The following is a 56,170-nucleotide window of genomic DNA, read 5'->3' on the forward strand; positions in this document are numbered from 1 at the left end:
GTCGCCCCGGAGGCGTACAGCAGCATCTTCGTCGACCCAGAGGCGCGCAAGGGGCTGGACCTGGTCATCACCAACGGGTACGACAACACGCCCGATCCGCTGGAGTTCTACCAGTACCTGAGCACCGGCCACGTCGGGAACTACGGGAACTGGTCGAACGCCGAGTACGACGCCGCCTTCGACCGGGCGAACGCCGAGCCCGACCCGGCTCGCCGGGCGGACCTGACGGCCGAGCTGCAGAGGATCGCCGTGCGCGAGCTCCCCGTCATCCCGCTGTACGAAGCCCCCTACTCGGTCTTCCTGGGCAGCGGGGTCACCGGCGCGCCCACCGGGATCGCGCAGCTGTACTACCCCTGGGCCGCGACGATCGGGGCCGCGCGGTCATGAGGCGCTATCTCGCGGGCCGGCTCCTCGGCCTGGTGACGGTCCTGCTCGTCACGTCGGTCCTGGTCTTCGCCGCCGTCCATCTCGCCCCCGGCGACCCGGTCTCCTTCCTGCTGCACGGCCGTCCCGCGACACCGGAGGCGGTGGCGGCCCTGCGCAGCCAATACCACCTGGACGACCCGCTTCCGGTCCAGTACGCGAAATGGCTGGGCGGGGTCCTGCACGGCGACTTCGGCCGCTCCGCGCAGTTCCACCAGGACGTCGGCCCGCTCATCGGCTCGCGCCTGCCGGGCACGGCCGTGCTCGTGGGGTACGCGGCGCTGCTCGTCGCCTCCCTCGGGGTCTCCGCGGGCGTCCTGGCGGCGCTGCGGCCCGGGGCCGTGGACCGGACCGTGCTGCTCGGCACCGGCGTGGCGACGGCGACCCCCTCGTTCGTGAGCGCCATCGCGCTCGTCTCGCTCTTCTCCGTCCAACTGGGCTGGTTCCCCGGCCCCGGTGGTACTCCGGAGGGCTTCACCGACCGGGTGTACCACCTCACGCTGCCGGCGTTCGCCCTGGCGATCACCTTCGCCGGGATGCTCGCCCGGGTCACCCGGTCGGCCATGCTCGACGAGATGGGGCGCGAGCACGTCGAGGTGGCGCGGGCGCGCGGGGTCGCGGGCGCCTCCGTGGTCCGCCGCCATGTGCTCCGCAACGCCCTGGGGCCGATCGTGACCGTCGGCGGCACGATGCTCGCCGGTCTGCTGATCAGTACGTCGATCGTGGAGACCGCCTTCAACGTGTCCGGCATCGGTTCGCTGCTCGTGCAGTCGGTGACGGCCAAGGACTTCGCCGTCGTCCAGGCGATCACCCTGCTGAGCGTGACGGCGTTCGTCGTCGTCAATCTCGTCGTCGACCTGCTCGTACCGCTGGTCGACCCCCGGCTGTCCGTCCACGGGGAGGCATCCCGATGACCACCACCGTCTCCCCCGCGCCGGGCGCGCTGCGCCGCCGCCCGGGTCTGGGCGCCCTGCGCGTCCTCGGGCAGGGGCCGCTCTTCACGGCCGCCGTCGTCGTGCTGGCCGGGCTCGTCCTGGTCGCCGTGCTCGCGCCCGTACTCGCGCCGTACGACCCCGAGGCGCTCGATCTGTCGGCGAGTCTGGTGGGCACCGGCGGCGACCACCTCCTCGGCACCGACCAGTCCGGCCGGGACATCCTGTCGCGACTGCTGCACGGCGCACGGACGGGACTGCTCGGACCGCTGCTCGTGGTCGGCGTCTCGACGCTCCTGGGCACCCTGCTCGGCCTGGTCGCCGCATGGCGCGGCGGCTGGGCGGACGTGCTGCTGTCCCGGTCGATGGACCTCGCCTTCGCGATTCCCGGGCTGCTGTTCGCGATCCTCCTCGTGGCCGTGCTCGGTTCGGGCATGACCGCGCCGGTGATCGCCATGGCGGTGGCGTACACGCCGTACGTGGGACGGCTGGTGCGGGGGATCGCCCGCCAGGAGAAGGCCCGGCCGTACATCGAGTCGTACCGCGTGCAGGGCTGGTCGGGCTGGACGATCTGTCTTCGGCACCTGCTGCCCAACATCGCCCCGACGGTGTTCGCGCAGTCCGCGATGAACTTCGGGTACGCCCTGATGGACCTCGCCGCGCTGTCGTTCCTCGGCTTCGGCGTTCAGCCGCCCACGGCGGACTGGGGCGCCATGATCAACGAAGGCCAGGCGGCCCTCCAACAGGGGGCGATGCTGCCCGCGCTCGCGCCGTCGTTCTGCGTGGTCCTGGCCGTGGTGGCGTTCGGCATCGTCGGCGAGGGCCTCGCCGACCGGATCGCGAAGCGGGAGCGGTGAACCTCATGAACACCTCGAACTCCATGGGTCCTACGAACCCCACGGACTCCGTGGGCAACGTGGATCCTGTCCGCCTGAAGAGCAGGGGTCGGTCTCCCGTGCTGGAGATCGACGGCCTGGGAGTCCGGTTGCCGGACGGGCAGGCGGCCCGGCCGCTCCTCGACGGCGTCACGCTCCGGGTCGACGCGGGCGAGACCGTCGGTCTGGTCGGCGAGTCCGGCTCGGGCAAGTCGGTCGCGTGCCGCAGCGTGCTCGGGCTGCTGCCGGCCAGGGCGCGGACGGCCGGCGCCGTACGGGTGGGAGGCGGTGACGTCCTGACGATGGACCGCGCCGAGCTGGCCAGGCTGCGCGCCCGGCGGGTCGCCATGATCTATCAGGACCCCCGCGCCTCCGTGAACCCGCTGCGCCGGATCGGCGACTTCCTCACCGAGGGCCTGCGTGCCGCCGGTACCCCCGCCTCGACGGCGCTCGCGCGGGCGGAGGAGCTCCTCGACGCCGTCGGCATCCGCGATCCGCGAGGCGCGCTGCGCCGCCATCCGCACCAGTTCTCCGGCGGGATGCTCCAACGGGTGGTGATCGCCGCGGCCCTGGCGGGCGAGCCGGAGCTGCTGGTGGCCGACGAGCCGACCACGGCGCTCGACGTCACCACGCAGGCCGAGATCATCGCGATCCTGACCCGGCTCCAGGCCGAACGCGGCACGGGTCTGCTCTTCGTCACCCACGACCTGGAACTGGCGTCGGCGATCTGCGACCGCGTGTACGTGATGTACGCCGGCCGGATCGTCGAGACGGCGGACACCGACGCCCTGTTCGACCGGCCGCTCCACCCCTACACGGCGGGGCTGCTGGCCTGCACGCCCCGGATCGAGGCCGGCGCCCCCGCTCCGCGCCCCATCCCCGGCCGGCCCGTCTCGCTCGCCGAGGCCCCGCCCGGGTGCGCCTTCGCGGCGCGCTGCGCCCACGCACAGGCGCGGTGCACGGAGGAGACACCCGTACTGGCACGCCATGGCGACGGACTGGCCGCCTGCCACCGCGCCGACGAAGGGATCACACGGTGAGCGGAACCACGAACGGCCCGGAAGAGCTGGTGGTCGAAGGGCTGCGCAAGCGGTACGGGGACCATACGGCCGTGGACGACGTGTCGTTCACCCTCGCGCCGGGCGCCTCGCTGGGCATCGTCGGCGAGTCGGGCAGCGGCAAGACGACGACCGCGCGGATGCTCGTCGGCCTGGAGCGTCCCGACGGCGGCACGGTCCGGATCGGGGGCCGGGACCGCTCGGCGCGGGCCCGCGGCCGGGCCGAGCGCCTGGCGCGGGCCCGCGAGATCCAGATGGTCTTCCAGGACCCCTACCTCTCCCTCGACCCGCGCGTACCGGTGGCACGGTGTGTGGAGGAGGTGCTGCGCCTCCACGTCCCCTCGGACGCGGCGGCACGGCGGGTCCGCGTCGCCGAACTCCTCGACCAGGTGGGCCTCGGCGAGCGGGAGGCGGCGGCGCTGCCCGGCAGGCTCTCGGGCGGTCAGCGCCAGCGCGTCGCGATCGCCCGCGCGCTGGCGGCCGAGCCGCGGTTCCTCGTCCTCGACGAGGCGGTGGCGGCGCTGGACGTGTCGATCCAGGCGCAGGTGCTCGAACTCCTCGGCCGGATCCGGCGCGAGACGGGAATCGGCTTCCTCTTCGTGACGCACGACCTGGCCGTGGTCCGGCACGTCACGGACGAGGTGATGGTCCTCAAGCAGGGCCGCGTGGTGGAGAGGGGCACCACGTCGGCCCTCCTGGACGCACCCGCCGACCCCTACACCCGTCTGCTGCGCGACTCGGTCCCGCGTCGCGGCTGGAACCCGGCGGCCCTGGCCTCGGCGGGGAGGCGTGCACCGGGCGACGGCGTGTGACGTCATGCGGCCACCGTCCGACCTTCCGCCTTCCCCGCCGAAGGCGGGCGGTGGCCGCCGGCGCCGGTCACGCGTCTGACGCCGGTCCGCATCGACGTGGTCGGGCGGGGGCCACGACGGCGGAATTCCTTCGGAATAGGGGCCGTGGGGCTGACGAGAACGGACCCGTCGAGCGGCCCCCGGGGCTCGTGCGCCCTCCGGGCGCCGTCGACGACCCCGGGTCAGCCCGGCTCCTGACGGACCGCCACCCGCGCCCGCACGCCCTCGGCACATCACCACACGCCCGTCGTCGAATCCGAAGCCCGCCCTGGGCGCCCACCCGGAGTCACCAGCCCGGGCGGGGCCACGTGCCCCCGCGCGACGGTTGCCTTGCTGTTGTTCACGGCACATCTATGGGCTCGTAGAGCACGTCGGTTCTGAGAATTGTCTTCGTACCCTCGAGAAGCGGAGCCGAGTCGTGAAGCGTCCGGTGCCAGAAGAGGAGCGCATCGCCCGGTTCGGGGCGGTGGGCGCTCAATATTTCCGCAGGCTCTGCGAGCCGGGGCCAGTCCGAGAAGTCGCGTTCCGCAAAGGGAAGCTCGTTCTGCTTGTCGGCGATGAACCGCGTTTCTCCGCCCACTGCCTCGTACGAGAGGTAGACGACGACCGTCAGGTGAGTTCGCGTTCCGTCGGGGGCGAAATAGGGCGAGTCGTAGTGCGGGACAAGCAATCCGCCGTGTTCGTAGGTGATGAAGCGCATACGCGGATTGACAGACGCCGGCTTCCAGCGCCTTCCGTCTGAATCCGTCGGATCGTCCTGTCCCACTTCACACGGCAGAAACGTCCGCAGCCTGCGGTAGAACTCTGCCGCCAGGACTTCGGAGTCAGCCGTGGCGCGGAGATGGCCGACCGGATCTCCTTCTGCGTAGTTGGCGGCAACGCCGTCCAGACCCACCGGCACAAAGCGCTGGGCGGCGAGTTCGGCCGCGAACACCTCCACTTCAGCCGGAGAGAGGAAGTGGCGAATCACCCTGGCATCCACGTGCGGGATCTTCGACTCGCGCGGGGCCCATGAGTCATCGGCGGATATTCGGCTCAGCGTTGCTTCGGAGAGGTCGAACGGATTTACCGGAATTACGAACATGCTCACTTTTCCGTCTTGAGATCGTTGCCGATGCCACCGAGGCCGTAGGAGAACAGGGTGCATCGTGGCGAGGGCGCAGGAGGGCGGGCGTGGCGCACGAGATGCTCCTGTCGGGCGGATTTCTCCGGGAGGAGAGGGGTTGCACCATCCGAGTTCGCACTTCGATCGACGCACTTCTTCACGTCAGCCCGCGGCGCCACGAGCGCCCGAGTTTTCGAGGTTTCGAAGTGCACGAGCGGCGAATCGGAGAGCAGAGATCGCGCAACAGGGATCAGGCACTGGGGCGCCGCGGCGTTGAAACGGGGACCGCCTTGTGTCGATCTCTGCCGGTGGTCCGGCGGCAGGCGGCCGCCGGGCGGCTGGTGCGAGCGCCGGCATGGCTCCGGGCTCGCGCCCGACGTCACGGCCGTGCGCGCGGCGGCGGACCGAGGCCCCTGAAGCCTATGCCCGCGGGGAGCGGGGGCCGCCGAGCGATTATCGTCATGATGACGATATTAGACCGGGGTGAACCCCCAAAGCAAGCAGGGCGTCCCCAACGCGGCGGAAGGGGGCGGGAGGTGGGGCGGGGACCGGCACGGGCGGAGTGCTCGTTCGACGCCATGACGGAGCGACGCCATGACGGAGCGCTTCGGAACGCCGGCCTTCGTCGATCGCGGCCTCGACATCTCGCTGACGGACCAGCGCTCGACGAGCGGGCCGCGATCGCTGCCGTTCCACGCCCCGGAGGGCGCCGAGGACTTCGTCGCGTTCCTCACCGAGCGGTCCGGAACATACGGGGAGACCGGCGTCTTCGGGTTCGAGCAAGCGGATCCACGGATCGACGGGGCCCTCGAGGTCGCCCTGACGTGGAGCCGGACCTTCGCGGCCGGCGCATCCACAGCTCCGTGGACAGCGTGCCGACGCCCAGCGGCGGGACGCACGTGACGGGCTTCCGGGAGGGCGTGGCGGCGGCGATAGGCGCCTTCGTACGGGAGCGACACCCTCCGAGCGGGATCGACACCGCCGACACCGCCGACACCGCCGACCGGTTCTGCGACGGCACGGCTCGCGGAGGACCCGCGTCTGACCTCGGCCGTCGTCGGCCGGACCGTGCCCGGCGCGTGAGAGGCCGGGGCATGAGCCCGGTGGCCGCCGCATCGGGCCGCCGAACCGCCTGAGGGCCGCCCCCTCCCTGAAGGGGAGGGGGCGGCCCGTGTCGCCGGTCGGACGCGTGTCGTCAGGCGTAGAAGCGGGAGAGGAAGCGCAGGGCCGCCGCGGGCTTGGTGCCGCCCTCCCTCTCGATCGTGCCGTCGACGGCTGTCTGCACGCCCCCGGGAACCTCGTCGACCGAGGCGAGGCGGCCGACGAGGCGGATGCGGGAGCCGACGGGGACCGGCGCCGGAAAACGGACCTTGTCGAAGCCGTAGTTGACTTTCGTGGTGACGCCCCGGACGTCGAGCAGTCCGGTGAACAGGGGTATGAAGAGGGACAGCGTCAGACAGCCGTGGGCGATCGGCGCACCGAAGGGGCCGGCCGCCGCGCGCTCGGGGTCGGTGTGGATCCACTGGTGGTCGTCGGTGGCGTCGGCGAAGGTGTCGATCCGCTGCTGGGAGATCTCCAGCCAGTCGCTCGTGCCGAGGTCGCCGTCGTTCAGGAGGACGAGCTCCCGGAGTTCGTCGATGCCGTTCACGGTGGTCGTCATGCGGGGTTCTCCTCATGGTTCTCGGGGGGTTCGAGGTTCTCGGGGGGTACGGGGTTCTCGGGGGGTACGGGGCTCTCGGGGGCGAAGCCGCCGTGGAGGCGGCGGAGTTCGGGCTTGTGGAGCTTTCCGGAGGCGGTGCGGGCCAGGGCGTCCACCACGACGGCGCTCTTGGGGATCTTGTACGCGGCCAGCCGCCCCGCGAGCCCGGCGAGGACCGCCTCCGCGTCGAGCGCGGCTCCGGGGCGCGGCACGAGCAACGCCCGGGGCACCTCGCCCCACTTCGCGTCCGGTACGCCGATGACGGCGCACTCGGCGACGTCGGGGTGGACGAGCAGCGCGTCCTCGACCTCGGCCGGGTAGACGTTCTCGCCGCCGGAGATGATCATGTCCTTGATGCGGTCGTTGATGGTGACATGGCCGTCGGCGTCGACCGCGGCGGCGTCCCCGGTGCGCAGCCAGCCGTCGCTGAAGGCGGCGGCGCTCGCCTCGGGCAGTCCCCAGTAGCCGGACATCACGTGCGGGCCGCGGACGAGTACCTCGCCGGTCTCGCCCCGCGGGGCGTCGCTCCCGTCCGGCCCGACGATCCGGACGTCGGTGAAGAAGTGCGGGACACCCGCGGAGCCGGCCTTGCCGACGACGTGCTCGGCGTCGAGGAAGAGCACACCGGGCGAGGCCTCGGTCAGGCCGTACCCCTGCTGGAAGCGGAGTCCACGCTCCCGGTACGCGGCGATGAGCCGGCCGGGGACCGGGGCGCCGCCGCAGTTGAGGGTGCGCAGCGACGACAGGTCGGCGTGCGCCCAGCGCGGCGAGCGGGCCATCAGTTCGTACATGGTGGGGACGCCGAACATCGAGGTGATGCCGTGGCGTTCCACCAGGTCCAGGGTGGCGTCCGCGTCGAACTGCTCCACCACGACACAGGTGCCGCCCTTGAGCAGCACGGGCAGGGCCAGCATGCCGAGGCCAGCGGTGTGGAACAACGGGGCCGTGACGAGGGCCCGTTCGTCGGCGCGCAGATCGGTGTCGATCAGGACGTTGACCGCGTTCCAGGTGAGGTTGGCATGGGTGAGCATGGCGCCCTTGGCACGGCCGGTGGTTCCCGAGGTGTACATGACGATGCAGACGTCGTCCTCGGACACCTGCTCCTCGGGCGGGACGTGACCGGCGGCGGAGGCGATGGCCTCCTCGTACGCGTCGCCGACCTGGAGGCGGCGGGCGGGGTGCAGTGTGGTCCGGTCCGCGTGTCCGGGCGCGTGCACCAGCGTGTGCGCGCCCGAGTCAGTGAGCTGGTGGTCGATCTCGGGCGGCGTGAGCCGGGTGTTGAGCGGGACGAAGACGGCGCCGAGCAGTGCGGCGGCGAACAGCGTCTCCAGGAAGGACGGATGGTTCGGTCCCAGGTAGGCGATCCGGTCCCCGCGTCGGACGCCCCGCTGCCGCAGCGAGGCCGCGAGCCGGCCGACGCGGTCGTGGAGCCCGGCGTAGGTCAGGGACGTTCCCTGGTGGATCAGGGCGGTGCGGTGCGGGGTCTTGCGGGCCCGGCGGGCGGGCCAGGAGCCGAGGCCCACGTTCGTTCCCTTGTCGCGCATGGGGGCGACCCTTCAGACGAGCCCGAGCAGCCGGGCGGCGTTCTCCTTGAGGATCTTGGGACGGACCTCGTCCCTGATCGGCAGCCTGTCGAAGTCGGCGAGCCAGCGGTCCGGGGTCAGGACGGGGTAGTCGGAGCCGAAGAGGACCTTGTCCTGCAGCAGTGTGTTGGCGTAGTGCACCAGCTGCGGCGGGAAGTACGTCGGGGACCAGCCCGACAGATCGATGTGCACGCCAGGCTTGTGGGTGGCGACGGCCAGCGCCTCGTCCTGCCAGGGGAACGAGGGATGGGCCAGGATGATCTTGAGATGGGGGAAGTCGGCGGCGACATCGTCGACATACAGGGGGTTGGAGTACTTCAGCCGGATCCCGCCGCCGCCGGGGACGCCCGCGCCGATCCCGGTCTGGCCGGTGTGGAAGAGTGCGATGGCGCCGGTCTCCTCCAGCACCTCGTACAGCGCGTAGGCGAGGGACCGGTCGTTGGGGAAGAAGCCCTGGATGCTCGGGTGGAACTTGAAGCCCTTGACCCCGTACTCCTCGACCAGGCGGCGGGCCCGGCGGACGCCCGCCCTGCCGCGGAACGGGTCGACGGAGGCGAAGGGGATCAACACGTCGGCGTTCGCGGCCGCGGCCTCGGCGATCTCCTCGTCGGGAACGGGCGGGGTGCCGGTCGCGGACTCGGCGTCCACGGTGAAGACGACCGCGGCCATGTTCCGCTCGCGGTAGTAGGCCGCCATCTCCGGGACGGTGGGCCTGCGGTCGCCCGCGACCTTGAAGTACGCGGAGGAGGCGTCGTTCAGCTCGTCGGCGAGGGAGGCGTGCCCGTGGGCGGAGACCTCGGCGTGGGTGTGGACGTCGATGGCGACGAGGGCGCCGACGTCGACGGGGCCTCGCTCCAGCGGGGCGGTCCGGGTGCTCATCGGATCTCCCCGGGGGCCGGCACGCGGGGAGCGGGGATGCCCACGGTCTGCGGATGCGCGCCGACCGAGGTGTGCCACGCGGTGGCGATCGCGTCCGGGGTCCAGCCGCCGTCCGTGTAGGCCGAGGCGACCTCCTGCGGGTGCGACCAGAGCGTGAGCCGGTCGCCGCCGATACCGACGCACTGGCCGGTGATGTCACGGGCCGCGTCCGAGGCGAGGAAGGGGACGAGGGCGGCGCAGTCCTCGACGGTACCGAAGCCCTCGCCCTTGCGCAGGAAGCCGGGCAGCGGGACACCCCGCTCGCGCAGTGCCTCGACGTGCGGTGCGAAGTCGGGAATCGTCTCGGTCATGGCGGTGGCGGCGACCGGCACGATCGCGTTGACGGTGATGTCCGCCTTCGCCAGCTCCATGGACCAGGTGCGGGCCATGGCGGCGATCCCCGCCTTCGCCGCCGCGTAGTTGGTCTGGCCGAAGTTGCCGCGCTGTCCGGCGGGCGAACCGACGAGGACGAGACGTCCGCCCTCGCCCTGCTCGCGCATCCGCACGGCGGCGGCACGGGCGCAGGTGAAGGTGCCCTTGAGATGGGTGGTGACGACGGTGTCGAAGTCGTCGTCGGTCATCTTCCACAGCACGCGGTCGCGGAGGATGCCGGCGTTGGTGACCATGATGTCGAGCCGGCCGAAGGCGTCGACGGCCCGGTCGACGAGTCGCCGGGCGGCCTCGGAGGTGCCGACGGCCACCGTTTCGGCGACGGCGTCTCCGCCGCCCGCCTTCCGTACGGTCTCGGCGGCCTGTTCGGCGGCCCGGGCGTCGAGGTCGTTCACGACGACGTGTGCTCCGGCGCGGGCGAGCGCGGTGGCGTAGGCGAGGCCGAGGCCACGACCGGAGCCGGTGACGACGGCGACCTTCCCGCGCAGATCGACTGGCCGGCTAGGGGGCGGAGAGACAGATGAGGCAGATGAGACGGGAGAAGACACAGGTGTCCCTTCGACAGGAGGCGCTGGTGTGGGGCGGCCGATTGGAAGCTAAGACCAATAATTGTCGACGTCAATAGTTGTCGTAACCGTCGGGGATGGCGCATCCTGGAGGCATGAACCTGTCGATGGACTCCGACGAACCGTGGATGCGTTCGCTCCACTCCGACACCGGCTACCTGCTCTACCGGCTGGGGCTGCGTTCGGGGCAGCTCTTCAACGCGGCACTCCAGGAGTCCGGGGTGCGGTTGCGCCACTACGCGGTACTGCGCTATCTCGCCACCGTGGAGGGCGCCCTGCAACGGGAGTTGAGCACGAGCCTCGGCTACGACCCGAGCGCCATCGTCAGCCTCGTCGACGACCTGGAGCGACTGGGCTTCGTGGAGCGCCGTCCCGCCCCCGGCGACCGGCGCAGCCGTATCGTCGTCCTGACGGACGACGGCGGGAGGTTCCTCCGGGAGACCGACCGGACCAGCCGCGGCGTCACCGACGAGCTGACCGCCCCGCTCACCGACGACGAACGCACGGCGCTGCACGCCCTGCTGCTGCGCGTCGCGGGCGAGGCCTGACGAAGGAGCCGCGATGCGTGTCGCTCTCTTCCTGACCTGCGTCAACGACACGCTCTATCCGGACACGGGCCGCGCCGTCGTGCGACTGCTGACCCGGCTGGGCGTCGACGTCGACTTCCCGAAGGGTCAGACCTGTTGCGGCCAGCCGCAGTACAACACCGGCTACCGGCGGCAGGCCGAGCCGCTCGCCCGGCGCTTCGCCGAGGTCTTCGGCGGGTACGACGCGGTCGTCACCCCCTCCGGGTCGTGCGGCGCCATGGTCCGCGAGCTCTATCCGCGCATGGGCGAGCGGGCCCGTGCGGAGGGCCGCGGGGACGGGCTCGCCCTCGCCGTGGCGCCGGTCGTGCCGAAGACGTACGAGCTGACCGAGTTCCTGGTCGACGTCCTCGGCGTGACGGACGTCGGCGCCCTCCTACCCCCACAAGGTCACCTACCACCCCACCTGTCACGGTCTGCGCGGCCTCGGCTTGGCCGATCGGCCGTACCGACTGCTCTCGGCGGTCAAGGGCCTCGAGCTGGTGGAGCTGCCGGGCGAGGAGGAGTGCTGCGGCTTCGGCGGCACCTTCGCCGTGAAGAACCCGGACGTCTCGGCGGCGATGGGCGCCGACAAGGTCCGCAACGCCGTCTCGACCGGGGCCGACGTCCTGTGCGCGGCGGACAACTCGTGTCTGATGCACCTCGGCGGCATGATGAGCCGGCTCCGGGTCGGCGTCAGGCCCGTTCACATCGCCGAGATCCTGGCGAGCACGGAAGAGGAGCCGACGGCGTGAGCGGTACGTTCCTGGGCATGCCGGCCTTCCCGGAGGCCGCGCGCGAGGCGGTGCGGGACACCACCCTGCGGGCGAACCTGCGGCACGCCACCCACACGATCCGTGACAAGCGGGCCAAGGCCGTCGCCGAGCTGGACGACTGGGCCGAGCTGCGCGAGGCAGGCAAGCGGATCAAGGACCACACGCTCCGCCATCTCGACCACTACCTGCTCCAGTTGGAGGAGTCGGTGGTACGGGCCGACGGCACGGTCCACTGGGCGGCGGACGCGGCCGAGGCGAACCGGATCGTGACCGGCCTGGTGCGGGCCACCGGCGAGAGCGAGGTCGTCAAGGTCAAGTCGATGGCCACGCAGGAGATCGGGCTCAACGAGGCGCTGGAGGCCGAGGGCATCGCCGCGTACGAGACCGACCTCGCCGAACTGATCGTGCAGCTCGGCCACGACCGGCCCTCGCACATCCTCGTACCCGCCATCCACCGCAACCGGGGCGAGATCCGTGACATCTTCCGCTCCGAGATGGGCCGTTGGGGCCGTCCGGCGCCGGAGAACCTGACCGACAGCCCCGCCGAGCTGGCCGAGGCCGCCCGGCTCCACCTCCGCGAGAAGTTCCTGCGCGCCAAGGTCGGGATCTCGGGCGCGAACTTCATGGTCGCCGAGTCCGGCACGCTGGTCGTCGTCGAGTCCGAGGGCAACGGGCGGATGTGCCTGACCCTGCCCGAGACCCTGATCTCCGTCGTCGGCATCGAGAAGGTCGTGCCCACCTGGCGGGACCTTGAGGTCTTCCTCCAGACCCTCCCGCGCTCCTCGACCGCCGAGCGCATGAATCCGTACACCTCCATGTGGACCGGCACGACGGACGGTGACGGGCCGCGGACCTTCCACCTCGTCCTGCTCGACAACGGCCGCACCGACACCCTCGCGGACGAGGTCGGCCGCCAGGCACTGCGCTGCATCCGCTGCTCGGCCTGTCTGAACGTCTGCCCGGTCTACGAGAGGGCCGGCGGCCATGCCTACGGCTCCGTCTACCCGGGGCCGATCGGGGCCATCCTGAGCCCCCAGCTGCGGGGCACCGCGAGCGAGATCGACGCCTCGCTGCCGTACGCCTCCACGCTCTGCGGAGCCTGTTACGACGTGTGCCCGGTCGCCATCGACATCCCCGAAGTCCTCGTCCACCTCCGTGAGAAGGTCGCCGAGGGCGAGGGCCACCGTCTGGAGAAGGCCGCCATGGGAGCGGCAGCATGGGCATTCGGCCGGCCCGGCGTCTACGCGGCCGGTCAGCGCCTCGCCTCCCTCACCCGGAGGATCCATCCCTCGCGCCTGCCCGGTCCCGGTCGGGCGTGGACGGACAGCCGTGACCTGCCCGAGGTCCCCGCTGATGGCTTCCGCGGCTGGTGGAAGCGTGAGCACGAGCACAAGGAGGGCTCCGAGTGAGCGGCAGGGAACTGGTCCTGCGCCGGATCCGCGAGGCACTGACCGACGTGCCCGCGGCCGACACGCCCTACGACCGGGCCGTCGAGCGGAACTACGCGCGGGAGCACGGGGATCGGGACACGGAGGAGACCGTCGCCCTGCTGGCAGAGAACCTGGCGGACTACCGGGCCGTCGTCCACCGCTGCCGCCCCGAGGCGCTCCCGGAGCTGGTCGGACGCCTGCTGGCCGAGCGCGGCGCGCGCCGGGTGCTGGCGCCCGTGGGGCTCCCCCGCGCGCTCCTGGGCCGTACGGACGCGGCGGTCGTGGACGACCGGCCCGAACTCACTTCGTACGACCTCGACGAGGCCGACAGCGTCGTGACGGGCTGCGCCGTCGCCGTCGCGGAGACCGGCACGATCGTCCTCGACGCCGGACCCGACCAGGGCGGCCGCCGCATCACCCTCGTGCCCGACCACCACATCTGTCTCGTGCGCATCCCCGGGCAGGTCGTCGCCTCCGTACCGCAGGCACTCGGCCGCCTCGACCCGGCACGCCCCCTGACCTGGATCTCGGGCCCGTCGGCGACGAGCGACATCGAACTCGACCGCGTCGAGGGGGTCCACGGGCCGAGACGACTGGACGTGATCCTCGTCGAGGACTTCCCGGCCTGACCGCCCCCGGGCACGCTCCGTAGGGCGCGGGCTCGGTCAGCCCTCGGCCACCGCGCCGTACGCGAGGGGTTCACGCGGGCCCGTCGTGCGGTCGGGCCGTTCTCGGACCGCCGTGCCGTCGACCAGGGTCAGCGGGACGGAGAGGCTGTCGCACATCCGCTTCGCGCGCGCGACCGCGCTCAGCGTCGCGGCGGTCGGGGGGCCGGCGGGCAGTTCCAGGACGACCCCCGCCGGACGGTGGGAGTCGACGAGGGCCTGGAGCAGCAGGGCCGCCGCCGCCCGGTTCGTGACGTCGAGGTCCTCATGCAGCGTGACGTACAGCGTTCCTGCGTCGATGTGGTGGCTGAGCAGCATCGCGACCTCCAGACGGAACCTCGGGTACGCCCCGGCCGCCGCGCGGGCGGGACGATGGGCAAAAGGGCAGGTTCCCGGCATCCGGCCCGGGAAAACCCTGGTCAGGCGCTGTTCCCGCGTGTGGCCGCGTCATCGTGACCGACGAGCCCCCCGAGCGGCCCCCGGCCGCGAGGCGCGCAACGACGGTGAGCCGCCCGCATGCTGGGCACATGGTGTCCACCTGGTGGGCCGCCCGGTGGCGGATCTGCTCACCCCGCCGAGGAAACCGCAGGTCACAGCGGTTCATTCGGAGCGTCAGGTGGCGCAATGTGGCCGCAACACCATCCGCGCGACTCCCCCGGTACGTTCCCGGACATGCCAGCCGAACCCGCCCCCGCCTCCCTCCCGGTCGCCGCCGCGCGCCGCCGGCGACTCCGCGCGGACCGGGCCCGGGAACTCGCCGACCTGCTGCGCCACCAGATCCTGGCGGGCGTCTTCCCGGGCGGTGTCCTCCCCTTGGAGGACACCATCGCCACCGACTACCGCGTCAGCCGCAACACCGTCCGCCAGGCCCTGGACCTGCTGCGCGGCGAACAACTCGTCGAACGGCAGCCGGGGGTCGGCACGGTCGTGGTGTGCGAGAAGTACCCGCACGGCCTGGACCGGCTCCAGGGCCTGGCGGAGACCCTGCACGAGCACGGTCGGGTCACCAACGAGGTACGCACCGTCGGACCGGTCGCCGCCTCCGGCCCGGTGGCGCACCGGCTCGGCCTGCCCGAGCACACGGACGTCCTCTGCATCGAGCGGCTGCGGAGGCTGAACGGGCTGCCGCTCTCGCTCGACCTGTCGTACCTGCCGATGGACATCGGCGGTGAACTCCTCGGCTGCGACCTGGAGAACACCGACGTGTTCCGGCTCCTCGAATCGCTGACCGGCGGTCCGCTGGGCCATGCCGAGATCACCCTTGAGGCCGTCAACGCCGACGCCCACTCCGCCGCCGTGCTCCAGGCCCCCCGCGGGGCCGCCGTCCTGATGCTGGAGCGGCTGACGTGTCTGCCCGGCGGACGCCCCGTGGACCTGGAGTTCATCCGGTTCCGCGGCGACCGCATCACCATGAGCGGCGTCCTGCACCGCTCCCTCTGAACACCCTCACCGCCGAAGCTCTTTCACCACCTTCCGGGAGACAGCCATGCCTCTGGTGCCGCAACGCGCCGACGTGCCCGTGACCATCGACGAGTCCAAGTGCATCGACGGCTGCACCCTCTGCGTCGACATGTGTCCGCTCGACTCGCTCGCGATCCGCGAGGACAACGGCAAGGCGTACATGCACGTGGACGAGTGCTGGTACTGCGGCCCCTGCGCGGCCCGGTGTCCCACCGGCGCGGTCACCGTCAACATGCCCTATCTGCTCCGGTGAAAGGCCCGACTCCCATGCCCGGCACAGCGACTTCCCCGACCCGGTCACCCGTCCGGCTCGTCCCCCTCTCCCTCGCACTGCTCCTCGTCTCCGCCTGTGGCGGCGCGGCGGGCGCCGACGACACGGCCGGCGCGCGCACCGTCACGGTGACCGTCGGCTACCAGTCGAAGACCATCAACACCGTCACCGCGGGCACCTTGCTGCGCTCGCTCGGCTACTTCGAGGAGGAGCTCGCGGCGCGCGGGAAGAAGGACGGCGTCACCTACAAGGTCGCATGGCAGGACTACGCGACCGGCGCCCCGATCACCGCGCAGATGACCGCGGGAAAGATCGACATCGGCTCGATGGGCGACTTCCCGCTGCTCATCAACGCGGCCCGGGGCAAGCAGCTGCGGCAGCCCACCCGGCTGGTCGCGGTCACCGGTTACAACCTCCGGGGCGGCCTCAACACCGTGGTCGCGGGGCCCGGTTCGTCTCTGCGGTCGCTCGCCGACCTGCGGGGCAAGAAGGTGTCGACGAGCGTCGGCTCGGCCGCCGACGGGACGCTCGTACGGGCTCTGCAGCGCGCGGGCCTCGACCCCGACAAGGACATACGGAAGCTGAACCAGCAGCCCAGCGTCGGCGCGTCCGCGCTGGCCGCCGGAAGCGCCGACGCCCTGTCGCAGTTCGTGGCCTGGCCCGGGCTGCTGGCGTACCAGGGCCGTGCCAAGGCGGTGTACGACGGCGCCGAGCTCAACCTGCCGACCTTCCACGGCGTCACCGTCCGGGAGAAGTTCGCCGGAGAACGGCCCGGCGTCCTCGACGACTTCCTGAAGGCCCAGCGACGGGCCACCGACCATCTGCGGGAACAGCCGGTCGCCGCGGCCGAGTCGGTCGCCGCGGAGACCGGGCTGCCCGCCGAGGTCGTCTACCTCTACAACGGCGCGAACGGCATCGCCACCTTCGACCCGGAGCTCCGCCCGGAGTTGATCGACGCCCTGAAGAAGGACGTGCCGGTGCTGAAGGCCGCCAAGCTGGTGGGCGACGTCGACGTCGACGCCTTCGTCGACCGGGCCCCGCTGGAGCGGGCCGCGCAGGCTCCTTCGTACCCGAAGGCGGCCGGCGCGAAGGCCGAGCTGTGGCTGAAGGGGCAGAACACCACCCGTACGTTCGACAGCCCGAAGGCCCTGCTGAAGGCGGTCGGAGCGGCGAAGGCGGCGGACGTGCGGGCCGCGTACGTCCCGGACGCGGTGACCGGCACCCTGTGGTTCGCCGACAAGGCGGTGTGGGTCGCCGACGGAGCCGACCTACGGGCCTTCGTCACCCCGTCCGGCGCGCAGGCGTACGTCGACGCGCACCCGGGATCGCGGGTCGTCGATCACGCGACCGCCGTCGGTCTGGCGTCATGAGCGCGGGACGGTGGCTGCTGCGGGCGGTCTCGCTCGCCGCAGCACTCGGGCTGTGGCAGCTGCTGACCTCCCTGGACGTCAACCTGTGGCTGCGGTTCGAGCAGTTCCCCACGGTCGGCGAGGTGGCCTCGGCCGCGGCCGACCGGGTCGGCACGGACGTGTACCGGCAGGACCTCGGGCACAGCCTGCGCCGCATCATGGTGGGGTTCCTGCTGGCCTCGGTGGCGGGCGTGGCGGTCGGCACGTTCGTCGCCCGCTCCCGGTGGGCCGCCGACCTGCTGGGCCCGGTCCTGGAGGTGGCGCGACCGGTACCGGCCATCGCCCTGGTGCCGGTCGCGATCCTGCTGCTGCCCAGCAACGAGCAGGGCATCGTGTTCATCACCTTCACCGCGGGCTTCTTCCCGGTCCTCGTCTCGACCCGGCACGCGGTGCGCGCCCTCACCCCGGTGTGGGAGGAGGCCGTGCTCACCATGGGCGGCGGCCGGGCGCGCGTGCTGTTCTCGGTGGTGCTGCCCGGGGCGCTGCCCGGGATCTTCGGCGGCCTGTCGGTGGGCATCGGCGTCGCGTGGATCTGCGTGATCTCCGCGGAGATGATCTCCGGCGAGTACGGGGTCGGTTACCGCACCTGGCAGGACTACACGGTCGTGGACTATCCGGGCGTCTTCGTCGGCATGGCCACCATCGGCGCGCTGGGCTGGCTCACCTCCACGGCCGTGGAGCTGCTCGGCCGCCGCGTCACCTCCTGGCTGCCACGGCCGGCCGCGCGCCCGGCGTCCGGTGCGGCACGCATGGTGCCCCGCCGCCGTCCCGCCTTCCGGACGGCCGTCGCCTCCGCGCCCGAACCCGCGTCCGCATCGGATGCCGCACCCGCAGCCGTCGTCGAGAAGGAGTCGGTCTCATGAGCAGCGCGCCCCCGGGCGTCGCGCCCGCGCAAGCCGGTGCGGAGCTCGCCCTGCACGACGTACGGCTCGGTCACGCCGACGGTACGACGGTGTTCGCCGCCGCCGAACTGCGCGTCGCGCCCGGCGAACTGCTGGCCGTGGTCGGCCCGTCCGGCTGCGGCAAGTCGACCTTGCTGCGCACCCTCGCGGGTCTGCTCGCCCCGCTGGCGGGACGGGTGACCCACGACGGCGAACCGGTCGAGGGACCGGCGGCCGATCGCGCGCTGGTCTTCCAGGACGACGCGCTGCTGCCCTGGCGTACCGTCCGCGCGAATGTGGAACTGCCCCTGGCGATCCGCCGGGTGCCGCGGGACGAGCGGCGGCGGTCCGCCGCCGACTGGCTGGAGCGGGTCGGCCTCGCCGACCACGCCGGCAAGCTTCCGCATCAGCTGTCCGGAGGCCAGCGGCAGCGGGTGCAGCTGGCCCGCGCACTGGTCGGCAGGCCCCGCGCGGTCCTGATGGACGAGCCGTTCGGCGCGCTCGACGCCCACACCCGGGCGGGGATGCAGGACCTCCTCGTGGAGATCCTGCGGGGCACGGGCGCCACGGTCGTCTTCGTCACGCACGACGTCGACGAGGCCCTCCACCTCGGCGACCGGGTCGCCCTCCTGCCCTCCGGCCAGGTGCTCGACGTGCCGGAACCGCGCCGGCGGGACGCGCGTCAGTCGCCCGAAACGGCCGAGCTGCGGCGCCGCGTCCTCGCCTCCCTCTGACCCCGGTATCTCCCTGGTCCGGGATCCCTCCGGCCCGGCATTCCTCCGGCCGGCATCCCTCCGGCCCGGCATCCCTCCGGCCCGGCATCCCTCGCTTCCTCTGATCCCGGTACCCCCGACCCCGCCCGAAGGCTCCCGAAAGGCTTCCCGTGGACACCCCTCTGGCCATCCCCGACCTTGCCGACGCGACCGAGCTGTCCTGCGACGTCCTCGTCATCGGCGGCGGAACCGCCGGCACCATGGCCGCGCTGACGGCCGCCGGGCGCGGCGCGAACGTGCTGCTCCTGGAGAAGGCTCACGTCCGGCACTCCGGCGCGCTCGCCATGGGCATGGACGGGGTCAACAACGCCGTCGTCCCCGGCCGGGCCGAGCCCGACGACTACGTCGCCGAGATCACCCGTGCCAACGACGGCATCGTCGACCAGTCCACCGTCCGGCAGACCGCGACCCGCGGCTTCGCGATGGTCCAGCGCCTGGAGTCGTACGGGGTGAAGTTCGAGAAGGACGAGCACGGTGAGTACGCGGTCAGGCAGGTGCACCGTTCCGGCTCGTACGTGCTGCCGATGCCGGAGGGCAAGGACGTCAAGAAGGTCCTCTACCGGCAGTTGCGGCGGCGCGAGATGCGGGAGCGGATCCGGATCGAGAACCGGGTGATGCCGGTGCGGGTGCTCACGCACCCGGAGGACGGGCGGGCCATCGGCGCGGCCGGGTTCAACACCCGCACCGGCGAGTTCGTCACCGTACGGGCCGGGGCCGTGATCCTGGCCACAGGTGCCTGCGGGCGGCTCGGACTGCCCGCGTCCGGCTATCTGTACGGGACGTACGAGAACCCCACCAACGCCGGCGACGGCTACGCCATGGCGTACCACGCGGGGGCGGCCCTGACCGGCATCGAGTGCTTCCAGGTCAACCCGCTGATCAAGGACTACAACGGGCCCGCCTGCGCGTACGTGGCGAATCCGTTCGGCGGGTACCAGGTGAACCGGCACGGCGAGCGGTTCGTCGAGTCGGACTACTGGTCGGGGCAGATGATGGCCGAGTTCGCGGCCGAACTCGCCTCGGACCGGGCCCCGGTGTACCTGAAACTCAGCCATCTGCCCGAGGAGACCATCAGCGCCGTCGAATCGATCCTGCACACCACCGAGCGCCCCACCCGCGGCACGTTCCACGAGGGGCGCGGGCACGACTACCGCACGCACGACATCGAGATGCACATCTCGGAGATCGGGCTCTGCGGCGGGCACTCCGCCTCGGGCGTACGGGTGGACGCGCAGGCCCGCACGACCGTGCCCCGGCTGTACGCGGCAGGCGACCTGGCCTGCGTACCGCACAACTACATGATCGGGGCCTTCGTCTTCGGGGACCTGGCCGGTGAGGACGCGGCCCAGTACCGTTCGTACGAGGGCGAGTTGCCGCAGGACCAGCTCACCGCCGCCCATGAACTCGTCTACCGCCCGCTGCGCCACCCGGACGGACCGCCGCAGCCGCAGGTGGAGTACAAGCTGCGGCGGTTCGTGAACGACTACGTGGCGCCGCCGAAGACCGGCGCGAAACTGTCCCTCGCGGTGGAGGCCTTCGACCGGATGTCGGCGGAGATCGAGGGCCTGGGCGCCCGTACCGCACACGAGTTGATGCGGTGCGCCGAGGTGTCGTTCATCCGTGACTGCGCGGAGATGGCGGCGCGGGCGTCGCTGGCCAGGACCGAGTCCCGCTGGGGTCTGTACCACGAGCGGCTCGACCACCCGGAGCGTGACGACTCGGGCTGGCTGCACCACGTCGATCTGCGCAAGTCGCCTTCCGGGGCGATGGAGTTCACGGCCCGTCCCATCGAGCCGTACGTGGTTCCCGTCCCGGAGTTCGCGCCGGAGGCCGGGCCCGAGCGATGGCTCGGCGAGGTGACGCTGGTGCCGACGGCCACGGCGGGCAGGCGGGACGCGGCTCCGGCGGCGGCCGGGAGGACGGCCCGGTCGGTGGCGGCGGAACCGGATCCGGCGGCGGGAGGTGCCGCGGGCGGACCGAGTCCGGCCCTGCTGCGCCTGCTCACCCTCGCCGAGGATTCGCCCGATCTGGCCGCGCTCGGCCCCTACCTCACCGACGCCGATCCGGCCGTCCGGTCGGCCGCCGTCGCCGCCCTTGGGGAGACCGTGCCGGCCGGGGCGGGCCCCGCGCTCGCGGCACGGCTCCGCGACACCGCGCCCCAGGTCCGGCACGCCGCCGCGGCCGCCCTGCGCGAGCTGGTCGAAGTGCTGCCCGCGGAAGCCGAGTCGGGCGCGGCGTTGCGGGAGGCGCTGGGCGAGGCCGACCCGGTCGTCCGCTCGGCCGCGCTGGAGGTGCTGCGCGCGCAGCGCCTCGGCGACGCCGCCGTGTACGCCGGGGCGCTCACCGACACCGACATCGACGTACGCATCCACGCCGTCCGTGGTCTGGTCTCGGTGGACGCCGTGGCGGAGCTGGCGGTCGCCGCCGCCGACGCCGCCCGCGAGGTCCGGGTCGCCGTGGCCCGCGGCCTGGCGGCCGTCCGTACCCCCGCCCCCGAGCCGCTGCTCCCGCTGTTGGACGACCGGGACCCGCTGGTCAGGGGCGCCGCCTTCGCGGCGCTCGCCGTCACCGGCTGCCCGCCCGCGTACGCGGAGTCGGCCGCCGCCGCGCTCGCCGCCTCCGCCTGGCAGGTGCGGGCCGGAGCCGCGACGGCGCTCCGGGCCGCGGCCGCCGGGCAGGCGGTCCCCGCGCTCGCCAAGGCCGTGGCCGACCCGAACGCGGACGTCCGCAAGGCCGCGGTCCTCTCGCTGCACCCCCATCACGCCGCCCCGGAGGCCCGGGCTGCTCTCGCGACGGCCGTCACCGATCCCGACGCCGACGTCCGCGCCCACGCCTCCCGCGCCCTGTCCCGCCCCGCGACGCCCGCGACGCCCGCGACGCCCGCGGCGGCGGGGGCGACGTCCTAGGCGGGCCGCTCCGAGGTCAGGACGCCTATCTTGTCGATGCGGTGCTCGGGGTTGCCCTGGGCGTCACGCCAGAAGTTGCCCGCGGCGTCGTCCTCCGGCGTCGCGCAGGTGGAGAGGGTGATCATGGCGCGGGTGGGCTTCTCCCCCGGATCGCCCGGTACGGCGGCCCGCTGCTCGGCGAGCGAGCCGGCCGAGCGGAAGGACGTGGACCGCGTCTCGACGATCTCGTACGTGTACACGGTGCCCCGGGCGGTGACGTACACCTTGTCGCCGACGTCGACCGAGGGCAGCGCGCGCAGGGGGCCGCCGGCGGAGAGCCGGTGGGCGGTCACCAGGTAGTTGCCGACGTCCCCCGGTCCGACACCGCCCCGCTCGCCGTACGGGCTGGCGGCGACCCCACGGTCCTGGATCCGGGTGCCGGCCGCGTCGTCGGTCGTCCCTTCGTACGGCAGCACGTCCAGGTCCTCGACGCCGATGGCCGGTATGGACAGCTCGGCGGCGACGGGAGGCCGGGGCGACGGCTCCGATGGCGGCGGTGGCGCGGCCTCGGGGGCCGGGGGGACTGCGGGGGCGGCCGGGGCGCGGGCGTCGACGGAGGTGCCCGGGGCGCTGCGGACGTCGGCGGACGTGCCGCCCGCGCCGCCCACGAGCGCGGCGACGGCCGCGACGATCGCGGCGACCACGCCCACGGCGGCGACGGCCAGGGCGCGGTGCACACCCCGGCCCTTCGGCGGGCCCTTGCTCAGGGGCCCGCGGCGTTGGGCACCCATACCCCCAGGATCGCCCACGCGCGCCGCCCCGGCACCCCGGGCGCGGGCGGTCAGCCGACGCGGTCCCCCGCCGCCACGCGGTGGGTCTCCAGTCCGGGCGTCACGAGCAGCTCGCCGATCAACTCCTCGGAACCGCCGACATAGGTGGAGACCAGGTCGACGTCACCGCCGACGCACCAGGCGCGGTCCTGCGGCCACCACAGGTCGGGGAGTTCCGGGTACGGGTCGGCACGCTGCGGGGTCAGGACGTCGGCCAGCGGTCCCGAGAGCAGGATCTCGTCCCGCTCCGGAGTCGGGAAGGTGGGAGTCCCGGCCCACTCCCGCCGGCCGTACCCCTCCCACAGGCCGAACCAGCACCGCTCCGGCGTAGCGGTGTGCCGGGCGAGGACGGGCGCCAGGACCCGCGCGACCCCGAGGGGCGTGGGGCCTTCGGCGGGGTGCTCGTCCCAGACGCCGGGCAGGCCGTACTCCTGCGCGTTCTGGTAGAACCGGTCGGCTCCGATGACCTCGTACCAGTCGGTCAGCGCCGAGACGCGACGCCCGTGGGCGGCGGCGACGGTCTCCCAGCGCACCGGCCGGTCGTCGAGGCCCGCCGGGTGGAGGAGGCGCGCGTACGCCGCGAAGCCGGGCGCGGCGACTCCGGCGACGGTCCCGAAATCACCGTACCCGGGGTGCCTTTCGGCCAGCCAGCGCGCGGGCGTGAGGTCCGCCTTCTCGACGCGCAGGCTTCCGTACGGGGGCTCGGCCCCGCTCGTCCCGTTCATACGCTGCCTCCGTCGCCGTCCGGCACGGCCGCCTGGCTACGGGCGGTGTGGAGGATCCGGAAGCGACCGGGATCCTCCGGGTCCCGGTCGACGACCTGGATCGGCGCCCGGTCCCACTGCCACACCCCGACGCCCGGTGTGCGGGAGAAGCGGATCGTCCCGCGGGTGCCCTCGACCGCGACGCGCGGCCAGGTCTCGATCAGGCGCGCCCGGTCGGCTTCGCCTCCTCGTGTGCCGTGCGCGACGGCGGTCGCGCGGAGCATCGCGGCGAGGACGGTGAGTGTGTCGTAGCCCTCGAAGGCGACGAAGGAGGGCGCTTCGCCCAGTCGCTCGCGGAGGGCCGTTCCGACACGGGCGCCGAGGGGACCGAGACGCTCGGGCAGGTAGCGCAGGAACGGGATCGCGGCGCCGTCCCGGCCGAGCTGCCCCGTCCAGTCGGCGAACTCCGGCTGCCCGGCCGGGGCGCCGATCAGGAGGTCGGCGAGACGGGCGTCACGACGGACGGCCTTCACGATCGGCACGGCCGGCTCCGGGACGCCGGCCAGCAGGAGGAGGGCCGTCGCGCGGTGCTCGACGAGCCGGTCGCAGACCGCCGCGGGCGCGAGTGCGCGCGCGTCGAGTTCGACGACGCTGCCACCGCGGGGAGCGAGGTGGTCCCGCAGGACGCGTGCTCCGGATGCCCAGTAGACGCTCGGCTCGGCCGCCACGGCGACGCGGCTGTGGCCCGCGCCGAGGAGGAACTCCGCGTAGGTCCGCCAGCCGTGGGACTGCGGCGGTGCCAGGCGCGCGACCCGTTCCGTCGGCTGCTCGGTGAGGGCGTCCAGCACCGCCGACGAGCAGAGGAACGGAACGCCGAGGGCGTCCGCCCGCGCGGCGGCGGCGCGCGCGACGACGCTGTGGTACTCCCCGGCCACGGCGGCCACGCCCAGACGGGCCAGTTCGTCCACGGCCGCCTCGGCCCTCCGCGGATCGGCGGCGGTGTCGCGGACCACCAGCTCGATCGGGCGTCCGTCGATGCCGCCGGCGGCATCGACGTCCTGGACGGCCAGTTCGAGTCCGGCGAGCAGGTGCCGGCCGGCCTCGACCCAGCCGGGCCGGGAGAGCGGTACGAGGGCGCCGACCCGGACGGACGGCCCGCCGGTCCGCCCCGCTCCGGCTCGTGATGATGGCGTGTTCATGCGGTGACTTCTCCCGACGGAGGATCCGGTGGGCGTTGGGGCGCCGAGCGTAACCGAGCCGCTCACCGGCCGGTTCCGGTGCCCCGTCCGGTCGTACAGAGCGCGTACATATTCCGTCCAGCGGGCCCCTTGCAGAATGGCAACGCCCGCCGCCCACGCGGCCCAGCAAGAACGTATCGCCGCAAGTCTGGTACGGCAGGCCTTCGTCGGAAATCTGATTCGTCCAGTGAATCCAAGGGGAAACACATGCCTGAAGTCGGCGGCTCCAAGGGTCCGACCGTATCCGGTGACCCGTTCCTGTCCACCGTGGACAGGGTGTGCGCATGGCTCGGTTCCGCTCCTGAGAAGGTCGACGCTCTGTCGGGCAGCGAGCGCAGCCGCGTCCTGGGCGAGGTGGCCGACATCAACACCGCCGCTGCCGGGGGTGACATGGGCGCCCTGTACGCGCAGCAGTACCTGCTCGACCGGATCTACCAGCTGTACACGAAGATCCCGCAGCAGCAGAGCGCCGAGGGCTCCGTCGTCGTCTACGAGATAGTCCGCCTCCTGGAGACCGCCACGGCGGCCGCCCAGGACCGGCTGATCGAGCCGGGCCTCCTCGAGGACGCCCCCACGGAGCCGCGGGAGTACCTGACCTGGCTCAAGAACACCGCTCGCGGCCACCGGGTGTACAAGCACCCCTACTACCACGAGTTCATCCGCAACACGGCCACGCACGACGACCTGCGGAACTACGTGATGCAGGAGTCGGTCGTCGACGGTCGCTTCGACGACCTCCTCGCCATGATGCAGGTGGGCACCGCCGGCCCGGCCAAGTTGGAGATCGCGGCCAACTTCTGGGACGAGATGGGCAACGGCAAGCCCGAGGAGGTCCACACCCACCTCTTCAACAAGATCTACGAGGTCTTCGAGATCTCCGAGGACGAGCTCGCCCGCTCGCTCACCGCCACCTCGCTGCTCAACGGCAACCTCGCGGTCATGCTCTGCCGTCACCGCACGCTCTACCCCGAGGCCGTGGGCTTCCTCGGCATGACCGAGTGGATGGCTCCGGACCGCTTCGTCCAGGTCGTGCACGCCTGGGAGCGCCTGGGCCTGCCCGAGGTGGGGATCACCTACCACAAGCTGCACATCACGATCGACTCCCAGCACGCGCAGGGCTGGTTCCACAACGTGGTGCTGCCCGCCGCCGAGTCCGCGGACATGCGGCGTGCCATCGCGCGCGGCATCCTGTGGCGGCTCAACTCCTCTGCCGCCTACCTGGACGAGCGCATGCCCTCCGTCGCCGCCTGACGTCGGACGCCCGACGTCCGACTCCGACGACACCACCCTTTTCTGGAGGAGAGATCATGGCCCTTGGCAGCGAACGCTTCGTCATCATCGACCTGCCGGAGGTCTCGGCCGACATCCTGCCGAGCTACGACGACTGCCCGGTCGACGAGTACATGGGCAACGGCACCCGCTTCAAGCGGTTCTCGCAGTACCGCCTCAAGCCGCAGGGCGACGAGGAGTGGTCGTTCGAGCGCCTCGCGCACCGCGACTACACGACGTACAAGAAGTTCAACTCGGTCGGCGGCGGCATCCGCCGTGTCTACGAGCCGATCAAGGTGGACTTCACCCCGCTCATCGAGCACGGTGTCCGTGAGCTCGGTCTGGACCGGTCCGAGGACTGGCAGATCAACGTCCACCAGAACCGGACCCGCGCCGACGGCGAGAAGCCCGGCCCCCTCACGCCCGAGGGCGTGCACCACGACGGCCACGAGTTCGTGATGATCGCGATCCTCAACAAGGTCAACGTGGCCGGCGGCACCACCCGGCTGTGGAACCCCGGCGCCGACGAGCCCTTCTGGAGCGGCACGCTGGAGCCGGGTCAGGCCGTCCTCCTGGACGACCGGGCGCTGGCCCACGACGTCACCGACGTCCTCTCCGCCGACGGTGGCCCCGGCCACCGCGACATCGTGATCATCGCCTTCTCCCGGTGGGCGGAGAAGTGGTACGGCGAGGAGCACGACGCCGCCGCGCTCTCCGAGCAGTGATCCCGGGTGCCGCCCCGAGGTGAGGCACCACGCCTCGGGGCGGCGCCGCGCCCAGCAGCCAAGGGAGATCATCCCGTGATCGACTTCTACAAATACCAGGCAGCAGGCAACGACTACTTGGTGATCGACCCCCGCAGCACGGACTTCCCCCTGACCCGGGAGGCGATCCGGCTGGTCTGCGACCGGCACCGGGGCGTCGGGGCGGACGGAGTCCTGTACGGGCCGCTGGAGACGCCCCGCCCGGGTGTTCCGGTCCGGCTCGATCTGTACAACTCCGACGGGTCCGACTGCGGCCGAAGCGGCAACGGCCTGCGGATGTTCGCACTCCACCTCGCCGCGCAGGAGGCCGGTGACTGGGCCCACGGGCGCGAGTTCACCCTCCGTACGGCCGCCGGCGACTGCCCGGTGCGGGTCGTCGACGCCGCCGAGGGCCGGGTGGAGGTCGGAATGGGCCGCCCCAGCTTCGACGCCGCCGATCTGCCCCTGCTCCGGGAGGACGGCGCCCCGTACGGCGGCCGGGCGGTGCGCGTGCCGCTGGCCGTGGACGGCGAGGAGCTGACGGTCACCTCGGTGTACAACGGCAATCCGCACACCGTGGTCCTGGTGGACGCCCCGTCCGCGGACCTCGCCCGGCGGCTCGGCCCGAGGATCGCCCGGCACCCGCGGTTCCCGAACGCCACCAACGTGCAGTTCGCACGGATGGCGGACCGGTCCGTGATGGAGCTGGAGGTCTTCGAGCGCGGCGCCGGATACGTGACGGCGTCCGGCAGCAGTGCCTGCGCCGCGGTGTCGGCCGCCCGCGAACTGGGGCTCTGCGACAGCCGGGTGGAGGTCAGGATGCCCGGCGGCAGCGTGGAGATCACGGTCGCCGAGGACGGCGCGGTCACGATGACCGGCGACGCCGAGCAGGTCGCCGCCGGCTCCTTCGCTCCGGCCCTCCGCGCCCGGCTCGACCGGACCGTTCCGGCGGACGCGACCTCGGGGACCGTACGGTGACCCTCTCCTCGTACGCGCGGGAGTCGCGCGACTATCCGATCCAGAAGTGGGTCTTCGAGGACGCCGCCGGCCGCTTCGACATCGACCTCGGGGACAGCAACATGGTCCCCGGACGCCTCGACGCGCTCAACGTGCCGCCCGGGCTCGAACTGGACTACGGGCACGACCGGGGCCTCGACTCCCTGCGCACCGCGGTCGCCGGCCTCTACGGCGGCTCTGCCGGGTCGGTCCTCGTCACCGTGGGCGCGCAGCAGGCGCTCTACCTCGTGTACGCAGCGCTGCTGACGCCCGGGTCCCGGGTGATCGCCTTCCGACCGGGCTGGCAGCAGTCCTGGGACGTGCCGCCCGAGTTCGGCTGCACGGTGGAACTCGTCGGGTTCCGCCCGGATCTCAGCTTCGACATCGAGGCCGCCGAGGCGGCGGCCGGGCCGGACGTGAAACTGATCGTCGCCAACAGCCCCTGCAACCCCACCGGTCGGCGCATCGCGGACGAGGACCTGCGCGGTCTGCTCGCACTGGCGTCCCGCACGGGGGCGCATCTCCTGCTCGACGAGGAGTACGCGCTCGACCTGTCGCGCTCCGCGGCGGTCGGCGCCGACCGGGTGATCTCGGTGTCGAGCCTGTCCAAGGTGTACGGCTTCCCGGGGCTCCGGGTCGGCTGGCTCTACGGGCCTCCGGACGTCGTGGAGCTCTGTGCCCGGCGCAAGTTCCTGTCCACGATCTCCAACTCGGTGCTGTGCGAGACGCTGGCCGTCGACGTCCTGGCCCACCGCGAGGACCATCTGCGCGCCTACCGCGAGATCACCCGCGCGGGTCTCGGACTCGTACGGGACTTCGCCCGGCGCAACGCGGACGCGGTGACCCTCGTGGAACCCGAGGACACCCCGTTCGCCTGGCTCTGGCTCACCACCGGCGAGGAACCGCTGGCGATGTGCCGCAGAGCCCTGGACCTGGGCGTGCTGCTCATGCCCGGCGAGACGCTCGGGGCCAGCGACGGCTTCCGGATCTGCTTCGCGCGCTCCGCTGAGGACGTGGCCGAGGGGCTGGGCCGCGTGGAGCGGGTCCTGAGACCCGCGTCGCCGCTCCCGGGTCAGGCGCCGGCTCCGGCCGCCTGACCGGCCCGTCCGCCCCGCCCCGCCCCGCTCCTGCGACAGCAGCACCACCCGCCGAACCGCTGAACCACCGAACCGCTGGAACGCCCCACCGCCGAACCGCCGGGGCGCCCTCCCGGCCGACGCCGGAGGGCCGCCCCGATGCGGGCCGCCTGCCTACGGCCGCCGCACCCGGCCCACCAGGCTCCGGCCCCCGCTCCCTCTCCCGTACCGCCACCGCCCTACCCCGTCATGCCCCGACCTGCCCTGCCCGCTTCCCGCCGCACCGGGGCGCGAGGGTCCGGGTCGCTTCCCCGCGCCCGCTGGGCGACCACCGTGAACAGCCGAACGGAGTTCTGTGACGATGAGCATGCACACCGCCGAGTCGCGCATCCAACTGTCCTTCGGACAGGAGCAGTTGTGGTTCCTCGACCAGATGAGCCCCGGTGAGACCACCTACAACGTCCCCCTCGCCTACCGGCTGCGCGGTGCACTCGACACGGCCGCCCTGGAGGGCGCGCTCAACGTGCTGGTGAAGCGCCACGAGCAGTTGCGGGTGACCTTCCACGCGGCCGACGGCGTCCCCTACCAGGTCGTCTCACCGGCCGAGGACCGGCCGCTGCCGCTCCGGGACCTTTCCGGGCTCGCTCCCGACGAGGCCGAGAACGAGCTGCGCGAGGCGCTGCAGACCGAGGCGGACACGCCGTTCGACCTGGCCGCCGGCCCGATCTCCCGGTTCCAGCTCTTCCGGCTGGCCGACGACCACCACGTGCTCAGCCTGAGCTTCCACCACATCGTCACCGACGGCTGGTCCGGCGGTGTCGTCAGCCGTGAGATCTCCCAGGCGTACGGAGAGCTCGCCGCGGGCCGGACGCCCGCGCTGCCGGAGCTGTCCATCGGCTACGCCGACCACATCCAGCGCCAGCGCAAGCAGCGTGCCGACGGGGTGTGGGAGGAGGAACTGAAGTTCTGGGAGGAGCGGCTGGCCGGTCTGGAGGCGCTCGAGCTGCCCGCCGACCGGCTGCGGCCGGCCGAGCCCACGCAGAACGGCGAGACGTTCGTGGTCGACTTCCCGGCCGAACTGCTGACGAAGGCGCGGGCCCTCGCGCACGAGCAGGGCGCCTCCCTCTACATGGTGGTCGCCGCGGCGCTGAACGTCGTACTGAGCCGCTACAGCGGGCAGGACGACATCGCGCTCGGCGTGCCGATGCTGGGCCGTACCGACCCCGAACTCGAGGACGTCGTCGGTCTGTTCATCAACATGACGGTGCTTCGCTGTGACCTGTCGGGCGAGGTCACCTTCGCCGAGCTCCTGGAGCGCATCGCCGACGCGAACCTCGACATGTACGACAACCAGGACGTGCCGTTCGACCACGTCGTGGACCGTGTGCAGACGACGCGCGACGCGGGGCGCAACCCCCTGTTCCAGATCGCCTGCCAGCTGCTCGGCGAGGCGGCGACGGGCGACTCGCTGGAGCTGGCCGGGCTGACCTCCGAGTCGATCACGCTCGCCACCTCCCGGTCGCGGTTCGACCTCTCCTTCAGCTTCGTGGAGGGCGCCGAACGGCTGCGCCTGATCGTCGAGTTCGCGACCGACCTGTACGACCGCTGGCGCGTCGAGGCCATGATCGGGCACTTCCGGAACGTGCTCGACGCGGCGTCGGACGCCCCGGAGACCCCGGTCGCGGCGCTGCCGCTGCTCTCCGAGTCGGAGCGCGCCGAGCTCCTGGAGGTGGGCCGCGGCGCCGACTTCGACTACCCGACCGAGCCGGTGCACGCGACGATCGCCCGGATCGCCCGGGAGAACCCCGAGCTGGTCGCGGCGGTCTGCCGCGGCAAGGAGATGACGTACGGCGAGCTGATGCGCAGGGCCGGCAAGCTCGCCCGGTACATCCGCTCCCGCGGCGTGCGCCAGGAGGAGGTCGTCGCCATCGCGATGGACCGTGACCTGGACGCGCTGGTGGCGATCCTCGGCGTCATGGTGTCCGGCGCCGCGTACACGATCATCGACCCCTCGCACCCCAACGCCCGCCTGGACCACATGCTGCGGGACACCAAGAGCCCGCTGGTCATCACGCGGGCCGGCTCGGTGGGCGACCTGCCGGAGTCGTGCGGCTGGGCGAGCGTCAACATCGACACCGACTGGGAGACCATCGAGGCGCAGCCGGACGACGAGCCGCTGGAGGAGTGGGCCGAGCCGGACTCCCTGATCTACGTCCTCTACACCTCGGGGTCCACCGGGCGCCCGAAGGGCGTGATGATCGAGCAGCGTGGCCTGCGCATGTTCATCGAGGCGTACCGGCGCAGCTTCGGCGAGTGGACCACCGAGGACCGGCTGCTCCAGCTGCCCGCGCTGACCTTCGACATGTCCCAGGGCGAGATCTTCGCCGGTCTGATCAGCGGTTCGGCCCTGGTGCTCGTGGCGCCGGAGGACGCCTCGTCCCCGGAGTCCCTCGGCTCTCTCATCCGGGACCAGCGGGTGACGTACGCCGGTCTGTCGCCCGCGATCCTGTCGGTGGTGGACGCGGGGCCGTACCCGGACCTGAAGTACATCATGGGCGGTGCGGAGGCGCTGCCGGCCGAGCTGGTCAACAAGTGGAACCTGCCGGGGCGCAAGTTCGTGAACCTCTACGGCCCCACCGAGGCGTCGGTGGCGACCACCGAGTACCTCTGCGAGCACAAGGAGTGGCTGTCCTCGCCGCCCATCGGCCGGCCCGAGTTCGGCCGGCTGCACTACGTGGTGGACAAGGAGTTCAACCTGGTGCCGGTCGGTGTCCCCGGTGAGCTGCTGATCGGCGGCGACGAGGGTCTGGCCCGCGGGTACCTCAACCTGCCGGAGATGACGGAGGAGAAGTTCGTCCCGGATCCGTTCCTGGGCGAGGGCCGGGTCTACCGCACGGGCGACCTGGTGCGCTGGACGCGCGATCTGCAGATCGACTTCATCGGGCGGCTCGACAACCAGGTCAAGCTGCGTGGTCTGCGGATCGAGCTCGGCGAGATCGAGTCCGGTCTGCTGACCCACCCGAAGGTGCGGATGGCGCTGGTCCTGCTGCGTGAGGACTTCGGGGAGAAGCAGCTCGTCGCGTACTACACGGTCCTCGGCGACACCCCGCCGACGGTGGCGGAGCTCCGCGAGCACCTGGGCAGCACGATGCCGGAGTACATGGTGCCGACGGGCTGGGTGGAACTGACGGAGTTCCCGCTGACTCCGGCCCGCAAGATCGACCGGTCCAAGCTTCCCGCCCCGGCGTCGGGTTCGGGTGACGGGACGGCCAGTTTCGTCGCCCCGGTGACGGCGACCGAGGAGAAGGTGGCCGAGGTCTTCGGTGCCGTACTGTCCGTGACACAGGTCAGCGCGGACGGCAACTTCTTCGAGCTGGGGGGCAATTCGCTGCAGGCGATGCGGGTGGTGAGCCGGCTCAACAAGCACTTCGGCGTCAAGGTCAACGTCCGCTCCCTGTACGGCGGCGCCACCGTCGCCTCCGTCGCCACCGCCATCGACACGCTGGTGGAGTCCAAGGCGGGCGCGCGTGCTTGAGGTCCCACGGGTGGCCATCCCGTCCGCGCAGGCGCACGCCTCCCAGAACGGCTCCGGCTCCGGCTCCGCCCATGACTCCGCGCAGGCCCTGCTGCTGCGCCAGGGTGTGGCGCTGCTGAACCGGACCGACCCCGAACTGGCCCTGCTCCTCGATCGCGAGGTGGAGGAGCAGGCCATGACCCTCGCCATGGTGGCGTCCGCCAGCGTCGCGAACCCGGCCGTCCTGGCCACGGGCGGGGCCGCTCTGTCGAACGTGACGGCCGAGGGCTATCCGGGGGCCCGCTACCACCCCGGCGCCGGGCGGTTCGACGCCGCCGAGCGACTGGCCGTCGAGCGCGCCAAGCACGCCTTCGGCGCGCGGTACGCCAACGTGCAGCCGCACTCCTGCTCCTCGGCGAACCAGGCCGTACTGGCGGCGCTGCTGCCCCCGGGCGGGGTCCTGCTCGCCCTCGACCTGGACTCCGGCGGCCATCTGACCCACGGGTCGGCCGCCTCGGTCACGGGGCACCACTACCGGGCCGTCCACTACGGACTCGACGACCAGGGGCTCATCGACTACGACCAGGTGGCCGAACTGGCCCTGGCCCACCGCCCCAAGGTGCTCATCGCGGGAGCCAGCGCCTATCCGCGGACGCTGGACTTCGCCCGGTTCCGTGCCATCGCCGACTCGGTGGGGGCCTACCTGGTGGCCGACATCTCGCACATCGCCGGCCTGGTGGCCGCCGGGGAGCACCCCAGCCCCGTCGACCTGGCGCACGTCACCACCACCAGCACGTACAAGCAGCTGGGCGGGCCGCGCGGAGGGCTGATCCTCATGGGCGAGGAGCACCGGGCGCCCGGCCCCGACTCCCGCCGGACCCCGCTCGACCGGCTGATGCAGCGCGCGGTCTTCCCGCAGTCCCAGGGGACGCCGAGCCCCGCGTCGGTCGCCGCCAAGGCACACGCGCTCAAGCTGGTGGCGGAGCCGGAGTTCCGGGCGACCATGCGGCTGGTACGCGACGACGCCGCGGCGCTCTCCGACGCCCTGGCCGAGTACGGCTACCGGGTCCTGACCGGCGGCACCGAGAACCACATGGTGCTCCTGGACATGTTCGACCGCGGCATCACCGGTGTCGTCGCCGAACGTGCCCTGGAGGCGTGCGGAATCCTCACCAACCGCAACCGCATCCCCAAGGACACCAAGGCCCCGCTCGTCGCCAGCGGTCTGCGTCTGGGCACGAACGTGCTGGCGCAACGCGGCATGGGCCCCGCCGAGATGCGGGTCTGCGCGGCTCTGCTGCACGAGGTGCTCATGGCCACCACGGTGCTCGGCGACACCGAGTTCCGTACCGACCCCGGGGTCCGCGACCGTGTGGTGGCCGAGGTGGCCACCCTGTGCCGCGCCCACCCCCTGCCCTTCGGCGCCGGCCTCGGCCCCGCCGAGGGCTCCGACCGCGAGGCAGGAGAGAGGCCTTGAGCCGGAACACCACTTCCGCGTCGCCTCCCGCGCAGGCGACGGCCTCACAGGGACCCGCCCCGGAGCCCGCTCCGGCACCCGTACCGGCGCCGCCCGCCCTGCTGCCGGCGGACCGCCCGCGACTGCCCGGAGCCGCTCCGGACCGCAGCGACTCCGTCCGGCTTGCGCTGGGCCCGTCGGCACGGACCGCCCCGGAGAAGATGCTGCTGGCCGGCTTCACCGCGCTGCTCCACCGCTGGACCGGTCAGGCCGCGTTCGGCTTCCTCGTCACGACCCCCGCTTCGGGGACGGTCCGGCTCGGCCGGACCGTCCCCGGGGCGGCGGCCCTCACCGGGCTGGCCCTCGGCACAGACGACGGGCGGGAGTCCGTCGAGGGGTCAGGCCCGCAGGACGAGTTCGAGCTGGTGCTGCACGCGCCGGGCAAGGAGGAGGACGACGGACTGCCGGGCGCGGAGCTGCGGTACGCCCCCGAACTCTTCGACCGCGACACCGTCGTCCGCTTCCTCGTCTCCTACCGCACGCTCCTGGAGGACGGGCTGACCGACCCGGAGCGTCCGGTGGCGGAGCTGCGGCTGCTCCCGGAGGACGAACTCCGCCGCATGCTCGTCGAGTGGAACGACACCGCGGCCGACCTCCCGCACGGCGTGTGCCTGCACTCCGCCTTCGAGGCCCGCGCCGCCGAGGCCCCCGACGCCCCCGCTCTGCTGGGCAGCGGCGGGACCCGGACGTACCGCGAGGTCAACGAGGCGGCGAACCGGCTCGCCCACCACCTCAGGGCCCTGGGTGTCGGCCCGGACCGGCGCGTGGGCATATGCCTGGACCGGAGCGCCGAGCTTCTGGTCGCCGTGCTCGGCGTGCTCAAGGCGGGCGGCGCCTATGTGCCGCTCGACCCCGACTACCCGCGCGAGCGCCTCGCCACCATGGTCGCGGGGACGTCCTGCGCGGTCGTGGTCAGCAGGACCGGGCCGGCCGGGAGCCTGCCGCTGCCGGACATCGACCCGGCCACTCCCGTGGTGCTCCTGGACCGGGACGAGGCGGTCCTCGCCGCGCTCCCCGCGCACGACCCCGAGGGCGGGGCGACGCCCGAGGATCTCGCGTACATCATCCACACCTCGGGCTCCACCGGCGCTCCCAAGCCGATCTCCCTGCGCCATCGCGGGGTCATGAACAACATCGCGGACCTCAACACCCGCTTCGGCGTGGGTCCCGGTGACCGGGTCCTCGCCCTGTCGTCGCCCAGCTTCGACATGTCGGTGTACGAGTTCCTGGGGCTGACGGCCGCGGGCGGCACGGTGATCCTTCCGGAGCCGGAGCGCGCCAAGGACCCGGAGCACTGGGCCGACCTGCTGGCCGAGCACCGGGTCACCGTGTGGAACTCCGCCCCGGCCCTCCTCGACATGGTCGTCGACCATCTCGAGACCACCGGCGCCCGGCCGCTGGACGATCTGCGGCTCGCCCTGCTCGGCGGCGACTGGATCCCCGTGTCGCTGCCCGACCGGGCTCGCGCGAAGGCGCCCGCCCTGCGCTTCGTCGCCCTCGGCGGGGCCACCGAGTCGTCCATCCACTCGACGATCTACGAGGTGGTGAAGACCGACCCGCGCTGGACGAGCATCCCGTACGGCCGTCCCATGGCCAACCAGCGCACGTACATCCTCGACGAGAACCGCAGGCCCGTGCCCCCCGGTGTCCCGGGTGAACTCCATCTCGCGGGGATCGGACTGGCCCGGGACTATCTCGGCCGGCCGGAGCAGACCGCGGAGCGGTTCTTCGACTGGTCCTGCGGCCCGGTGTCGGGCGAGCGGCTCTACCGGACGGGCGACATCGCCCGGCACGGGCCCGACGGCCTGATCGAACTGCTCGGCAGGGCGGACTTCCAGGTCAAGCTGCGCGGTCTGCGGATCGAACTCGGCGAGATCGAGTCCGTGCTGCGTGCCCACGACACCGTGCGGGAGGCGGTCGTCACCGCGCACCCCGACGGGTCGGGCGACCGGCGGCTGGTCGCCTACGTCGTCGCAGAGGCGGGCCGGACCGTGGAGGCGCGGGCGGTCGCCGAGCACGCCGCCCTCTCGCTGCCCGGCTTCATGGTGCCGGGCACCCTGCTGGTCCTGGACGAGCTGCCCCTGACGCCCAACGGGAAGGTCGACCGCAAGGCCCTTCCGGCGCCGCCCGACGACCTGGGCGAGCCCGAGGAGAACTACGCGCCCCCGGCCACGGAGACCGAGAGGACGGTGGCCGAGATCTTCGCGGCCGTGCTCGGCGTCGCACGGCTCGGGGCGGACAGCGGCTTCTTCGCGGTCGGCGGCAACTCCCTCCAGGCCATGCGCGCCGTCACCCGGCTCAACAAGCACTTCGGTATCAGGGTGAACGTCCGTCTGCTGTACGGCGGGAGCACCGTCCGAAGCATCGCGCTCGTCATCGACGAGCGGCTCGCGCATCCCGCACCGACCCCGAACGGAGCGTCCACACCGTGATCGAACCGTCCGTCGGCAGTCTCGTCGCCCTCCGGGCGGAGGGCGACCGGCTCCCGCTCCACTGTGTCCATCCGGTCTCCGGCTCGCCCTTCTGCTACTCGGCGATGGCGCACCGGCTCCGGGACGGACAGCCGGTGTTCGGCTTCGAGGCGCCGGGGTTCGACGGTGCCTCCGAACCCCTCACCTCCATCCGGGCCCTGGCCGAGCTGCACACGGCCTCGCTCCGCGCGGCCCGCCCGCACGGTCCGTACCAGCTGCTGGGCTGGTCGCTGGGCGGCGTCGTCGCCTACGAGATGGCGCGGATGCTCGCCGCCGAGGGGGAGGAGGTACCGCTGCTCGTCATCGTCGACGCGGCGCTGCCCGGGACGCAGTCGGTGCCGCCCGACGACGAGCTGGCCCGCTACTTCCTGTACGACTTCCTCGGCGTGACCCGTGACCGGGCCCCGGGCGTCGACAAGGCGCTGGCCGGTGTGCGTCCGGGGGCGGAGCCGGCCGAGGTCTTCGAGGCGGCCGAGCTCCACGGGGCCGTACCGGAGGAGTTCGACGCGGAGTTCCTGATGGAGCGCTACGCCCTGTTCCGTACGCATGTCGTGGCCATGCGCGAGCACCGTCTCGACGCGGTCCACGACGGTCCGGCGATCCTGATCAAGGCCGAGGACTCGGTGGAGCGGCTGCTCGACTGGAGTCCGTACGTGAGCCGGCTCACCGTGCGCACGGCACCGGGCGACCACCACTCGGTGTGGCAGGGCCCGGGGCTCTCGGCCATCAGCGCGATCGTCGACCAGGCTCTGGGGGAGGCGGATCCGGCATGACGGAGCACGGCACACCCACCGCCGCGGCCCCCGCGGCCGAGGCGGAGGGCCCCCCTCGGTCGCTCTGGCGCGACAGGGACTTCATGGTGTTCTGGACGGGCGAGGCGCTCTCCCTCTACGGCACCCAGATCACCCAGCTCGCACTTCCGCTGACCGCGGTCCTGGTCTTCGGGGTGGGTGCAGGGGAGCTGGGCATGCTGCGGTTCGCCCAGCTCGTCCCCTTCCTCGGCCTCGCGCTGCTGTTCGGCGTCTGGGTCGACCGGATGCGCAAGCGCCCGGTCATGCTGGGCGCCAACGTGGTCAGGATGGTGCTGATCGGCCTGGTGCCGGTCCTGTACGAGTTCGACCTGCTGACGCTGCCGACGCTGTACGCCCTGGCGCTCGGCATCGGGGTCGCGACGGTGCTCTTCGACGTCAGCTGGATGTCGTACGTCCCCGTCCTGGTGAAGGACCGGCGCAGTCTGCTGGAGGCCAACACCAAGCTGAACGCCACCCTCTCGTCGGCGGACATCGCCGGACCGGGACTCGCCGGCACGCTGGTGAGCGCGTTCTCGGCGCCCTTCGCCATGACCGCCAACGCGTTCTCGTACGCCCTGTCGGTGCTGTCGCTGATCCTCATCAGGAAGCCCGAGCCGGCGCCCGAGCCGCCCGCGGAGAAGCGCCGGCTGCGCGCCGAACTCGCCGAGGGCCTGCGGTGGGTGTTCGGCAACCGGTGGCTGCGGGCGATGGGTCTGGTCGGCTGCTCCTGCAACTTCCTGCTCACCATGGTGCAGACGCTGTTCCTGCTGTACGCGGTGCGCGACAAGGAGCTGTCCGCGGCCGCGGTCGGTTTCGTCATGGGCGCGGCGGCCGTGGGCGGACTCCTGGGCGCGCTGGTGTCGGGCATGGTGGTGCGCCGGCTGTCGGTCGGCACGGCCTACCGGGTGTCGGTGTCGATCATCTTCCTCGGTCCGCTGCTCGTCCCGGCGGCGGGCGGTCCGCGCTGGCTCCTCGTGGGCCTGTTCGTGGCCTCCTTCTTCCTGGAGTACTTCGGCGCGAGCGTCTCGAACGTCCTCATCGTGAGTCTGCGTCAGACCATCACGCCGCAGCACCTGATGGGACGGATGACGGCCGCGATGCGCATGCTGCTGTACGGCGGCGGTGCGCTGGGCGGCCCCGTCGGCGGTCTGCTCGCGGCGATGGCGGGGCTGCACGGTGCCCTGTGGATCGGCGGCCTGCTCTCCGCCGCGATGCTGATCCCGATCTTCCTCTCCCCGGTCGGCAGGCTGCGCACCATGCCGACCGGGCCCGAGGACGCCACCCTCACCTCGCGGTGAGGTCCGCCGGCCGCGTGACGTCGTCGCACCGGCGGTACGCGGCCCTGCGGAGCACCGCGGCGCGGCGCAGCACCACCGCGTAGCTCTCTCCCCGTTCCTTCTCCGCCGGCCGGTCGTCCAGGACGACCGGCCGCGCCTGCGCCAGGCGCGCGAGGGCGGCCCGCCGGTTCAGCATCGGCTCGCTCTGCGCGCACTCCGCCGCGTAGATGCCCACGAGGTCGTGCAGGCGGTAGCGGTGGCCGTGGTCCTCCAGGAGATGGTGGGCGACGAGCGTGTCGAGCAGCGTCCGGGCGGTGTCGCGGTCCGTGTCGGCGAGCGCCGCCGCGACCGTGCCGGTGATCGGGCCGTCCTTGGCCAGGCCCAGGAAGCGGAACATCCGCGCCGCATCGGGGGGCAGTGCCTGGTACGAGGTCTCGAACGCGTCGCGGACGCTGGCCAGGGCGTCGTCCGCCACCGTGAGGCGGTCGAGCCGGCCGCTCTCCACGGTGTACTGCCCCACCAGCGTCGCCAGCGGGACGTCGGGGTTGGCCGCGATCCCCTCGGCGGTGATGCGCAGGGCGAGCGGCAGTCCGCCGCAGAGCGCCGCCAGTCGGCGTGCGGTCCGGGGCTCTCCGGCGAGCCGGCCTCCGGACAGGGCGGTGAGCAGGTGCGCCGCCTCGTCGACGGCGAGCGGGCGGACGGTGTGCGTGCGTGCCCCGTCGCGGGCGGCGAGTCCGCCGAACCGCTGGCGGCTGGTGGCGACGACGCAGGACGCGCCGCGCGGGATGAGCGGGCGGAGCTGGTCCACGCTCAGGGCGTCGTCGAGTACGACCAGCATCCGTCTGCCGTACAGCAGGCTGCGGTAGAGCGTGGCCCGGCCGGCGAGGTCGCGCGGGATGCGGGTGCTGTCGGCGCCGAGGCTGGTGAGCAGTTGGAGCAGCGCGTCCGAGGCGGTGAGCGGTCTGCCGCGCAGGCCGTTGCCGCAGAGGTCGACGTAGAGCTGGCCGTCGGGGAAGCGGTCCGAGAGCCGGTGGGCGAGTTCCAGGACGAGGGCCGACTTCCCGACACCCGCGGGGCCGTCGACGACGATCACCGGAGTGCTCGGCAGGGTCCCGCGGCTCGTGGCCTCGTCGTCGAGGAGACCCTCCAGCTGCTTCAGCTCGGTGTCACGTCCGGTGAATCCCCGGGCCACCGGCGGGAGCTGCGCGGGTAAGGGGTACCCGGCGCCGAGCCCGTCCCGGGGCCGGGGGGCGAAGCCGCCGCCGGGGAGCCGTAACTCCCGCTGCCCCGCGAGGATCCGCCGGTGGAGGTCCTGCAGTTCGGTCCCCGGCTCGATGCCCAGCTCCGCGCGCAGCAGCTGCCGGGTCTCCGTGTACACCGCGAGGGCGTGTGCCTGGCGGCCCGCGTGGTAGAGCGCCAGCATCAGCAGCCAGCGGAGCTTCTCCCGCAGCGGCTCCTCGGCCGCGGCGCGGGAGAGGGCGTCGACCACCTCGGCGTGCTCGCCGGCCTCGACCATGACCGCCGCCCACTCCTCGACGGCGGTGAGGCGCAGGTCCCGCAGACGGACGCCCTCCATCGCGGCGAAGGGACCGGGCACTCCGGAGTACGCCTCGCCCCGCCAGAGGGCCAGCGCGTCCTCGTACAGCCGTAACGTCGTCTCGGCGCTGCCGCCCTCGCGTGATCTGCGGGCGTGGCCGTGGCGTTCGACGAAGAGCGTGGCGTCGACGTCCGAGGGCTCGAGCCGGAGGCAGTAGCCTCCGGGTTCCGATGAGAGCACCGTGCTGGCCGCTCTGTTGCCGCGTCCCGGCTCCAGCGCCCGGCGCAGCCGGGCCACATAGGTGTGGACGCCGTTGGCCGCGGTCTGCGGGGTGTCGCTGCCCCAGAGGGCGTTGGTGATGGTGTCCCCGCTCACCACCTCGCCCGCCCGGCTGGCCAGCAGGCTCAGGACCGCGCGCTGTTTGGGCGAGCCCAGCGCCACTTCCTCACCGTGCCGCCAGGCACGGATCGGCCCTAAGAGCTGTATGCGAAGAGGTGCCCCCGTGCAGGTCATGTCCCGTTCACCCCTCAGGGTCGCGTGCTGTTCATGTCGGTTCCCGGTGGTGGCCGTTCGGGCCCCGGGGCTGCGCGAAGGCGGCGAGTTGCGCCGCGTATCGCGTTGTTCATGAAGAGCCGGTGTCTCCGCGGGAGGCGGCCGGCGCTGGCAGGTGACCTGCCCGGTCGCTCAGGACGCGCGCGGCGGCCACGAGCGCGGGCCGCACAGGCCCTTGCTGTGGCCATGACACGCGCCGGACTCCGCATCCGCGCCGCGTGCCGGCAGGTGAGTCTCGCGAGGCGTCACTCGAGGCATGGGCCGAATCTAAACCGGACACCGGTGCGACACCAGGCCTTCAGGGAGCATCGGGCATGCTCCGAAAGGAGTAGGCCGATCGCCCTGGTACGAGCCGGTCCTCGCGGTCACATGACCCGGCGGCACACCAGCTCCGGTACCGACAGGGCCCGTGCGCCCTTCCCGGCGGGGTCGATGAGGCGCGCCTCCACCGCCTTGTTCACGGCACCGATGCGCGACGCCACCCCGAGCTTCTCGAAGATGTTCCGAAGGTGCCGCTTCACGGTGGCCTCGGTGATGCCCAGCCTGGTCGCGATCTGCCGGTTGCTCAGCGCGCCGGCGACCTGGGTGAGCACCTCCCGTTCGCGGGGCGAGAGGGAGTTCCCGGCGCCGCGTATGGCGGTCTCCGGAGTGGCCCTGCCGGGCAGGGCGATCATGACCTGCGGGTCACGCGCCATGGCCCCGCGGATGGCACAGAGCAGCGAGTCGCGCGGCGAGCTCTTGTGCAGATAGCCGTGGGCCCCGCGGGCGAGCAGCTCGTGCACGAGCGGGCCGTGGTCGTGCATGGACAGCATCAGCACCCGCAGGCGCGGAAAGCGCACGGTCAACTCGCTGACCACGCTGGGGGCGTGGTGGTGGGGCATCTCCACGTCGAGCAGCACCACGTGCGCTCCGGTGCTGGCCACCAGGTCACCGAGGCCCACGGACGTGTCCGCCTCGGCGACGACGCGCAGGTCGTGCTCCGCGTCGAGGAGCTGGCAGAGGGCGTCGCGGAGCAGGGAGTGGTCGTCGACCGCGATGATGCGGATCGGCTCCCCGGGCCACGGCGGCCTGGTCTCATCGGGCGTCCGCATGCCACTCCTCGCCCGCCGGCACCGTGAAGGCGAGGGTCGTGCCCGCGCCGGGAGCGCTGTCGATCTCCATCCGGCCGCCCAGCAGCCGGATCCGTTCGGCCACGGACGCGAGGCCGTTGCCGAACGCCCACTCCCGGGGAAGACCGACTCCGTCGTCGCTCACCCGGGCGTCCAGCCCCTGGACGTCCCACCGCACGTCGACGGTCACCCGGGAGGCGCGGGCGTGCGCCAGGGCGTTGCGCAGGCACTCGCGCAGGACGAGGAAGAGCTCCTCGCCGAGGGCGCCGGGCAGCGGATCGTCGAAGTCGTCGATCCGGATCTCCACCACGGGCCGCTCGACGGCCATGGCGGTGACGAAGGCTGCCAGGGCCCCGTGGAGGGAGCCGGCGGAGTGTGCGCCGGTCCGCAGCTCGGTCACCACGTCCCGCGTGCTGTGCATCGTCTCCAGAATGGCCTGCTTCAGGCTGTCGAGGCGAGGGTCGGTCGCCGAGGAGACGTTCTGGGTGAGTTCGTAGAGCTCCAGTTGACGAAGGGCCAGGCTGGCCGCGCTGCCGATCCGGTCGTGGATCTCCCTCGCCATCGCGTCGCGGCTCTGCCGGGCGGACTCCCGTACGAGGTCGAGGAGATGGAGGTCGGGACCGTCCGTCTCGCTCTCGAGGGATCGGGTGACCGCCGCCTGCAGCGTCGCCAGGACCCTCGTGGCGTTCAGGTCGCCGGCGGGCCGGCGCGTGAGCGAACGCTCCAGGAACTCGGCGACGACCTGCACGAGTACGGACCCCGCACGCAGGGCGTGGACCGGCACCGCCCCCCGCTCGCTCCACGCTCCCCCCGGGCGGCGTGGCGTCGGACGCGGCTCGGGTCCGCCGTCGCGGGACGCCGTGGCGCCGCTCCCGAGGACGGAGCCGCATTCCGAGAGGATTCCATGAACCCGCGCACATACGGAATCCCAGACTTCCACATTCGTGCCGATCGGATTCCGCTGCTCGACGAGCCTGCTCCGATAGGCTTCGAGCAACTCGGGCTCCCGGGCGACTAATTCCGCGACCAGTCCCCCGTCTTCGTCACAAGGACCTTGGCGCGACTTTCCCTGCGCCGACGCGTCGGACACGTCTCCCCCTCCCCCATACCCTTCCCCCTCCTCCGGCCCCTCGTCGCGCAGTCGGTACAAAACGGAGAGAAAGGCCGGAGATCGCCATGATCATGCCGTACCGACAAAAGGACGTCAAGTGCCGCGCCCGCGGAATCCAGACCTCCCCACGGTTTTGCTCCGCCACGCAAATCCGACGAATGAACTCGGACGGCGACGAACGCCCGGCATATCCACTTCCCAGGAGTACCGGCGGGCGCCGAACATGAACCGAGTGGCGGACGAACGCGCGCCGAACACACCGTCGCGCGCTGGGGCGCCGACGGAGAATCCTCCCGCCCCACACCCTCCCGCCAGGCGCGTCAACAGCCTTTTCAAGCCGAACCGCGGCCGCCCGGGCGAATCGGACGACCGTCCCGGCCACCCCCACCCGGAAGGCCCCGCCACGACACGCATCTCTCACGGGACAGCGAAACTCCCCTTTGAGCCAATTACCCGGCCGCGACCATCACCATGCTTGTGCCCCTGCATTCGTGCCGCATAAGGTCACCGCGACCCGGAATTCCCAGTCCGGCCGCGAAGCACATCGTCCCCAGTATCCGACCGAATCCCGGTGGAATATGTCGCCGCTCTCCGCACTGAGCCGCAGGACCAACGTCCCGGTTCGCACACTGCGTTCCTATCAGGACCTCGATCTCCTTCCCATACTTGCCGAATACGATGAATCACATGTACGCAGGGTTGCACTGGTAAAGGCGCTGCTGAACATCGGCGGACTTCCGCACGCCGAGGTACGCCGACTCGTCAGGCACGTCGAGGACGAACGACCACCGGCGAGCGAATTGCTCCGCATCACGCAGTACGCCTTACCCAGCCCCGGCTCCGCCTCGCACGACGAGGAGTGGGAACGGGCTCGGGCCAGGGTGTCCGACCTGGTCCGGGGCTGGGGCTGGCAGGTGAGCCCGGACAACCCCGCCTGGCAGACGCTCTGCCAGGTGACCGTCGCCTGCGCATCGCTCGGTCACCATGAAATTCCACGGTTGTTCCACGCCTATGCCGAACACCTGGAGCGGATCGCACGGCTCGAGGTGCAAATTCTCGGCGAACAGGCCCACCCGGAAAGCGCCGCGACAAGTCTGGTGGCGGTGACCGCACTCGGCGACATCGCGGTGTCCGCGTTGCGCCGGCTCGCCCACGAGCATTTCCTGGCGTCGGCAGATACCGGAACGGAACACTCCTCCGCCCGCGAGGCCGTCCCCGGCAGCCGGGCGGACTCCCCTCCGGCCGGCGCGACGCCGGACGTGCACCCACCTCTCCTCCACGAGATCGCCACAACTGTGCATGAAATAAAGTGAGTTCTGGCACATGTGTTCACAGAACGCCCCAGAGATCGCTAGCTTCCCCTCAACATCGTTCGCACCGGGAAGGACCTCTGTGAACGCATCACCTCGCAGAGCCGCGGCCACCCTGACCGCAGCTGCTCTCGCGACCCCGCTCCTGCTGGGCTCCGCCTCGCCCGCCTCCTCCCGACAGGACAGGCCGGCCAAGGACGCCGCCGCGCTCTCGAAGGCGCTCGTCCGCGAGGCATCCGCCGAGGACGCCTACAAGCACCTGCAGAAGTTCCAGGCGATAGCCGACTCGGCCGGCGGCCACCGCGTCGCCGGCTCGCTCGGGCACGACGCCTCGGCGGCCTACGTCTACCAGCAGTTAAAGAAGGCCGGGTACAACGTCTCGTACCAGAAGTTCTCCTTCGTCTACACGCAGACGCTGGCCGAAAAGCTCTCCACCGTCACGCCCTCCCCGCGCGACATCGAGATCAAGGCCCTCACGTACACCAGGTCGACACCGGTCGGCGGGGTCGAGGCCGAACTGGCGGCCGTTCCGGTCGACGCGGACGGCACCACGGGCTGCGAGCCCGGTGACTACGCCCCGGGCACCTTCACCGGCAAGATCGCGCTGATCAAGCGCGGCGGCTGCGCCTTCGCCGTCAAGCAGGAGCAGGCCGCCGCCGCGGGCGCGATCGGCGCCCTCATCTACAACAACATCGACGCCGGCTACGGCCCGCTCTCGGGGACGCTCGGCGACCCCTCGGCCGCGAGAATACCCACCGGCGGTCTCAGCAAGGCGGACGGCGAGAAGCTGACCGCGGACCTGGCAGGCGGCCCGGTGAAGCTCTCCCTCGAGATCCGCCAGCTCCAGGAGAATCGTTCCACCAACAACGTCATCGCCGAGACCAAGGGCGGCAACGCGGCCGACACGGTGATGCTCGGCGCCTCCCTGGACTCGGTGGTCACGGGCCCCGGCATCAACGACAACGGCTCGGGCTCCGCCGGACTCCTCGACGTCGCGCTGAAGTTCGCCGCGAAGGAGAAGAGCCCGCGCAACAAGGTGCGCTTCGCCTGGTGGTCGGCCGCCGAGAGCGGCCTGGTCGGCTCCCACCACTACGTCGCGAACCTGACGCCGCTCGACAAGCGGGAGATCAAGCTCTACCTGAACTTCGAGCTCATCTCCTCCACCAACGGGGGCATGTTCGTCTACGACGGCGACAACTCGGACGGCGCCAACACGCAGGCCGCCCCGGCGGGCTCCGCCCGGCTCGAGCAGGACATCACCGCGTTCCTCGGCAAGCAGGGCCAGCCGTCTGCCGGGACGCCGTTCGTCTTCCGCTTCGACTACGGCCCGTTCCTCGACGCCGGCATCCCCTCGGGCGGCACGTTCTCCGGTGCCGAGGCGCTCAAGACGCAGGCCGAGGCCGAGAAGTTCGGCGGTACCGCAGGGGTCGCGTTCGACCCGAACTACCACGCGGCCGGCGACACCCTCCGGAACGTCGGCATGGCGGTCTTCGACCGCAACATCGACGTCATCGCCAACGCGGTGGGCACGTACGCGCACGACATCAGCGCGCTGAAGCAGCAACAGCCGCCCGCCGGCGCGCGGACGGCCGCGGCCGCGGGCCACGGCGGCTCCGGACCGCGCGGCGCCGGCGCCGGCGCCAACGGTGTGACCGAGTAGTACGGCGCAGACTCCAGGCCCCCGGTGCCGGCGTCCCGATCGACGGACCCGGCACCGGGCGGCGCCCCACCCCGAGGCGCCACGCACCAGGAGCCGTGCCCCACCGGGCACCCCGCTCCCAGGCACAGCCCACAGCACGGCCGCCCCACCTCGTCGTCCCACCCGTCGCCGGACAGAAAGCAGACGCCATGGCCTTCGACGTCACCGCCCTCCGCGCCCACTTCCCCTCCCTCGACCACGGCCTCGCCTTCTTCGACGGGCCGGGCGGTACGCAGACCCCCCGCCCCGTCGGCGAAGCCGTCGCGGCGACGCTCACCGGGCCCCTCTCCAACCGGGGAACGATCAGCCCTTCGGAGCTCAACGCCGAGCGGTCCGTGGCGGACTTCCGGGCCGCCTACGCCGACTTCCTGAACATGCCCGCGAACGGCATCGTCCACGGGCGCAGCGCCACCCAGCTCACCTACGACTTCTCCCGCACCCTGGCCAAGGGGTGGAAGGCGGGGGACGAGATCATCGTCAGCCGTCTGGACCACGACACCAACGTCCGCCCCTGGGTCCAGGCCGCCGCGCACGCCGGCGTGACGCTCCGGTGGATCGAGATCGACCCGGAGACCGCGGAGATCGACCTGGAGTCGTACGAGCGCGCCCTCTCCTCCCGGACACGGCTGGTCGCGGTGACCGCGGCCTCGAACGTCCTCGGCACCAAGCCGCCCATCCGCCGGATGGCGGACCTGGCCCATGCGGTCGGCGCCCTGCTGTACGTGGACGGGGTGCACTACGCGGCGCACCACCTCGTGGATGTACCCGCCCTGGGCGCGGACCTGTTCGTCTGCTCGTCGTACAAGTTCCTCGGGCCGCACTGCTCGGTGCTCGCCGCGGCGCCGGAGCTCCTCGACACCCTCCGCCCCGACAAGCTGCTGCCCTCCTCCGACGACGTGCCGGAGCGCTTCGAGTTCGGGACGCTCCCGTACGAGCTCCTGGCGGGCGCCCGCGCGGCGGTGGACTTCCTCGCCGAGGTGGACCCGGGCGAGGGGGTCACCCGAAGGGACCGGCTCACGCACTCCTGGAGCTCCCTGCACGCGCACGAGCTGGCGCTCCGTACGAGGCTCGAAGAGGGGCTCCGGGCGCTCGGTGACACCGTCACCCTGCATTCGAGGGCGCAGGACCGGACGCCGACGCTGCTGATGACGCTCGGAGGACGGAACGAGCGCGAGGCACAGATCCATCTGGCGGCCCGCGACGTCCTGGCCACGGCCGGCCAGTTCTACGCCTACGAGCCGTTCACCGCGCTGAAGCTGGAGGGTCCGGCGCTGCGGGCGGGTCTGGCGCCGTACAACACGGTCGAGGACGTGGACCGTCTGGTCGACGGTCTCGCTTCGTTCCTCTGACAGGACGAGTGTGCGGCGGCTCCGGCCCAGGGGTTGACCGGAGCCGCCGTGCCGTTCAAAAACAGGGGGTCTGAGGAGGAGGGGGCGACCCGCATGTTCTGTTCGGGCCCGTGGGGGCACCCACAGTAAATATATATACCGTCGAGTAGGCAAGGTGCATGAAAAATTACATGCGCCTTCAGGGCATGAAAATCAGCCCTCGGTCAGTCGTCGAGGAAGAAATCGTGCTGTTCCGCCGCCTGCTCGTACTTCTCCAGCCGGAGCTGCGTCCGCTCCGGATCCGCGTCCGCCATGGCCTGGAGCAGGGCCGCGGAGAGCACCCCCGGCGCCGCGTACGAGTCGAAGACCAGCCGGGACCCCGTACCGGCGGTGAAGACGACGTCGGCCTCGTCGACGAGGGGGCCGAGCGCCAGGTCCGTGATCAGCACGACGCGCAGCCCGGTGCGGCGGGCCGCCCGGACCACGGCCAGGGTCTCTTTGGCGTGCCGGGGCATCGCGAACGCCAGCACCCAGGTCCCGCCCGCCTCGCGCGCCTGGAGCAGACCGTCGTAGGCGACGCTGCCGCCCCGCGTCACCACCCGCACGTCGGGGTGGATGCGGCGTGCGGCGTACGCGAAGTACTCGGCGAGCGTGACCGAGATGCGCAGGCCGACGACGGTCAGGGGGACGGACCGGGCCAGCTCGCGGCCGATCTCCAGGATCTGGTCGGGGTCGGCGAGCACCCGCCGCAGGGCGGTCAGGTTCTCGATCTCGGCGTCGACCGCGGACTGGAGCTCGTTGCCGAGCCTCTCCTCCGCCTCCTCGGGCGCGCCGGCGATCGCGCTGAGCGCGATCGGCTGCAGGGCCTCGCGGAGCGCGGGATAGCCGCTGAACCCGAGTGACGTGGCGAAGCGGGTCACGGACGGCTGGCTGACACCGACGCGCTCGGCGAGCTCGGTGATCGACAGGAACGCGGCCTCGGTGAGGTGGTCGATGAGGAACTGGGCGATGCGCCGCTGCCCAGGGGACAGCCGATGGCCGCCGAACAGTGCCCGCACCCGCTCGGCGGGAGAGGCGACCTCCGCGTCCGACGAGCGTCTGCCCGGTGTGATCGCGGCTGCCTGTGCGCGCGCCTGTTGCCCAGATGGCACGGGGTGCCTCCTTCTCGTCCCACTGCTGCCCAAGATAGTTCACACGGGCCGGGCTTGACCGGCCCGGACGCGCGAGGGCATCAAGGGCGACTCCGGGGGAAGGCGCTCGCCTGCGCGCCCGCCGACCCCGGTGGGACGAGCGCCCCACCGGCGTCGTGAAGGGCAGGATTCCACCATGAGACTCACCCTCGACGACGGCTGGACCGCGACGGTGGCGGGCGACCCGCTGCGCGTCGCCCCGCGCTTCGACTTCGCCGACCAGCGGGTCCGCGTCGCGGCGTACGCGGACGTGGAGGAGCGCGAACGGTTCCTGGCCGACACCTTCGGCAGCGACCCGTGGCTCTGGGACACCCCCGACGAACTCCGGTTCGACGGGCGGAGCCGGGAACTGGTCGGCGCCGAGTTCCGGTTGCCCTCCTGGGTCGCCGACAACGAGGACTGCGCGCGCGTGCCTCGCACGCCGTCCGCCCGGCCAGGTGGCCTGGTCGCGGACGAGGCACGGGACTTCCGGCTCGAGGTGACCACGGAGCTCTGCCGCGCGCCCCGCGACACCGAGCTGACCTGTCTGCGCGACCTCGACGTCCTCGACCGGCCGCTGGAGGCCCGCGTCGGCATCGCCCGCGACGTGGCGCTGCTGGTCCAGGACGGCACCGTCGTCGGGTGGAGCCTGACCGACCCCGCGACCTATCTGACCACCGGATTCGCCGCCCCCGACCCGGCACCCGCGACGCGGGCGACCCGGCTCCTGTTCACCGCGTGCATGGACCTGGTCACGTCGCCGCTGCTCGACCGGGTGAAGGACCGGGACCCGGACGCCCTGACCGGACTGCGGACGCTCGACCACGCGCTGCGGGAGCAGAGCGAGGACCGCCACCGGGCCGACGCCCTGCACGCGCTCATCGCCGGCCTGGTCGAGGACCACGCCGACCGTCCCGGCGACCGGAAGCCGTGAAACGATCGTCACGACGGCGGCGGACGACGGCGGACGACGGAGGCTTGGACGACCATGGCTGATCAGCGGGTGTACCTCGTGACCGGCGGCGGGACGGGCATCGGCGCCGCGACCGCCCGCCTCCTGCGGGAGGCCGGCCATCACGTGGCGGTCTCCGGGCGCCGCCCCGAGCCGCTCCGGCTCGTCGCCGAGGAGTACGGGGCGCTTGCCCTCCCCTCGGACATCGGCGACCCCGAGGCCGTGCGCGCGCTCGTCGCGGCGACCGTCGAGGAGTACGGCCGGCTCGACGGGCTGGTCCTCAACGCCGGCATCGGGCGCGGCGGCGGTGTGGGCGAGGTGACGTTGGAGGACTGGGACGCGGTGATGCGGACCAACCTCACGGGCCCGTTCCATCTGCTGCGCGCCGCGCTCCCCCATCTCCTCGACGCCCGGGGCGCGGTGGTCGCGGTCGCCTCCGTCTCGGCCCTGCGCAACGGCATGGGCAACGCCGCGTACGCCACCTCCAAGGCGGCCCTGCTCCAGCTCTGCCGCTCGCTCGCGGTCGACTACGGGGCCTCGGGGCTGCGTGCCAACACCGTGTGCCCGAGCTGGGTGCGCACCGACATGGCGGACCGCCGGATGAGCCGGTTCGCCGACGAGGCGGGGCTCGGGACCGGAGGTGTCGACGCGGCGTACGAGGAGGTCACCCGCGTCCTGCCCGCCGGGCGGCCGGGCGAGCCGCGCGAGGTCGCCGAGGCCGTCGCCTGGCTGCTCTCGCCCGCCTCCTCCTTCGTGAACGGCGCGGTGCTCACCGTCGACGGCGGCGTGACCGCCGTCGACCCGGGCACGCTGGCCTTCGACTTCCGCATCGAGCCACGGGGGCCCCACTCCTGACCTCGCGTCAGAAGTGTGTTCCCTGACGCGAGGTCAGGAGTGGCGGCGCAGGCGGACCGACAGGTGGTGCTGCAGGGGCTGTCCGACCGCCGCCAGGTCGTGGACGAAGTCGAGCGTGTCCTCGTCCGCCAGGGTGTAGCGGCGGCGCGTCCCGGTCACCTCCTTGGCGGTGGGCGTCAGCGCCACCTCGTGGGCGGCGAGCTCGACCGTACCGGCGTCGGCCCGGCCGACGAGGATCTCCGCGATGCCCGTGGGCTGGGTGACCAACGCCTCGACACGTCCTTCGGGTTGGATCCGCCACCAGCCGCTCTCCCGGGCCGACGGCCGCAGCGGGGCGCCGTCCGCGTCGAGCAGCCAGGCACGTGCCTCGTAGTGGAGGAAGGGCCGCCCGTCGTGGCTGAAGGTGACCTCCTGCGCGTACGCGAACTCCTCGTCGAGCGTCGGATACCCGCCCCGGCCCTCGCCGGTCCAGGTGCCGAGCAGCCCGGTCACCGGCGCGAGCTGCGGGTGCGGTGCGGGCGCCTCCTCCGGCCGCAGGGCGTCGGGGAACGGGTACTTCCGGGCGGGGTGGGACATGATGCGCGCTCCTGGGTCGTCACGGGTGCCGACACCGATGCCGGTGCGGGACCCGGTGCCGGACGGCAGCTTAGGAGGCGGCGGCCGCTCCGCCGTCGGGGCGCGAGGTGCCGGACGGCGTCTTACCGCCTGGGCGGACGCGCGGGGCCGCCCGGGCGTAGGCTGCGACCGGCAGGAACGCGACGGGGGCGGGAGCAGATGGCGGCTGAGCGGGTACAGCGGTGGGAATCGACCCTCGACGCGGTCGTGGTGTACGCCCAGGGCGCGCTCTGCCGCCGCCTGGCCAGGGGCGGAGTGCCGGCCGACGGCCGGGTGCGGGTGACGGGACTGCCCCGCTCGCTCGACCCGGGCTCGCTGCGGGCCCGTGTCCTCGGCGGCTCCGGGGTGCGCGTGACGGAGGCCCGGGTGGAGGTCGAGGCCGAGCCGCTCGGCGCGGATGCCACGGGCGGCACGACCGACGGGCTGCGGCGCGAGGTGGAGCGGCTGAGCGACGCGTACGCGGCCGCCCGGGCCCGCCGCGACCGTCAACTGAGCCTGATCGAGGAGATCAAGGCCCTCCATCCGGTCCCGCCCGCCCGTAAGCGCGACGACCCGCACCGCCGTACTCCCGCCGACGCGTGGCTGGAGCTCGCCGACTTCGTCGACGACCGGCTGGCGGGGCTGCACGGCCGCCTCGTCGAGCTGGAGGAGGCGCTGCGCGACGTCGAGCACGAACTCGACATCGCGCACGACCGGCACGCCCGCGCCTCCACCGCCGCGTCGTCCGCGTACGTGGAGACGACCGTGTCCGCGGTCCTGACCCTCGACACCGCCGGCTCCGACGACACGGAGGCGGGCGCCTCGGCGGACGTGGAGGTGGAGCTGGAGTACGGGGTTCCGGGCGCCGTCTGGGTCCCGACGTACCGGCTCACGCACCGTCAGGGCGACGGTGGCGGGCGTCTGGTGCTGCGCGCCTCGGTCGCACAGCGGACCGGCGAGGACTGGACCGGCGTACGTGTCGCTCTCGCCACGGCCGATCTGCGCCGCCGCACCGACCTGCCGAAGCTGCGCTCCCTGCGCATCGGGCGCCGTCAGGCCGCCCCCGCGCCCTCCGGCTGGCGTGAGCCCCCGGCGGGGCTCGCCGACCTGTTCGCGGGGTATCAGTCGGCCGGCGCCCGCCCCGCGCCCCCCGGCGCCTTCGCGGTCGCCGCGGGCGGGGCCGGTGGTGCGGGCGCGGCCGGGACCGTCTCCGTTCCGCTGCCGCCTCCCCCGGCGCCCGCCCCGCAGGGCTACGGCGCACAGCCGCCCGGAGCGCTTCCGGCGCCAGGCGGCGCGTACGGCTCCTCCCCCGAGACCCTGAGTGCCGGGATGCCCGCGCCCGCTCAGCCGGGAGGGCCGCCGCCGGCCGCCCGGTCGCGTTCGGGCGGCGGGTTCGGCGGCGCCCCGGTGCCTCCCCCCATGGCAGCCGCAGCGCCCATGGCGCCCGCCGCACCCGGAGGGCCCCCGCCGCCACGGCCCGCCCCTCCGGCGCCGGTGGCAGGTCCGCCGCAGCCGAGCGGCGCCGAGCTCGACTACGCCGCCCTCGTCCTGAGCGGCCCGGACGAGCCGGGCAGTCGCAGGGGCCGGCTGTTCCCCGACTCCTCCTTCGACCCGCTGGCGGCCGAGTACCGTCGCCGGGCCGAGACGGTGGCGGCGCTGCCGCTGCCGGGGCACGCCGTTCGCCCCCGCGAGTCGGCGGGCTCCTTCGACCACCGTTTCGACGCCACCGCCCGCGCCGACATCCCCTCGGACGGCACCTGGCACACCGTCACCGTCGGCGAGATCCCGGTCGGTCTGCGGACCGAGTACCTCTGCGTGCCGTCCGTAGAACAGACGGTGTACGGGACGCTGGTGCTCTCCAACGCCACCGGCCAGGCCCTCCTGGCGGGGCCGGTGGAGGTGACCGTCGACGACGAGTTCCTGCTGACCGCCGCCCTGCCCACGCTCGCCCCCGGGGGTGTCCGCCGGGTGGGGCTCGGGCCTGCCGAGGGAATCCGGGTCACCCGCCGTACGAGCCTGCGGGAGTCGACCTCCGGCCTGCGCAACAACACCACGGTGCTGGCGCACCAGGTCCATGTGGAGCTGGCCAACCGGCTCGCGCGGCCCGTCACCGTCGAGATCCGCGAGCGGGTGCCGGTCACCTCGGAGACCGACGTACGGATCGAGGAACGGGCCGACTGGACTGCGCCCGGGGAGGACACCGGGCCGGACCGCCACGCACCGGGCACCCGCGTCTGGCGGGTCGACCTGTCGGCGGGCGCCACCGCCGCCCTCGACGGCGGCTACGAGATCCGCATCCCGGCCGGCAAGGCCCTGGCCGGCGGCAACCGCAGGAGCTGACGCATCATGTCCACGGTCCCGAAGCCGATCGCACCCGCGGCGAACGCCGTCCCCACGAGCGCCGTCCCTGCGACCGCCCTCGCCCCGATCGCTCTCCCCGTCACCGCCGTCACCTGCCTCGAAGACCGGGCCCACGTCGAGCGCACCGCCGTGCTCGACCTCGAGGCCGGAGTCCAGCGCCTGCGCCTCGGGCCGGTCAGCGCGCTCGCCGTGGACCGGACCCTCCACGCCGAGCTCACCGCCGACCACCCCACGAGTGTGCTCGACGTACGGATCGTCCGCAGCTGGACGCCCCGCGGGCCGCTGCCCTCGGCCGAGGACGACTCCGCCCTGCGCCACCGTGTCCACGCCCTCGAAGAGGAGCGGCTCACGCTCGGGCAGCGGCGCGAACGGCTGCACGCCCGCCTCGGCCTGCTCGGCCGGCTCGCCACCGATCTGCTCCGGGACATCGGTGAGGGCGCGGGCTCCGGGGAGACCGACCGGGACCGCTGGACCCGCGAACTGGACCGGGTGGACGCCGCACGCGACGCGCACGGCGAGGAACTCCGCGCCGTCGACGCCAGGCTGGCCGACCTCGCCGCCGAACTGGGCATCGCCCAGCGGGCCATGGACCTCTCCGAGGAGGAGCCCGCCGAGCTGGTCGGCCATGTCGAGCTGACCGTCGAGGCCGCGGCCGCGGGGCCTGCCGGGCTCCGGCTGAGCCACCTCACCCCGTGTGCGCTGTGGCGGCCCGCGTACCGTGCCGTGCTCGACGGGGACTCCCTGACTCTGGAGACCGACGCGATGGTCTGGCAGCGCACCGGCGAGGACTGGACGGACGTACGGCTGACCCTGTCGACAGCGCGTTCGGCACTGGCCACGGAGCCGCCGCGGCTCGGGGAGGACCGGCTCACGCTCACGGACCGCTCCGCGGCGGAGCGCCGTACGGTCGACGTGGAGCTGCGCGAGGAGGAGATCGGCGACCTCGGCCCGGCGGCCCCGGTGCTCGGTCTGCCGGGGGTCGACGACGGCGGCGAGGCGCGGGTCCTGCGCGCCCCCGCGCCGGTGTCGGTGCCCGGCGACGGCCGCGCCCACCGGGTGCCGCTCTCGGCCTTCACGACGGCCGCGCGCAAGGAGTACGCCTGCTCCCCCGAGCTGTCCCCGCTGGTCACGCAGGTGGTCCGGTGCGACAACCGCTCGGGCCACGTGCTGCTCGCCGGACCCGTCGACCTGGTCCGCGGCAGCGGGTTCAGCGGGCGCGGAACGCTGGACTTCACGGCGGTCGGCGCCCCGGTGGAGCTGACGTTCGGCTCCAGCGACGACTACCGGGTGGTCCGGCGGTCCGAGGAGTCCCGCGAGACCACCGGGATCTCCCAGCGGACCGTGGTCACCCGCACGGTGCGCCTGCATCTGTCCCGCTTCTCGGCACCCGGAGAGCAGGACGAGCGCGTGGTCGCCCTGCGTGAACGGCTTCCGGTCTCCGAGGTCTCGGCGGTGGAGGTACGTCTCCACAAGGACGCGTGCTCCCCGCCGCCCGACGCGGTCGACGCCGAGGGCATCGCCCGCTGGGACGTCGCGCTCCCGCCCGGCGGCCGCCGCACGATCACGCTGGTCTACGAACTCTCGGCGAGCGCGAAGGTCACGGGACTCTGACCGGGCGGCGCGGGACGTGGGTGCGCGGATTCGGGCGGCGCCGGAGCGATGATTTCCGGGCCGCCCGACGGTCGTACCCGTAAGAGCCGCAGCGCACCCGACGAGACCAGGAGCCCGTGATGCCCAGGATCACCCCCAACCTCTGGTTCGACACGCAGAGCAAGGAGGCCGCGGAGTTCTACTGCTCGGTCTTCCCCAACTCGGAGATCAAGAGGATCTCCTACTACGGCGAGGCGGGACCCCGCGAGGCCGGAAGCGTGATGACCGTCGACTTCGTCCTGGACGGGAAGGACTTCACCGCGCTCAACGGCGGGCCCGACTTCACCTTCAACGAGGCGTTGTCCCTGCTCATCGACTGTGCGGACCAGGACGAGGTCGACCACTACTGGTCCAAGCTGTCCGAGGGCGGCGAGGAGGGCCCGTGCGGCTGGCTGAAGGACCGGTTCGGGGTGAGCTGGCAGGTCGTGCCGTCCGTCCTGGAGGAGCTCATCGCCGACCCGGACCAGGACCGCGCGCAGCGGGCGATGAAGGCGATGCTGGGCATGGGGAAACTCGACGTCGCCGCGTTGCTGGCCGCGGCGGACCAGTCCTGACCCGTACGGAACGGGGGGGCTCCCGGTGGGCCTGAGGGCTCCGGGTGGGCCGGCGGGCGGAAGGGCGCGATCATGGAGATGAGGGACGCTGACGCGAGGAAGTGACGATCATGGACGGCTCCCGGTCCTCCTACCCTCCGGTCACGGTGACCGCCCGGCTCGACACCCCGCTGTCGCGCTGGTTGTGGCTGGTCAAGTGGGTCCTGGTGATCCCCCACTGGATCGTCCTGATCTTCCTCTGGATCGGCTTCCTGCTGGTGACCGTGATCGCGTTCTTCGCGATCCTGTTCACCGAGCGCTATCCGCGGGCCCTGTTCGACTTCAATCTGGGGGTGCTGCGCTGGTCCTGGCGGGTGTCCTTCTACTCGTACAGCGCCCTGGCCACCGACCGGTACCCGCCCTTCAGCCTGGGCCCCGAGCCCGGCTACCCGGCACGGCTGGACATCGCGTACCCGCAGCGACTCTCGCGCGGGCTGGTCCTCGTCAAGTGGTGGCTGCTCGCCATCCCCCAGTACCTGATCGTCGCCTTCTTCGCCGGCGGAATGCGGGCAGGGTGGTGGAGCGGCGGCCTCACCGCCCTGCTGGCCCTGTTCGCGGCCGTCGCCCTGGCCTTCACCGGCCGGTACCCGCGGGATCTGTTCGTCCTGGTGGTCGGCCTGAACCGCTGGGTCCTGCGGGTGGCGGCCTACGCCTTCCTGATGACGGACGCCTACCCGCCGTTCCGGCTCGACCAGGGAGGCGAGGAGACCCCCGTCAGACCGTGGCCCGCCGAGGACCGCTGACCGGCCCTCTCGTGTACGGCGGCGGACGTGGACGTACGGCTCAGGAGTAGACGATCGGGCAGCCGCGGCGGATGGCGTGCTGGGCGGCGCGTAGGTACAGCGCGACGTAGAAGGCCGTGGCCAGGTCGTCGCTCCACGGCCCCGGGCGGGCCGCGGCCAGTTCCTTCGCCGCTCCGTCCTTGAACCACATCGTGAGGTCGAGGTTGTCGCACATCGAGGGGGTCTCGGCCGGGAGGGCGATGGCCGCCGCCAGTCTCTCCACGAGGGCCAGCACCTGGGGCGCGCCCGCGATCACGGTCGACTCCGTGTAGCCGGTCTCGACGGGGACCCGGATCTCCTCGTCCAGTGACAGCGGCAGCAGCACCGACCAGCCGCAGACCGTCTCGGTCTCCTCCGGTGTCAGGTGCGCCTCGCACAGGGCGCTGAAACCCTGCATGGGAGGGATCAGCTTCTCCTCGAAGGCCTGCCCCGAGCCGCGCACGAAGTCGACAGCCTCGGGCACGGAGAAATAGGGCGCCAGGCCCCTCTGCCGCAGTTCTCCGTTCAGTGCCGCGGCGACGTCGCCCCACCCGCCCTCGTCCTCACCGAACCACTCCTCCGCGTCGACACTGACCAGGTACATGCCCATGGTCCGCAACGTACAGCGCACCACTGACACCCGGCGGGCC

The 56,170-nt window shown here is 72.5% G+C and carries 48 protein-coding genes and 1 pseudogene (1 of these 49 cut by a window edge); 34 read left to right on the forward strand and 15 right to left on the reverse strand.

All coding sequences use genetic code 11. The annotated features are described in order from the left end of the window. The 5 genes from ACZ3IJ_RS26155 to ACZ3IJ_RS26175 form a co-directional block, all read left to right on the forward strand. A protein-coding gene (locus tag ACZ3IJ_RS26155) for an ABC transporter substrate-binding protein (protein WP_467472005.1) crosses the window boundary here: on the forward strand, positions 1 to 387 show its 3' portion. The gene continues 1,248 nt to the left of window position 1, outside the view; only the last 387 of its 1,635 coding nucleotides appear in the window; its start codon lies beyond the left edge, outside the window; its stop codon occupies positions 385 to 387. Then, positions 384 to 1,337, forward strand: a complete 954-nt coding sequence (locus tag ACZ3IJ_RS26160; protein WP_467472007.1) for an ABC transporter permease — start codon at positions 384 to 386, stop codon at positions 1,335 to 1,337. The genes ACZ3IJ_RS26155 and ACZ3IJ_RS26160 overlap by 4 nt, the downstream gene beginning before the upstream one ends. After that, positions 1,334 to 2,212, forward strand: a complete 879-nt coding sequence (locus ACZ3IJ_RS26165) for an ABC transporter permease (RefSeq protein ID WP_467472009.1) — start codon at positions 1,334 to 1,336, stop codon at positions 2,210 to 2,212. The genes ACZ3IJ_RS26160 and ACZ3IJ_RS26165 overlap by 4 nt, the downstream gene beginning before the upstream one ends. A gap of 98 nt (positions 2,213 to 2,310) precedes the next feature. After that, entirely contained in the window at positions 2,311 to 3,270 is a 960-nt protein-coding gene (locus tag ACZ3IJ_RS26170; RefSeq protein WP_467472011.1) for an ABC transporter ATP-binding protein, read from the forward strand. Further along, positions 3,267 to 4,100, forward strand: coding sequence for an ABC transporter ATP-binding protein (locus tag ACZ3IJ_RS26175; RefSeq protein WP_467472013.1), 834 nt, complete (start codon positions 3,267 to 3,269; stop codon positions 4,098 to 4,100). Before ACZ3IJ_RS26170 ends, ACZ3IJ_RS26175 begins: the two co-directional genes overlap by 4 nt. A 379-nt stretch (positions 4,101 to 4,479) precedes the next feature. Here the strand turns inward: ACZ3IJ_RS26175 and ACZ3IJ_RS26180 are convergent, their stop codons facing one another. Beyond that, entirely contained in the window at positions 4,480 to 5,223 is a 744-nt protein-coding gene (locus ACZ3IJ_RS26180) for a 2OG-Fe(II) oxygenase (RefSeq protein WP_467472015.1), read from the reverse strand. A 615-nt stretch (positions 5,224 to 5,838) separates the two neighbouring features. Between ACZ3IJ_RS26180 and ACZ3IJ_RS26185 the strand changes: the two genes are divergently transcribed. Further along, positions 5,839 to 6,147 carry a hypothetical protein gene (locus ACZ3IJ_RS26185; RefSeq protein WP_467472017.1) on the forward strand — a complete coding sequence of 103 codons (309 nt, stop codon included), beginning with the start codon at positions 5,839 to 5,841 and terminating at the stop codon, positions 6,145 to 6,147. 292 nt (positions 6,148 to 6,439) lie between these two features. On the opposite strand, the gene ACZ3IJ_RS26190 is transcribed toward ACZ3IJ_RS26185, so the two are convergent. The 4 genes from ACZ3IJ_RS26190 to ACZ3IJ_RS26205 are packed head-to-tail and all read right to left on the reverse strand — an operon-like array spanning position 6,440 to position 10,382. Beyond that, on the reverse strand, positions 6,440 to 6,904 hold the full coding sequence (locus tag ACZ3IJ_RS26190) for a MaoC family dehydratase (protein WP_467472019.1): 465 nt from the start codon (positions 6,902 to 6,904) through the stop codon (positions 6,440 to 6,442). Next, on the reverse strand, positions 6,901 to 8,487 hold the full coding sequence (locus tag ACZ3IJ_RS26195; protein ID WP_467472020.1) for an acyl-CoA synthetase: 1,587 nt from the start codon (positions 8,485 to 8,487) through the stop codon (positions 6,901 to 6,903). Before ACZ3IJ_RS26195 ends, ACZ3IJ_RS26190 begins: the two co-directional genes overlap by 4 nt. Positions 8,488 to 8,499: 12 nt before the next feature. Continuing rightward, positions 8,500 to 9,405: an amidohydrolase family protein gene (locus tag ACZ3IJ_RS26200; protein WP_467472022.1), complete on the reverse strand. Its 906-nt coding sequence runs from the start codon at positions 9,403 to 9,405 to the stop codon at positions 8,500 to 8,502. Then, positions 9,402 to 10,382 carry an SDR family NAD(P)-dependent oxidoreductase gene (locus tag ACZ3IJ_RS26205; protein ID WP_467472024.1) on the reverse strand — a complete coding sequence of 327 codons (981 nt, stop codon included), beginning with the start codon at positions 10,380 to 10,382 and terminating at the stop codon, positions 9,402 to 9,404. Before ACZ3IJ_RS26205 ends, ACZ3IJ_RS26200 begins: the two co-directional genes overlap by 4 nt. A 113-nt stretch (positions 10,383 to 10,495) precedes the next feature. Here ACZ3IJ_RS26205 and ACZ3IJ_RS26210 point away from each other — a divergent pair, with 113 nt between their 5' ends. From ACZ3IJ_RS26210 to ACZ3IJ_RS26225, 4 genes and pseudogenes are all read left to right on the forward strand, one after another. After that, positions 10,496 to 10,948 (forward strand): MarR family winged helix-turn-helix transcriptional regulator, encoded by a 453-nt coding sequence (locus ACZ3IJ_RS26210; RefSeq protein ID WP_467472026.1) that lies wholly within the window; start codon positions 10,496 to 10,498, stop codon positions 10,946 to 10,948. A gap of 13 nt (positions 10,949 to 10,961) precedes the next feature. Further along, a pseudogene (locus tag ACZ3IJ_RS26215) lies at positions 10,962 to 11,718 on the forward strand ((Fe-S)-binding protein). After that, entirely contained in the window at positions 11,715 to 13,148 is a 1,434-nt protein-coding gene (locus ACZ3IJ_RS26220) for a LutB/LldF family L-lactate oxidation iron-sulfur protein (protein ID WP_467472028.1), read from the forward strand. The pseudogene ACZ3IJ_RS26215 and the gene ACZ3IJ_RS26220 overlap by 4 nt, the downstream one beginning before the upstream one ends. Next, positions 13,145 to 13,798, forward strand: coding sequence for a LutC/YkgG family protein (locus ACZ3IJ_RS26225; protein ID WP_467472031.1), 654 nt, complete (start codon positions 13,145 to 13,147; stop codon positions 13,796 to 13,798). Before ACZ3IJ_RS26220 ends, ACZ3IJ_RS26225 begins: the two co-directional genes overlap by 4 nt. Before the next feature lie 36 nt (positions 13,799 to 13,834). On the opposite strand, the gene ACZ3IJ_RS26230 is transcribed toward ACZ3IJ_RS26225, so the two are convergent. Further along, positions 13,835 to 14,152, reverse strand: coding sequence for a hypothetical protein (locus ACZ3IJ_RS26230; RefSeq protein ID WP_467472034.1), 318 nt, complete (start codon positions 14,150 to 14,152; stop codon positions 13,835 to 13,837). Positions 14,153 to 14,506: 354 nt separating this feature from the next. Here ACZ3IJ_RS26230 and ACZ3IJ_RS26235 point away from each other — a divergent pair, with 354 nt between their 5' ends. The 6 genes from ACZ3IJ_RS26235 (at position 14,507) to ACZ3IJ_RS26260 (ending at position 21,535) form a co-directional block, all read left to right on the forward strand. Next, on the forward strand, positions 14,507 to 15,274 hold the full coding sequence (locus ACZ3IJ_RS26235; RefSeq protein WP_467472035.1) for a GntR family transcriptional regulator: 768 nt from the start codon (positions 14,507 to 14,509) through the stop codon (positions 15,272 to 15,274). Between the two features lie 46 nt (positions 15,275 to 15,320). Next, the gene (locus ACZ3IJ_RS26240; RefSeq protein ID WP_125741086.1) at positions 15,321 to 15,548 is read left to right on the forward strand and encodes a 4Fe-4S dicluster domain-containing protein; all 228 of its coding nucleotides are present in this window, start codon (positions 15,321 to 15,323) and stop codon (positions 15,546 to 15,548) included. A 14-nt stretch (positions 15,549 to 15,562) separates the two neighbouring features. Beyond that, positions 15,563 to 16,936, forward strand: a complete 1,374-nt coding sequence (locus ACZ3IJ_RS26245; protein ID WP_467472037.1) for an ABC transporter substrate-binding protein — start codon at positions 15,563 to 15,565, stop codon at positions 16,934 to 16,936. Further along, positions 16,933 to 17,838, forward strand: a complete 906-nt coding sequence (locus tag ACZ3IJ_RS26250; RefSeq protein ID WP_467472040.1) for an ABC transporter permease — start codon at positions 16,933 to 16,935, stop codon at positions 17,836 to 17,838. The genes ACZ3IJ_RS26245 and ACZ3IJ_RS26250 overlap by 4 nt, the downstream gene beginning before the upstream one ends. After that, positions 17,835 to 18,590: an ABC transporter ATP-binding protein gene (locus ACZ3IJ_RS26255; RefSeq protein ID WP_467472041.1), complete on the forward strand. Its 756-nt coding sequence runs from the start codon at positions 17,835 to 17,837 to the stop codon at positions 18,588 to 18,590. Before ACZ3IJ_RS26250 ends, ACZ3IJ_RS26255 begins: the two co-directional genes overlap by 4 nt. 149 nt (positions 18,591 to 18,739) lie before the next feature. Then, positions 18,740 to 21,535 (forward strand): fumarate reductase/succinate dehydrogenase flavoprotein subunit, encoded by a 2,796-nt coding sequence (locus ACZ3IJ_RS26260; protein ID WP_467472043.1) that lies wholly within the window; start codon positions 18,740 to 18,742, stop codon positions 21,533 to 21,535. Here the strand turns inward: ACZ3IJ_RS26260 and ACZ3IJ_RS26265 are convergent. From ACZ3IJ_RS26265 to ACZ3IJ_RS26275, 3 genes are read right to left on the reverse strand one after another with little or no spacing between them, the layout of a single operon-like run. Next, entirely contained in the window at positions 21,532 to 22,305 is a 774-nt protein-coding gene (locus ACZ3IJ_RS26265; protein WP_467472045.1) for a class E sortase, read from the reverse strand. The two genes, ACZ3IJ_RS26260 and ACZ3IJ_RS26265, sit on opposite strands and share 4 nt — an antisense overlap. 50 nt (positions 22,306 to 22,355) lie before the next feature. Further along, positions 22,356 to 23,069: a hypothetical protein gene (locus ACZ3IJ_RS26270; protein ID WP_467472046.1), complete on the reverse strand. Its 714-nt coding sequence runs from the start codon at positions 23,067 to 23,069 to the stop codon at positions 22,356 to 22,358. Then, a complete protein-coding gene (locus tag ACZ3IJ_RS26275) occupies positions 23,066 to 24,247 on the reverse strand; it encodes an ABC transporter substrate-binding protein (protein ID WP_467472048.1) in 1,182 nt (393 codons plus the stop codon). Before ACZ3IJ_RS26275 ends, ACZ3IJ_RS26270 begins: the two co-directional genes overlap by 4 nt. 246 nt (positions 24,248 to 24,493) lie before the next feature. Here ACZ3IJ_RS26275 and ACZ3IJ_RS26280 point away from each other — a divergent pair, with 246 nt between their 5' ends. From ACZ3IJ_RS26280 to ACZ3IJ_RS26320, 9 genes are all read left to right on the forward strand, one after another. Then, positions 24,494 to 25,537, forward strand: a complete 1,044-nt coding sequence (locus ACZ3IJ_RS26280; protein ID WP_467472050.1) for an iron-containing redox enzyme family protein — start codon at positions 24,494 to 24,496, stop codon at positions 25,535 to 25,537. A 56-nt stretch (positions 25,538 to 25,593) separates the two neighbouring features. After that, positions 25,594 to 26,280 carry a 2OG-Fe dioxygenase family protein gene (locus tag ACZ3IJ_RS26285; RefSeq protein WP_467472052.1) on the forward strand — a complete coding sequence of 229 codons (687 nt, stop codon included), beginning with the start codon at positions 25,594 to 25,596 and terminating at the stop codon, positions 26,278 to 26,280. Between the two features lie 75 nt (positions 26,281 to 26,355). Beyond that, complete coding sequence (gene dapF / locus ACZ3IJ_RS26290; RefSeq protein ID WP_467472054.1) at positions 26,356 to 27,276, forward strand: diaminopimelate epimerase; 921 nt, start codon at positions 26,356 to 26,358, stop codon at positions 27,274 to 27,276. Further along, complete coding sequence (locus ACZ3IJ_RS26295) at positions 27,273 to 28,391, forward strand: pyridoxal phosphate-dependent aminotransferase (protein ID WP_467472056.1); 1,119 nt, start codon at positions 27,273 to 27,275, stop codon at positions 28,389 to 28,391. Before dapF ends, ACZ3IJ_RS26295 begins: the two co-directional genes overlap by 4 nt. A 340-nt stretch (positions 28,392 to 28,731) precedes the next feature. Beyond that, positions 28,732 to 31,905, forward strand: coding sequence for a non-ribosomal peptide synthetase (locus ACZ3IJ_RS26300; RefSeq protein ID WP_467472057.1), 3,174 nt, complete (start codon positions 28,732 to 28,734; stop codon positions 31,903 to 31,905). Further along, positions 31,898 to 33,361, forward strand: a complete 1,464-nt coding sequence (locus ACZ3IJ_RS26305) for a serine hydroxymethyltransferase (protein ID WP_467472059.1) — start codon at positions 31,898 to 31,900, stop codon at positions 33,359 to 33,361. The genes ACZ3IJ_RS26300 and ACZ3IJ_RS26305 overlap by 8 nt, the downstream gene beginning before the upstream one ends. Next, complete coding sequence (locus tag ACZ3IJ_RS26310; RefSeq protein ID WP_467472060.1) at positions 33,358 to 35,832, forward strand: non-ribosomal peptide synthetase; 2,475 nt, start codon at positions 33,358 to 33,360, stop codon at positions 35,830 to 35,832. Before ACZ3IJ_RS26305 ends, ACZ3IJ_RS26310 begins: the two co-directional genes overlap by 4 nt. Continuing rightward, positions 35,829 to 36,644 carry a thioesterase domain-containing protein gene (locus ACZ3IJ_RS26315; protein ID WP_467472062.1) on the forward strand — a complete coding sequence of 272 codons (816 nt, stop codon included), beginning with the start codon at positions 35,829 to 35,831 and terminating at the stop codon, positions 36,642 to 36,644. Before ACZ3IJ_RS26310 ends, ACZ3IJ_RS26315 begins: the two co-directional genes overlap by 4 nt. Further along, entirely contained in the window at positions 36,641 to 37,960 is a 1,320-nt protein-coding gene (locus tag ACZ3IJ_RS26320; RefSeq protein WP_467472063.1) for an MFS transporter, read from the forward strand. The genes ACZ3IJ_RS26315 and ACZ3IJ_RS26320 overlap by 4 nt, the downstream gene beginning before the upstream one ends. Here ACZ3IJ_RS26320 and ACZ3IJ_RS26325 read toward each other — a convergent pair. From ACZ3IJ_RS26325 to ACZ3IJ_RS26335, 3 genes are all read right to left on the reverse strand, one after another. Beyond that, the gene (locus ACZ3IJ_RS26325; RefSeq protein ID WP_467472064.1) at positions 37,947 to 39,917 is read right to left on the reverse strand and encodes an AfsR/SARP family transcriptional regulator; all 1,971 of its coding nucleotides are present in this window, start codon (positions 39,915 to 39,917) and stop codon (positions 37,947 to 37,949) included. The two genes, ACZ3IJ_RS26320 and ACZ3IJ_RS26325, sit on opposite strands and share 14 nt — an antisense overlap. A 476-nt stretch (positions 39,918 to 40,393) precedes the next feature. Continuing rightward, positions 40,394 to 41,119, reverse strand: coding sequence for a LuxR C-terminal-related transcriptional regulator (locus ACZ3IJ_RS26330; RefSeq protein ID WP_467472066.1), 726 nt, complete (start codon positions 41,117 to 41,119; stop codon positions 40,394 to 40,396). Continuing rightward, entirely contained in the window at positions 41,103 to 41,921 is an 819-nt protein-coding gene (locus tag ACZ3IJ_RS26335) for a sensor histidine kinase (protein WP_467472067.1), read from the reverse strand. The genes ACZ3IJ_RS26330 and ACZ3IJ_RS26335 overlap by 17 nt, the downstream gene beginning before the upstream one ends. Positions 41,922 to 42,826: 905 nt before the next feature. Between ACZ3IJ_RS26335 and ACZ3IJ_RS26340 the strand changes: the two genes are divergently transcribed. The 3 genes from ACZ3IJ_RS26340 to ACZ3IJ_RS26350 all read left to right on the forward strand — a co-directional run bounded on the left by ACZ3IJ_RS26340 (position 42,827) and on the right by ACZ3IJ_RS26350 (position 46,606). Then, the gene (locus ACZ3IJ_RS26340; RefSeq protein ID WP_467472069.1) at positions 42,827 to 43,561 is read left to right on the forward strand and encodes a MerR family transcriptional regulator; all 735 of its coding nucleotides are present in this window, start codon (positions 42,827 to 42,829) and stop codon (positions 43,559 to 43,561) included. A gap of 79 nt (positions 43,562 to 43,640) precedes the next feature. Further along, positions 43,641 to 45,218 carry a M28 family peptidase gene (locus ACZ3IJ_RS26345; protein ID WP_467472070.1) on the forward strand — a complete coding sequence of 526 codons (1,578 nt, stop codon included), beginning with the start codon at positions 43,641 to 43,643 and terminating at the stop codon, positions 45,216 to 45,218. A gap of 188 nt (positions 45,219 to 45,406) precedes the next feature. Continuing rightward, on the forward strand, positions 45,407 to 46,606 hold the full coding sequence (locus tag ACZ3IJ_RS26350; protein ID WP_467472072.1) for a cysteine desulfurase-like protein: 1,200 nt from the start codon (positions 45,407 to 45,409) through the stop codon (positions 46,604 to 46,606). Positions 46,607 to 46,809: 203 nt separating this feature from the next. Here the strand turns inward: ACZ3IJ_RS26350 and ACZ3IJ_RS26355 are convergent, their stop codons facing one another. Then, a complete protein-coding gene (locus ACZ3IJ_RS26355) occupies positions 46,810 to 47,736 on the reverse strand; it encodes a MurR/RpiR family transcriptional regulator (RefSeq protein WP_467472074.1) in 927 nt (308 codons plus the stop codon). A gap of 175 nt (positions 47,737 to 47,911) precedes the next feature. Here ACZ3IJ_RS26355 and ACZ3IJ_RS26360 point away from each other — a divergent pair, with 175 nt between their 5' ends. Next, positions 47,912 to 48,688: a hypothetical protein gene (locus ACZ3IJ_RS26360; protein WP_467472075.1), complete on the forward strand. Its 777-nt coding sequence runs from the start codon at positions 47,912 to 47,914 to the stop codon at positions 48,686 to 48,688. A 54-nt stretch (positions 48,689 to 48,742) separates the two neighbouring features. Continuing rightward, complete coding sequence (locus ACZ3IJ_RS26365; RefSeq protein WP_467472077.1) at positions 48,743 to 49,561, forward strand: SDR family NAD(P)-dependent oxidoreductase; 819 nt, start codon at positions 48,743 to 48,745, stop codon at positions 49,559 to 49,561. 33 nt (positions 49,562 to 49,594) lie between these two features. On the opposite strand, the gene ACZ3IJ_RS26370 is transcribed toward ACZ3IJ_RS26365, so the two are convergent. Further along, the gene (locus tag ACZ3IJ_RS26370) at positions 49,595 to 50,137 is read right to left on the reverse strand and encodes a heme-binding beta-barrel domain-containing protein (RefSeq protein ID WP_467472079.1); all 543 of its coding nucleotides are present in this window, start codon (positions 50,135 to 50,137) and stop codon (positions 49,595 to 49,597) included. Positions 50,138 to 50,335: 198 nt separating this feature from the next. Here ACZ3IJ_RS26370 and ACZ3IJ_RS26375 point away from each other — a divergent pair, with 198 nt between their 5' ends. From ACZ3IJ_RS26375 to ACZ3IJ_RS26390, 4 genes are all read left to right on the forward strand, one after another. After that, positions 50,336 to 52,495, forward strand: coding sequence for a DUF4139 domain-containing protein (locus ACZ3IJ_RS26375; RefSeq protein ID WP_467472080.1), 2,160 nt, complete (start codon positions 50,336 to 50,338; stop codon positions 52,493 to 52,495). Between the two features lie 6 nt (positions 52,496 to 52,501). Then, the gene (locus ACZ3IJ_RS26380; RefSeq protein WP_467472082.1) at positions 52,502 to 54,127 is read left to right on the forward strand and encodes a mucoidy inhibitor MuiA family protein; all 1,626 of its coding nucleotides are present in this window, start codon (positions 52,502 to 52,504) and stop codon (positions 54,125 to 54,127) included. A 119-nt stretch (positions 54,128 to 54,246) separates the two neighbouring features. After that, a complete protein-coding gene (locus tag ACZ3IJ_RS26385) occupies positions 54,247 to 54,720 on the forward strand; it encodes a VOC family protein (RefSeq protein ID WP_467472084.1) in 474 nt (157 codons plus the stop codon). A 110-nt stretch (positions 54,721 to 54,830) separates the two neighbouring features. Next, a complete protein-coding gene (locus ACZ3IJ_RS26390) occupies positions 54,831 to 55,502 on the forward strand; it encodes a DUF4389 domain-containing protein (protein ID WP_467472086.1) in 672 nt (223 codons plus the stop codon). A 40-nt stretch (positions 55,503 to 55,542) separates the two neighbouring features. On the opposite strand, the gene ACZ3IJ_RS26395 is transcribed toward ACZ3IJ_RS26390, so the two are convergent. After that, positions 55,543 to 56,130, reverse strand: coding sequence for a hypothetical protein (locus ACZ3IJ_RS26395; protein ID WP_467472088.1), 588 nt, complete (start codon positions 56,128 to 56,130; stop codon positions 55,543 to 55,545). Between the last annotated feature and the right edge of the window lie 40 nt (positions 56,131 to 56,170).

Source organism: Streptomyces sp. NPDC013317, assembly GCF_055563155.1.

What these genes read in the sequence shown, in the direction of transcription:
- ACZ3IJ_RS26300 (WP_467472057.1), top strand. Translation starts at nt 28,732, where the DNA reads ATGAGCATGCACACCGCCGAGTCGCGCATCCAACTGTCCTTCGGACAG.
- ACZ3IJ_RS26375 (WP_467472080.1), top strand. Translation starts at nt 50,336, where the DNA reads ATGGCGGCTGAGCGGGTACAGCGGTGGGAATCGACCCTCGACGCGGTC.
- ACZ3IJ_RS26185 (WP_467472017.1), top strand. Translation starts at nt 5,839, where the DNA reads ATGACGGAGCGCTTCGGAACGCCGGCCTTCGTCGATCGCGGCCTCGAC.
- ACZ3IJ_RS26265 (WP_467472045.1), bottom strand. Translation starts at nt 22,305, where the DNA reads ATGGGTGCCCAACGCCGCGGGCCCCTGAGCAAGGGCCCGCCGAAGGGC.
- ACZ3IJ_RS26330 (WP_467472066.1), bottom strand. Translation starts at nt 41,119, where the DNA reads ATGCGGACGCCCGATGAGACCAGGCCGCCGTGGCCCGGGGAGCCGATC.
- ACZ3IJ_RS26180 (WP_467472015.1), bottom strand. Translation starts at nt 5,223, where the DNA reads ATGTTCGTAATTCCGGTAAATCCGTTCGACCTCTCCGAAGCAACGCTG.
- ACZ3IJ_RS26210 (WP_467472026.1), top strand. Translation starts at nt 10,496, where the DNA reads ATGAACCTGTCGATGGACTCCGACGAACCGTGGATGCGTTCGCTCCAC.
- ACZ3IJ_RS26365 (WP_467472077.1), top strand. Translation starts at nt 48,743, where the DNA reads ATGGCTGATCAGCGGGTGTACCTCGTGACCGGCGGCGGGACGGGCATC.
- ACZ3IJ_RS26395 (WP_467472088.1), bottom strand. Translation starts at nt 56,130, where the DNA reads ATGGGCATGTACCTGGTCAGTGTCGACGCGGAGGAGTGGTTCGGTGAG.
- ACZ3IJ_RS26390 (WP_467472086.1), top strand. Translation starts at nt 54,831, where the DNA reads ATGGACGGCTCCCGGTCCTCCTACCCTCCGGTCACGGTGACCGCCCGG.
- ACZ3IJ_RS26230 (WP_467472034.1), bottom strand. Translation starts at nt 14,152, where the DNA reads ATGCTGCTCAGCCACCACATCGACGCAGGAACGCTGTACGTCACGCTG.
- ACZ3IJ_RS26190 (WP_467472019.1), bottom strand. Translation starts at nt 6,904, where the DNA reads ATGACGACCACCGTGAACGGCATCGACGAACTCCGGGAGCTCGTCCTC.
- ACZ3IJ_RS26245 (WP_467472037.1), top strand. Translation starts at nt 15,563, where the DNA reads ATGCCCGGCACAGCGACTTCCCCGACCCGGTCACCCGTCCGGCTCGTC.
- ACZ3IJ_RS26250 (WP_467472040.1), top strand. Translation starts at nt 16,933, where the DNA reads ATGAGCGCGGGACGGTGGCTGCTGCGGGCGGTCTCGCTCGCCGCAGCA.
- ACZ3IJ_RS26235 (WP_467472035.1), top strand. Translation starts at nt 14,507, where the DNA reads ATGCCAGCCGAACCCGCCCCCGCCTCCCTCCCGGTCGCCGCCGCGCGC.
- ACZ3IJ_RS26275 (WP_467472048.1), bottom strand. Translation starts at nt 24,247, where the DNA reads ATGAACACGCCATCATCACGAGCCGGAGCGGGGCGGACCGGCGGGCCG.
- ACZ3IJ_RS26255 (WP_467472041.1), top strand. Translation starts at nt 17,835, where the DNA reads ATGAGCAGCGCGCCCCCGGGCGTCGCGCCCGCGCAAGCCGGTGCGGAG.
- ACZ3IJ_RS26285 (WP_467472052.1), top strand. Translation starts at nt 25,594, where the DNA reads ATGGCCCTTGGCAGCGAACGCTTCGTCATCATCGACCTGCCGGAGGTC.
- ACZ3IJ_RS26350 (WP_467472072.1), top strand. Translation starts at nt 45,407, where the DNA reads ATGGCCTTCGACGTCACCGCCCTCCGCGCCCACTTCCCCTCCCTCGAC.
- ACZ3IJ_RS26270 (WP_467472046.1), bottom strand. Translation starts at nt 23,069, where the DNA reads ATGAACGGGACGAGCGGGGCCGAGCCCCCGTACGGAAGCCTGCGCGTC.
- ACZ3IJ_RS26385 (WP_467472084.1), top strand. Translation starts at nt 54,247, where the DNA reads ATGCCCAGGATCACCCCCAACCTCTGGTTCGACACGCAGAGCAAGGAG.
- ACZ3IJ_RS26380 (WP_467472082.1), top strand. Translation starts at nt 52,502, where the DNA reads ATGTCCACGGTCCCGAAGCCGATCGCACCCGCGGCGAACGCCGTCCCC.
- ACZ3IJ_RS26340 (WP_467472069.1), top strand. Translation starts at nt 42,827, where the DNA reads ATGTCGCCGCTCTCCGCACTGAGCCGCAGGACCAACGTCCCGGTTCGC.
- ACZ3IJ_RS26360 (WP_467472075.1), top strand. Translation starts at nt 47,912, where the DNA reads ATGAGACTCACCCTCGACGACGGCTGGACCGCGACGGTGGCGGGCGAC.
- ACZ3IJ_RS26200 (WP_467472022.1), bottom strand. Translation starts at nt 9,405, where the DNA reads ATGAGCACCCGGACCGCCCCGCTGGAGCGAGGCCCCGTCGACGTCGGC.
- ACZ3IJ_RS26370 (WP_467472079.1), bottom strand. Translation starts at nt 50,137, where the DNA reads ATGTCCCACCCCGCCCGGAAGTACCCGTTCCCCGACGCCCTGCGGCCG.
- ACZ3IJ_RS26320 (WP_467472063.1), top strand. Translation starts at nt 36,641, where the DNA reads ATGACGGAGCACGGCACACCCACCGCCGCGGCCCCCGCGGCCGAGGCG.
- ACZ3IJ_RS26195 (WP_467472020.1), bottom strand. Translation starts at nt 8,487, where the DNA reads ATGCGCGACAAGGGAACGAACGTGGGCCTCGGCTCCTGGCCCGCCCGC.
- ACZ3IJ_RS26165 (WP_467472009.1), top strand. Translation starts at nt 1,334, where the DNA reads ATGACCACCACCGTCTCCCCCGCGCCGGGCGCGCTGCGCCGCCGCCCG.
- ACZ3IJ_RS26160 (WP_467472007.1), top strand. Translation starts at nt 384, where the DNA reads ATGAGGCGCTATCTCGCGGGCCGGCTCCTCGGCCTGGTGACGGTCCTG.
- ACZ3IJ_RS26280 (WP_467472050.1), top strand. Translation starts at nt 24,494, where the DNA reads ATGCCTGAAGTCGGCGGCTCCAAGGGTCCGACCGTATCCGGTGACCCG.
- ACZ3IJ_RS26240 (WP_125741086.1), top strand. Translation starts at nt 15,321, where the DNA reads ATGCCTCTGGTGCCGCAACGCGCCGACGTGCCCGTGACCATCGACGAG.